This window comes from Dyadobacter sp. CY323 (assembly GCF_021390245.1).
Classification (GTDB): Bacteria; Bacteroidota; Bacteroidia; order Cytophagales; family Spirosomataceae; genus Dyadobacter.
On sequence record NZ_JAJUXH010000012.1, the window covers coordinates 1 to 57054 of the forward strand.

A 57054-nucleotide genomic window follows, 5' to 3' on the forward strand; every position below is an offset into this window, starting at 1 on the left:
TCGTCGCTGAAAATCCGATATTGACGGATCTTCAGTTTTGTACTTTTTTTCGAATTTAATTTTAAATCGCCCATGATAGTTTGCTCTCTGAAGGCAACCTATTTCAGGCAATGACAAAATGTAAAAGGTGAAAAGCTAAAAGCTAAGAGCTAAGAGCTGATAGCTGATAGCTTCTTCAAAATCACCTTTTGATCTGCTTTGGAGTTTGTTAGATCGAGTGATTTCCTGAAATGATCTGCAGCTTTGTTGTTGTCGATGCCCGTGTACAGCTCACCGAGTAGTGCGTGGTATAAATGATGGGTTGTGAGATTTAATTTTTCTGCTTCTTTGATCGCGATTTCCTTTCCGTTTGCTTTCGACAATGCGTAGGTCCGGTTTAATGCAGCCATTGGGGAATATTCGTTGATCAGCAATTGGTTATAGAGTTGCAGAATGCTTTCCCACTTCTCCTTTGTGTCATTTTTGATGGTATGAAAATAGGCGATGCCTGCTTCCAGATGATATTTTGAGAGTACATTCCCGGATGACGACTGGTTTAAAAAAAGCTCGCCCTGGCGAATCAGGTCCTCGTCCCAAAGCTTTTCATCCTGATCTTCATACAGTACCGTTTCACCCTCGGAATCGATCCTCGCCTCAAATCGCGAGGCGTGAAAACACATGAGTGCAAGCAATGCATATACCGGCGGCAGGCTGGTAAGCTTACTTTCCAGGAGCAAATTTGTGAGTCGGACCGCTTCCAGGCAAACATCTTTGCGCAAAGTCACGTCCCGCCCGGAAGCATAATATCCTTCGTTAAAAAGCAGGTAGAGCGTAGTAAGAACGTTTTCAAGACGGTTCTGAATTTCGCTGGCTTCCGGAAATTCTATTTTTACCTGGCTCGACCGCAGCTTTTCCCGGGCACGAAAAAGCCGCTTGTTAATGGTTTCTTTATTCGTTAAAAATGCAGCCGCAATTTCATTCACACCAAAGCCGCAAAGGATATGGAGTGACAAACCGATCTGCGCCTCCGCCGGAATGGACGGATGACAAATCGCAAACATCATTTGTAACTGGCTGTCGGTAATGTTCCGGTCCGAAAGATCAATGTCGATTTCAGCACCGGATGTTTCCGCACCATTTTGCTCATAGGTAATCTGCTGCGCGATTTTCTCATTGAACAGGGTATTGCGTTTGAGGTAATCTTTTGCTTTGTTCTTGGCCACCACATACAGCCAGGCGGTGGGATTTTCGGGAAGCCCATTGATCCCCCACGTTTCCGAAGCCTGCAAAAACGTATCACTCGCAATATCCTGCGCAATTTCAATGTGTTCCAGACCAAACCGTTTTGAAAGAACGGCTGTGATTTTCCGGTATTCTGTTCTGAAAAGATGCGGTATCAGGTCTGGCTGGCTCATTAAATCGCAATTTCTCTGACTTCAACATTTCCGCCATCGAGCAGGATCGGGCAACTACTGGCTATGGCAGCGGCTTCGTCCAGTGATTCGGCTTTTACAATGGTGAAACCCCCGATTGATTCTTTGATCTCGGTGTACGGGCCGTCGGTGATCACCTGGCCCGGTCGCACTACTTTCCCGTCATGCACGAGCCGGTTACCACGACTGGAAAGTTTGTTTTGAGCAGCGATACTGCCGAACCAATCCATCCACAACTTCATGTGGGCCTGCATTTCCTCCGGCGATGCGTCTGGCCCGGTGTGTTCCGGGGACCTGAAAATTAACAAAAAGTCTTTCATTGCCTTGAAGTTTAAAGGTTAAAAACGAATGACGATCCGGCTGTTGAAGACTGGACAAAAGCTAGGGATTTTTTTCCAAAAGACTTTTTTGAGTGTCCATGCGAACTCTCAAACTGCTCGAAAAACGGTTGTAAATCGTTTTGGTATGATTGTTTATATTTTCCTGCACATTCAAATATCATCCTCAAATAACAATTACAATATGGCAACTGATTCGCCCGCACACAAGACATCGAGAAAAAGAAAAGCTGGGAAAATCTTCCTTGGCGTTATCATCCTGATTGTCGTCATCAGACTAATCCTTCCGTATGTCGTATTGCATTTTGCCAATAAAAGTCTGGCAGGAATGAGTGGTTATTATGGTCATATCGAAGATATCGATCTCGCCATTATCCAGGGAGCTTACAAAATCGACAGCATTTACATTAACAAGGCAGATACGGTCACAGGCAAACAAACCCCGTTTTTTTCGTCTTCCGAAATTGACTTATCCGTAGAATGGAAAGCTTTGCTGAAAGGGTCGATCGTGGGCGAGCTTACGCTGCAACGCCCGTTTTTATTATTTACAAAAGATAAGGTTGAGCCAAAAGAGATCGTGAAAGACTCCGCGGATTTTCGAAAGGTACTGGACAAGTTTATGCCGCTGAGCATTAACAGATGTGAGATCAATAATGGTAAAGTGCAGTACAACGATTTTACATCCACGCCAAAAGTGGACATTGCCATGACCAACATGCATGTACTCGCCCAAAACCTGAAAAACAGTTATGATTCCTCGGCTGTTTTGCCAGCCAGTGTCAATGCATCAGCGAATATCTATGAAGGCACTTTGACGATGGATGCGAAACTAAATCCACTTGCCGACAATCCTACGTTCGATATGAGTGCGGAATTGAAAAACACGAATCTGGTCAAGCTGAATGACTTTTTCCAGGCGTATGCCAAGATTGATGTCAACCGTGGCAGGTTTGGTTTATATACCGAAGTGGCTGCGAAGGACAATGCATTTACCGGTTACGTGAAACCGCTGATCCAGGATCTGGATATTTTGGGAAAAGAGGACAGGAAGGATAATCTCTTTCAAAAACTGTGGGAGGCGGTTGCCGGCGGCGTCGGAGAAATTTTCGAAAATCAGAAAAAAGATCAGGTCGCGACCAAAATACCCTTCAAAGGAAAGCTGGACGACCCGCAAACGAACATCTGGCTGGCACTCACCACCATCCTGCAAAATGCATTCATCAGCGCATTACAACCGACAATCGACAACGAAATCAATATCGCATCCGTAAAATCTCCAAAAGAGGATAAAAAGACGTTTTTGCAAAAGGTATTTGGGAAGGACGATAAAAAGGAGAATGATGATAAAAAGGGTAAAGACAAGAAAGATAAAAAAGACAAAAAGTAGGGTGTAAAATAGTAAGCTATATATTTGTTCTATGACAGAACTTAATTCCATTAAACAGACTCTCACTGAACTCAAACCAGAGTTAGTTGAGAAATATCATGTCAGTTCGATTGGTTTATTTGGTTCTGTCGTTCGAGATGACTTTTCGAAATCGAGTGACGTGGACATCATCGTCGATTTTAATCAACCCATAGGAATAGAGTTCGTAGACCTGGCCGATTATATTGAGCAAAAAATACAAAAACACGTCGATTTGGTTTCAAGAAAAGGAATTAAAGAAAAGTACTACCAGAATATTTCCGACGAGATCATTTATGTCTAAACGAAATCCGCAACTGCTGGTCGCAGACATCATGGAAAGCGGGTTGAAGATATTGCAATATACCGAAGGTCTATCGTTCGAAGATTTTCTCAACGATAATAAGACTGTCGATGCAGTGATTCGAAATTTTGAAATAATAGGCGAAGCTGCAAACCGACTCCCGGATGAGTTCAAAGACCTGCACCCGGAAATAGATTGGCATCGCATCCGGGGATTTCGAAACCGGATTGTTCATGATTACTTTGGAATCGATTACTCCATAGTTTGGGAGATCAGAAATTCGTTTTTGCCTGAAATCATCAAAAGGCTGGAATTTTTAGCTTAGCGAAAAATTCAAAAGCTTTTACTCATCCAAAACCTTCCCAATCAACATCTGGCTTTCATGATTTTCGTGGGAGCCGCTTTGGCCGAGTTTTTGGTTTAGTTCTTTCAGAACTTTCTTGGAATCTTCGGTGCCAATCGCCGCAACGCGCTGGATGGTGTAAGGTAAGATTTTAGGGAGTTTTGCCTTTTCGGCCATTTCCAATGCACGTTTCATATCCAATGCAGCCAATGGTTCAGCTGCATACCAGACCATTAATGGCAGATTGTGATCATCTTTATCTTCTGATTTTTGCATTAATGCGTCGACTATCTCCCACCGTTGCGCCGGTTCTAATCTCAACATCGCAGATGCGAGGTAGAGTCTGACAACAGGTGAATTGTCATTCTGAGCCATGTCAGCAAACTTTTTCAAAGCCTCCGGAGAGATCACTTTGTCTTCCGTTAGCAATTGAATCGACCAGCTTCTGATGTATTCACTTTCATTTGCCAGTAAATCCATTAAGTCTTTGTCTTCCAAACCTTTCGTTACATGCAGCGTCCATAATGCGCGCAGCTTACGGGTAACATCCGGATTCTTGGCAAGGATTTCTTTCAACGCTTTATGTACCTTTTTATTTGGCCCACGTTCCTGCAAAAGCGTCCTGGCTTGCCGCACGTACCAGTCGTTTTCATTTAATTGAAAGTTAACCAATTCCATATCGGACGCTTTGGTCAGATCCACTTTTACCCATTTGTCATTCTCATGCGTAATCTTGAAAATCCGGCCCATGGTTTTGTCATGAACGTCGGGATTTGGACTGTGGCACTGATTCTTATCATACCAGTCGATCGCCCAAACGGAGCCGCTCGCATCGTATTTGAAATTCAGCCACTGCGACCAGGAATCGTTCATTGCCATGAAATCGGGCTTGTGCGAAGCGATGTAACCCGAACCACTTTTCTCAAAATGATCGATGTTCAATCTCGCGCCGTTGATGTTGTTCATGAAAATTTCGTTGCGGTATTCTTTCGGCCAGCTGTTGCCGAGGTAAATCATCGCACCCGCGTGAGCATGCCCCCCACCCGCCGCCGCCGACCGGAAATTGCCCGCGTGCGGCCCGCGTTCTCCCAGCCAATGAACATGATCGCCAATGGTTTTAATGTCGTCGTAAGTATATGGGTTAAAGTGCTTTCCGGCCTGACGTTGATACCGCGCACCTTGTATCACATGAAACATATGCGGGATCACGCAAACGGTGATGAACGGATGTCCATAATCATTGAAATCAATTCCCCACGGATTGCTAACCCCTTCTGCAAACACCTCAAACTTGTGCATCGTCGGATGGTAACGCCATACTCCCCCATTGATTTTTGCACGTTCCGCTTCCGGCGTACCTGGCTTGCCGACTACCGAATGTGTGAAAACACCGTGCGTTCCGTACAGCCATCCGTCTGGCCCCCATCTCAAACTATTCAAAACTTCGTGCGTATCGTGTAACCCCCAGCCGTCGAGTAGGATTTGCTCGGGCCCAGCCGGTTTATCCGTTTTTGGATCAATGGGAATAAATAGAAAGTTAGGCGCCGAACCCAGCCAGACACCGCCCATTCCTACTTCAATACCGCTGATGAGATTGAGATTTTCCGCAAAAACCTTTTTGCTATCCAAAGTCCCATCGCCATTTGTGTCCTCCAAAATCAGGATCCTGTCCCTGCCCTGACCTTCCGGAGCGCGAACCGGATACGTATGTCCTTCCACCACCCATAGTCTTCCTTTTGCATCGATCGTAAACGCGATCGGCTTCACTACCTCCGGCTCAGAAGCTGCCAGTGTAACTTTGAAACCTTTGGGCGGCGTCATCGCGGCGGCGGCCTTTTCACCCGAAAGTCCTGCATTCAATACCGGATCGAGAGGCGGGAGAATAATGATATCCTTTTGCTTTAATTCGTTTGGAAACTCAGGCCGACTCGGGTAAAAAAGGAATTCATCAAAATTAATATGTGCCCATTTGTCATTCGCGATGTATGGGATCTGTGAGATACCAGTCTCATTATCAATGATCCTGATGAAAATTTCCTTGTCAAGATATTTCTGTAAATCGACAACCGCAGGCTGCAAAGTCGCGCGGCCTTGTCCGGTAATATGGTAAATCACGCTATCGGTGCCTGCAAGTACCAGCTCTACTCTCGTATCGACCAATGCGCCACCGGATACCATGAATGCGGCAAATGGCTGGGTAACTTTGAATGGCGCCGAGGTTAATTTTCCCGTCAGTTTATAATTCGTATTTCCGCCGCTGCTCAGGAAGTATTTGCCATCAAAACCTATATTCATTTCCTTTTCATGTACCGGCGATGGATCCGAGCTGAAAAGCGGATTCGTAAAAGCATCCCCGGTAGCTGTCCAGTCTTTTAATGTACCTGTTTCGAAATTCAGATTCAGTGGCTGCCCGTCTTTCATGGGCAAGTGTCCAGCCACCGTTTTTTCGTTCACCTCTCCTTCCACTACCTCAAAGCTTCCGACCATGCCTGCAATGCGGTGCCCCGGAACCGAACAGAAATACGTGTCACTTTCCTTTGCAATGAAGTTGATGCTCGTGCTCGCCCCCTTTTCGAGGATCACCTTGCTTTTGATACCCAGCTTTTCCAGTGAAATATCGTGTGTCATCAACTCACCATTCGTGATTTTGATCCGGACTTTATCACCCTTATTTGCCTTCAAAGTCGGGTTCCGTGACCCATCTGGCGCGAAGTAACCCAGCATGGTTGCTTCCAGCGAATAATCCCGGTCATACTTGGCCGTATCCGCTTTTGCAGCACTGCTTTTAGCCGAAGTTACCTTACCTTTTTGAGCAAAAACATAGCTTCCAGACGTTGAAACGACGATTATGATCAATGTGAGAAGCTTGCTGAACCGTGTCATATAGTGGTAATTATGTTAGGAGTTGTTCCTTTGGTGGAAGAAAGAGATGCCTGATTCAATTTTACTTATACCAAAAACAATCCTATTCCTTTGCCAAAATTTGGGCGCTAATCTCTTCGTGCTCTACCACATAGGCCAAAACTGATTTCACAAAATCATTCAAGGTTACATCATATCGAGAAGCGAAGGCCGCGATCTTTTTGTGCAGAACCGAGGGTACTCTCACATTAAATACACCTTTGTAAGTTTTGTCAGGTGATTTCCCAAGTGACTTACAGCTTTCCAGATAGTCATCTATTGCCTCTTGAAAAGCAGTTTTCAACTCTCCCACTGATGTTCCTTCGAAAGTAATCAAATCATTAACTCCGATCACCTTCCCAAAAAACACTTCATCATCCGAACTATAATGGATCGTAGCCATATAGTCTCCGTAGGTTAAAGAATTAATCATTTTTAATTTTACGATTTTGTTTCAAAGTCATTATTATCTGCTCGATTACGTAGGTCTTCACAACTGGCCTGGGATGAGGTTTATGAAGACTAAGGATCAACTGATCTGAGTCGACAAACTTCCTTCTCGACCCTCCTGTCTTTCCAGAAGACATCTCAACAAATCCAAAATGGCTCAAAATTAGGGACAACTCATCCCAGGTCAGGTCCTTCGGTTTGCTCATAAAGCGGGCAACCAGCTTATCAATCTTGCTCAATAGTATGTGTATTTGTGACTAAATATTAGTTACAAATATAGCCTTATATTTATATTTCACAAATAATAAGCTTTGGAAAAAATTCAGTTTTGTAATTGAAAATTTTCTATATTTGGGAACTTACTCAATGCGAATCGATATGGGAATGAGCTTAGTTGATACTTTTAACTTTCTTGATATGACCAGTAATTTCGCGATTGCGACTTCCGCCCGAAAAGGCTTGAATACCAAAGTATTCTACGACTTTGCGGATGCAATTAAAATGCCCGAAAAAAACCTTGCTTCAATCATCAACCTTTCTGCTAGGACGATCAGCAATTACAAAGAATCCAAAAAAGCGCTTGAAGCACCTTACAGTGAGCATTTATTGAAGCTCATCGCCCTTTTTAGCAAAGGCGAAACGGTATTCGGAAATGTAGATGAATTTAATTACTGGCTTCAAAAACCACTGTGGAATTCCGACGAAAAGCCTGCTGACTGGCTGAATACCTATGGCGGCGTGGATTTCCTGGCCGAAGAGTTGGACAAGCTTGCACAAGGTTATCCTGCATAATATGCTCGTTTACAGAATTGTGCATAAAATGTTCAGCAACAGTCTATTTGCTTCCGGGATGAAAGGTCGGTGGAATAGTGAAGGCAACAAAGTGCTTTACTCGGCCGAATCGATTCCTCTGGCATTTCTCGAGAACATGGTACGGCGACAGGGGGTCGGCTTTAATGATGATTTCAAGATCATGTACATTGAGGTTCCAGATCATGTGGCAGTAGACGTGATATCCATTGCAGATCTTCCCAAATCCTGGCGAAAACCGTACGATTATAATGCCTGTCTGCCCAAAGGAGACGCATGGTTTCAGGAACGAAAATCGCTGGTACTTAAAGTCCCATCTGCGGTCATGCCGGAGGCTTCCAATTTTGTGATCAACACATTGCATTTGGATTTTAACCAGGTCAAAATCGCAGGCGTAACGAATCTGATGCCAGATCCGAGGATTGAAGATATTTTGAAGAAGTATCCGCGTTTGTGATTGAGGAGCTTACTTTTTTGGCTATTAGCTGTTAGCTTTTAGCCGTTAGCTTTTTGCTATTTTTTCGGTTTCTTGGGGTTTCGGCTAGCTTTGCCTTTACTATTTTCTTTATTAAATCTAACGGCATTGGTTTGTTTAATGGGAAATGTACCGAGTTTTTTGAGCCTTTATAACCTGCTAATTCCTCTTTTAGCTTCGCTGCCATGGTTTTCGTGACCGGATAAATTGCAACATGTTTTTTCCATCCTGCGAAATAGATTACGTACGATCCATTCAGATTAAAAGTTGGCATATCGTACGAAATCGCTTCTTCGGCATCCGGGATAACTTCCAGTATGGCCTGTCGGACTTCTTCCAGAATCGAGCGAACTTCGGCCGGGCAACTGGCGATGTATTCGTCAACTGTTTTTGGTTTTGCGGTTGTCATGAGCAGCGAGATTTGAGATGACTATTCTTTTAAAATCTAGGAAGTTGATTAATACCTGCAAAAGACTTTTTGTTAAAAATATAATTGTCAGGCAACCGTTGTGGCACCCAATCCATTATTATCATAGTTCATCCAGTAACGGCATTGATCACACTTTCCATCATTCATGAAGCGCAAAATGGTCATAATGTGGCCCGGCGAATGCTTTTTGATTGGTATGGAAAAAGTTTGTACCGACTGGCGAAAAGGTATTTGTCGGATTCGGCCAAGGCGGAGGATGCAGTTGCTGAGGGATTTTACATTATTCTTAACAAATTAAAAGATTCCCATTTCATTGCCATTCCGCCATTTGAAATGTGGATGAGGAGGATCGTGGTGAATGAATGTCTGAAAATGCTGAGGCAAGAGAAAAGGTTTGAAACGCTCGGTGAGATTGACAATGAAACCTGGCCGGTCGATGATGTTACGGTTGAAAATCTGACAGCCGCTCAAATATTTGAAGTGATCGAAGAGCTACCAGCCGGTTATCGCACGGTATTTAATTTGTATGAAATAGAAGGCTATTCGCACCCTGAAATCGCGGAAATGCTGAACATTAGCTCTGGAACTTCTAAATCTCAGCTTAGCAAAGCGAAAAGCTTACTGCAACGAAAAATCATTGAACTCGACCCGGTTTATGCGAAACGAAAAGTTATTTGAAAAAATAAAGCAAACGACGTGGAGCGAAACGCCGGATGTGGAAGAATGGGACCCCGAAAAAGTGTGGGCCTATATTGAAAAAAAGCACGAAAATAAGAAAATCTGGCTTTGGTGGCCGTATGCGGCAGCTTCCATTCTATTAATCGTCGGGATTTGGTTTTCAACTGACAAAGTGGATCATCCTGTTAATGTTGTGAAAGAGGAGATTGCTAAGTCGGATGTCGTGAAACCAGAGATTGGAATTAAACTAAAACTTGAAAAATCGGAATTGATCACTTCTAAAAAAAGCATTTCAAAACCTTTAACGCACAAAAAATATCTCACTAAAAACGATACAAATGCATTTAATGAGGATGTAATTGAATCTTATACTCTGAATGAAGATACAATCCCGCCAACCAAAATAGATACCATTCAAACTCCGGAGTTGAATGCGAATCTACCGCTAGTCGCTATCAAACCAGATGAAAAACCAAGAGAGAAAGTGCTGGTCGCCAAAATCGCTTTTCCCGAACAAAAACCGGTCGAGCTGACGGGCTTGCAGAAAATGTTTGAGCTCGCGAGGAGAGAAAGGGAAGCCCGAAAAATGCGTATCCAATTGATTGACAGTAAAAAAGAAAGTGGCTTCTGGTCGTTTGTCCACCATAGTTTTGTTGAAAATCCTACGTCTGCTGAGCCAGCCCAATTGCCCAAAGAATAATAAAATCACATTTAGTCAAACTTAAATTTATTAGCCATGAATCCGATCTTCCTTTCGTTGGGAATGCTATTGTCACATCCCAACAGTAATGCAGCCGCCGACACGATCATCTTGAATGCAGGTGATAACAGTAAGGTTATTTTTTACGGAAAGTCTGCCGATGACCTGAAAAATCTTGAATTGCTCGATCTGAACAAGATTATCAAGGACCTTAATCAAAAACAAAACGACTCAGATCCCGCTCAACACCAGCACGTGAAGTTGGACGAAAAGGGTTTCGTGAATCCTTCCTCGCAGGAACCGACGCTGAACTGGAAGCAGCGATATTTACAAAACACGTTTTTGAACCTGCATATTGGAAAGGGGACCGATGTAAACCGTTTTGTTTTCTTCCAGCCCGCACCATCACTTTTAAATCATCCCACCGCGCGACTGACAAGTGAGATTGTGCTGCAAAACAAACTAACGACCAATCTCTCCGTGGTTCACGATGAAAAATTGTTGGACCGACCGAAAGTTGCCATTTCACTGCGTTATGGACTTGGGGTCGGGTTTAATATTCAGAGATATCTGCATTGGAATCTGGTGCAGGATGTCCCGGCTTTGGACGTAAATGAAGTAACAACACGGGCTCATGAGTTGCTGCAAAAAGAAGGTATTGTTCCATTTCAATCCGATTTCAATGCGTTTCAAGGCTTTGTGCATTTCGCGCCGCGCATTTCATTGAAGGATTCGAAAGGACGATCCACATTTTACGCGAGCGCCGGTGTCAGGTTGAATTACAATAAAATTATCGAGAATGTAATTCCGTCTCAATACGCATCATCTATGAGCGTCAACAGTACCCGTGGCGGAACGATTGCAAACCATGGGCCGGTTACCAGCGGCGGCGGGTATGGTGTTTACAGCGAAAACAGCAACTTCGGAGTAAGTTACCTGGCTGAAATCGGATATAAATGGATTGGCGTCTTTGTAAATTACGATCCCGGCTACGTCACGCTGAACACAAAACTCAATGCAAATCAAGACAGGCCCACGTCCGGTTTCTCACAATTTAAAACAGACAAAATCGGCTACATTTCTTTTGGCGTCAAGCTTGGGCGGTGATTTAAATGGCAAACCGGACTTCCTTAAAACCGGATCGAAAGTTCGATTCGCCCGCCAAGTCCGAGTTCCACAATTTTTTGAAGTGTCGAAAGCCGCACTTCTTTGATGTTATTCTCGATTTTTGAAATGTAGGACTTTGTGGTGCCGACTTTCACAGCCAATTCTTCTTGCGTTAATCCTTTTTCAAGTCGGGCCTCCTGAAGGAGTGCGCCGACTTTGAAATTTTCGTAACCTGCTTCGAGCATATCGCGTTTCACGGTCCCGACTTTCCCGTAAAACTCCTCTTTGAACTCGTCCAGCGTGGTAATGTCACTTTTTTTCGCTCTCATATTCCTCTTTAATTTTAAGTGCCTTTTTAATTTCCTGTCTCGGCGTTTTCTGTGTTTTCTTTTGGAAACCGTTCGCCAAAACAACAAGCTTTCCTTTATCAAAAAAACAGAAAATGCGAAAGATATCGCTACCCGTCTGAATCCTTATTTCATAGAGCCCGTCCGTATTTTCAATATGTTTTAGAAATGACTCCGGTACCCTATTCAGCTCTGAAATCAAATCCAGCGTCCAGATAACCTTCTCTTTAACTTTTTCATTTTGCTCCCGGAAAAATTCACGAAAGTAATCTTTGTAAAAAATAATAGTGCGCTCCTTCTGTTTTTGATCTGCCATACAAATGTATAAAAAGTTGCCCGAAAGTGAAACTTATCCAAGATTTATTTTTCAACCATTGTCAAAAAATTCTTGGACTCTTTCTTGGTACGGACAACATCAAAAAAAGTAACGCAACTAAAAGTGAAAGTTTTTGAAAGTTTGAAATCTCAATGGAAGATGCTATGTTTACCACGTCCAATATCTACTAAGTGCATTAGCGCCGCCGAACTTTTTACGTCGGCATTTTCAATGCCTATACATCTGCGTATACCGATGAGCGGTGTCGTGGCTACCGTAATTGTTTGAACACAATTGCTCTTAGTAGAGTTGGACAACGGCAAGTGCGGCACCGTTTTTTGCTGCATTAACTTCCAATTCAACTAGTTATGCACACCAGTGAAAATTCATTAACACAAAATCTTACTGCAGAACAATTATTGAAAAGCTTCCTCAGCCCGGACGTAGATTTGGTCGAGCTAGAAAGGGTCCAAAGTGACTTGATAATGAGTTACTTCAATCCATCAGAAGAAGGTTATCCCTCACCGGAACGGGCAGTACAGGTTTTGGAGCAAAGTCAGGTAATGATCAAAATGATACGCCAGATTTCTGACTTCGGGAAAGGTAGTGGCGTGAGAAGATGGTAAAAAGCGTTTTTTGACGATCTCAAATCAGCCGGAATTGCCGAAAATGGTGCCCGAAATGCTTGCCGTGCCAGATGATCCATTCGTTGTGAGTCAATGGCCCGAAGCCGGAATGAATTGTTGTCGCAGCTGGATTTTCTACGTAGTAGAAATCGAACGTTTTTAGCTCGTCGAGCAATTCTTCAATTGCTGCCGGAATGTCGGCGCAACGGTTTGCAGTATTCGGATCGCCAAAACCGCCAATGCCACGCGGCATTTCGAAATCGCCGTAAATGGCGGATTCTTTTCGCATTAGTGCTTCTTCGAGAGGAATATCCAGATCCGCAAACCTCTTTCCGTTTGTGTATGAGACATTCTCCGACAAATGTTCGATCATTTTTTGAGGAGTCATTAGTCCCCAAGTCGGCAGTGTATTCGGCGCCAGGCTTTCAAGCATTGCTTGTAGCCTGACGCGATCTGTAATGTCAACAATAGGCGGCATGTGGGATTTGGAGGTAGGTTATTGAAATCCCCGGGAAAAAGCAAACTCTACTCAATCGTCACAATCTCGCCCAGCGCCTCACTGATGCGGGGCGTCGCACCGGGCACCGTTACGATCAGGTACACTTCATATTTGCCACTCGAAACATCGGTCGGAATCGGGAACTGGGTAAAAACCTGGAAGAAACAATCTGTGTAAAACCTTGCCGGCAAGCTGTTTAGCAAATGTTCCTTTTTCGTTTCCCGGTTGACGAGTTTCAATTTAAAGTCCGCGGTTTCTGTCACATCTGAATTTTCGTTGGCGGTTGTGAACCAGGTATTTGCAAGAATATCCTGCGATCGGGCAAGTGTTTTGGTTTCTTTATAATACTTGCATTCGCCGGTTTGCAGCAAACTCGGCTGCGACAAAGAGACAATATAAGGTTGGGAATCAAATGCAATGAAATTCAGGTTCGAAAGTCTCGGATTCAGTTTGCCTCCATATTCCTTTCCATTCACAAATAACTTTGCACGGTAGTTACCAAATGGCATATCCGCAGGCAGCTTCACATTCAGATTGTTATGATCTTCCCAGGTTAGCTTGATCTTTCTGGCAGGCACAAAATCGTTTTCAATTTCCATGGTATACTCAGCATCCGGCAAAATGTTATAACCCCGCACGCTCAGTGATCGGTTGGCCGGATAAACCTTCCAGCCCGAAAGATCGAGGTTCAGGTCTCCATATTTCACATTTATGAGTTTTGGGAAATCAACCTTTTTTTCTCCCACCTTAATAACGGGTTTGAAATTCCCGGCTGGTGTATTAACCGGAAAATAAACGGCAAGTCGCGATGCCCCGGCGGAGTCCGACCCCAATGCAGTGGATATACTGAAAACCTCTGCACCGGTCGTTTGATCCGTTAAAATAACCTGCACATCTTCGCTCAACTTTCCACTTTCGTTGGCGAACGGATAGCTGCCAACGTTCGTTACAAGCAGCTCGGTAAACGCAGTTTGATCAATAGTAATATCAATGTCTTTTTGTGCGCCGACAATCTTAAAAGGATCAGCTGGAATGACATGGATCCGGAAATCAAAATTTCCATGCACGCTACTCCTCGTCTGTATGCCCACAGGCCTTGCTTCAAATTCCAATCCCTGACTAATATCCGTCACAAGTTGAAATTGATTGTTCAATTTGACAGTTGGCTTTATTACATCTCCAAATGCATACCCCGCAGGAAGCGTCACAAAAACCTGATTGTCAACCATTTTAATATTCTCATCGCTCACGCCGACAATCTTAAATTCCTTCACGACGGAATTGATGTCGCCGGTAAATGGCTCAGGCTCATTTTTATCTTTACAACCCAGGAATGCGATCAGGAGTAGGAAGCAGATTTTTTTCATGACAAGGCAAGTTTATTGAATGGTGAGTATTCTCGGGTATCTTCCACTTATAGTAGCCGTCCCGGCAGCCCAAACGAGATAGGCTTCATACTCGCCATTCGGAATTTCATTGGGGATTGTGTACGGAGAATACACTTGCATACCGTGCGGGAGACCGACTGAAACGCCCGGGTTTTTCAGAATAAACTCTTTATTAGTAGTTCTGTTGACAAGTTTCAAATTATTTTCCCTGAATTCGGTGGACCAGGCTACATTTATGAGTAAAGCTTCACTTCTGGAAATCGCCGTAGCATCCTCATAATACTCGACGGAATGGGGGCCAAATGTCTTTTTCATAGAAGGTTGTGAAACGGATTTGATGATGAGATCGTCATTCGATTTTCGATAAAATAGATCTGCATATCCCCGGAATGGGCTCCTTTCTTTCGCCAGAATTTCCCCATTGACCAGCGTAGTGACCTTGTAAGAATCCAATGGTAAATCTTTGGGAATAGCAGCTGTGAGATTGTAATAGTCTTTTCGCGTAAGGGAAATCTTTCTGCTTCCGATAAAATCATTTTCGAGAATCGCTTCATAGACATTGCCCGGAGCGATATTGTAACCGTGCATAACCAACTCGGATGACGAAGGGGTAATGTGATCGAAACCATTATAAAGTACGAGTTCTCCATAATTTATAGCGATTGTAGCAGGTAGCTTGGCCGTCTTATCTCCCCACTGGATCGTAGCCTCATATTCACCAACTTTGGCAGTTAGTGGAAAATCAATCAGAACATGCATGTTAAGCGAATCATGGCCCTTGTCCCATGACGTTCCGCTTAAAACACTGCCATCTGCCTTATTCTTCACAATTACTATCGGTGTTCTGTAAACGTCGCCCAAATCATTAACGGTTACCCCGGTGCCAGGTAAAGAAACGGCAAACTTCACCTGCATGGGAACATTGGGATTAATGGTAAGATCGTAGCGCTGCTCGGACGAAAGAATCGCAATTGGCTCCTCTGTAAGTACGACAACATCATAATGCCTTGGTTGAAACTTCTCACTTTCCAGTGTAAACGATACGTTTTCCCCCTCAAAATTGAATCCACTCATGATATCGGCCGGCACCTTGAAATGCTCCGTTACCGTGACAGTGGGTTTCAAAAAATCCCCCTGAAAGCCTGCAGGAAGCTTAATTTTAACAACTTGCTTTTGAATATCTATATTTTCATCCGGAATGCCTGGAATGGAAAACGATTTGATACCAAGCGTCTCCCTATCCGAATTAGGACCTAGATCTTTTTCCTGTTTTTTGCACCCAAGTATAAAAAGGATCAGAGCGGAGAGAAGAAGTTTTTTCATGAGACATAGATGCTTTCTAATGACTTAGGTGACATTTATTAATGGAAAATTACTGTTTTTACTTTAATAAATATCACCGAAGTGTATAAAAAGTTACATAAATTCCTGTCCGACAATGATAATTACCTCCCAGGCCCCTGACTGCCTCCGGCAGCGGTTACTATAGTACTTGTTGTGAACGAGGAGCCTTTTGTTCCGTCAGTGTAATTTCCAGCCGAAAACAGTCCATTGTAGTTGACGCCCGCGGCAAATAATCACAACCTTTTACGCTGCCAGCCAATTTTCTGATGCAAAACTTCAATAAATGATTTCAAACGATCAGCTTATAGCCAATCCCTCTGATATTAACAATCTGTATACCAGGATCTTCGCGCAAGTAACGTCGTAGTCGGGTAATGAATACATCCAGACTTCGCCCATTAAAAAACGAATCGTCACCCCAGAGTTCTTTCAGCACCGAGCTGCGTTCGAGCACCTGATTTTTTTGTTCAAAAAGCCTTCGTAGCAACTCGGCCTCGCGATGCGAAAGAAGTACTTCCTGGCCATTGAATGTCAATTTTTGCTTGGCAGGATCAAACGAATACCGGCTGATCTGAACGACGGATGTAGTATCCTGTTTCTGCATTTTCGGACGCAAAAGCGCATTCATTCTCACGATCAATTCGTCGAGACTAAATGGTTTTTTGAGGTAGTCATTTCCTCCCAATTCAAAGCCCCGAACCACATCGGCCGTCTGTGACCGTGCGGTGAGAAAGAGAATGGGCACATTCTGATTTTCCTTCCTGATCTGCTCAACCATCGTGAAACCATCCATATCCGGCATCATTACGTCGGCAACGACAATGTCGGGCTGGTGTTCGCGAAATTGTTCCAAACCTGCATTCCCATTTTCCACATGAACTACTGTGAAGCCCCTGAAAATCAGACTATCCCGGACAATCATGCCCAGCGCGGGTTCATCCTCGACTAATAAAACTTTTGGCATCCGTTAAAATGTTAAGATAAATTCGCTGCCTTTTCCCGGCTCGCTGATCACATTGATTTTCCCGCCATGTTTCTCCACGACTTGCCGAACATAAGCCAACCCTAACCCAAACCCTTTCACTGCGTGCAGATTACCCGTAGGAACCCGGAAAAAGCGTTCGAACACCGCATTTTGATACATTTTCTCAATCCCGATCCCATTATCCGCCACCGCCAGTTGCCAGCCTTCCGCCTCTTCCCTGAATTTGAAACAAACCGTCACCTTCTCATAGGAATAGTTTATTGCATTGTCAATCAAGTTATTAAGTACATTACTGAAATGGATTTTATCCACCGAAACCATCGCGTCTGAGGGAATATTTAAATCAAAATCAACTGGTTTGCCAGCTTTTACCCGATAATTACTGACCAGATTATCAACCATTTCAGCCAGATTTACCGGTTCGCGGTACAGATCCATTTCCCGCTTTTCTTCTACGGCAAGATTCAGCACTTTATCTACGAGTTCAGAAAGCCGGGTCAGGTTGGTTTGAGAGATCGCGAGATAACTTTGCGTTTTGGCAGGATCGTTCAATACACCGAAATGCATCAAAGCCTCCACCGCCGCAGTTATCGTCGCAATCGGCGTTTTCAGCTCGTGGGTTATGTTATTAATGAAATCGTTCTTTATTTCTGACAGCTTTTTTTGTTTCAAAATTATTTTCAACATCAAAACAAAACAGCCCGTGGTCATGATGAGCAACATCACAGACCCACCCAGCAGCCAGCTCATTCTTCGGAGCAGATAAGGCACGGGGGTTTCAAATGAAGCCTGCACAAATAGATGCTTTACCGGATTGACAGGCAACGGAATGGTCCTGAGCAGCCCATCTGCCTTGGCGCGGTACCTGCGGCTGTCGAAAATCATCACATTGTTTTTCTCCTTTTTGGGAAGAATATAAAGCGTATCGAGCGAAAATGGCGCATCGATCAAACGTCTGGCCAATTCTGCCTGATAAGCACTTTTGATCTTCGTTAAATCCACCTGGTCACCTTCCTTCCAGCCTTTGATAAGCATTCCCGAAATGCGACGTGCAAGTGTATCCTCGGCATTTCCATTCATTTTGCCGGCAACCGAATCTTCTCCTGATTTATAAAAGAAACGGGTTTCATCGGGTGTTTGAGAATCAAATCTGCGGATCACCACCCTACGTTCCCTATCCGATTTGCCGCGGGTTTGGCCAAACATCCGGTCCGCTTTCGCAATCTGCTGGCCTTCGACGACCTGGAACAAAGCATCCTGCACATGTTGGGAAAACTGCTGACGGTTTAATACATACGTTGTCCAAAGCCAGTACCCTTGAAACGCATTGATCGCCACAATGCAAATCGTCATCAGCCAGAATATAGTCCGTATCCGTTGGTTCATATCAATGCAAAACTACGTGTTGCCCGATGTGAATTACAACGCTTTAACACTGTTTAACACTAACCCCTGGCCCCACCAACTCTCCAACACGATTTAACCCTAATTGGCAGTAATGGCTTTCCTATTGGAGAGGCTTTAAATCGCAATACATCAATTGTGTTTTTTCCTGATCGTTTTTCGGTTTTAGCAGGCAAAATTGCTGATCCTCATAAAACCGGATTTTAGTTGTGTAGGCATCAACCAACATAAATCGGCACCCGGTTCGGTTATTGTGTACAAAAAGTAATTTGAGATAATCTAAAATGCGTGGGCCAAAGCGAAGACCCTGAAATTTTTCACTTACTGCAAGTCGCCCCACTTTCACCGCGGGATAACTCTTATGCATTTTAGCTCTTGGAATCGATTTTCTTGCCTTATTAAATTGATTATTACTTGGGAAATCGTCAAGCGAAATTTTATCGTTCTGAACGGAAAAATAAGCGATCGTGTCCGTCTCCGTTTCAACCAGATAAGTAACTGCTAAATGCTCCCGAAGATAAAACCTGGCGTCGTTGTGAAGAAATTCATTCAAATCAGGATCACCACAATCAAACGGTTTAAGCTGATAGTCAATGGTCAGACGGTTGATTACGAAGTCATTCCGATCCATTTAGAAATTCGATCGGGCTTTGAACAGTTCGAAGTTCTTTTTCAGTCGCTCTTTTTCATCCGGAGAAATCTGTTGCTTTTGAGAAACCTCTAAGTTCTTCCGAAACCGCACTGCCTCCGCTCCTTTCAAGACAGGCGTTTCTTTTATTGGTCTGGCCATGATCAATTTGTTTATGTAAGTTTCGGTTGTGCAAAAGTACAAACATCTCGTGTAATAAAAGCCAGATACCTTCCGTCCTTGGTAATTGATACCCGCCTTTTAATCAGTTGAATTAAAAACTCAACCGAATCAATTCAAATTTAACCTGTTCATCACCCCTCAGCCGACCTAACACTATTTAACACTAATTACCAGTGCCTTACATACCATTGCCTGACCTTTGATTCGTCAATTTAAACAAGCGAATCTTATGAAAATTCAGGCAATTATTGTGTCCCTGCTCTTGGTAGCGATCGTTGAAAGTTACGGGCAATCGTCCGGACAAATTAACTACGAAGTTGTGCGAAAAGTGGATCCGGCGGGGATTCGGATTATGATTAATGGAGAGCAGGTCAAGCCCGGCGATCCGAATTTTCCGGCCGATATACCGGATACGCGAACATTTGGTCAGAAAGTGCTTTTTACGCCCAATTTTGTCAGGGAAAACCGAGACGAACAGAATGCGGTAGTCAGACGGACCGTCGCAGACGGCAATAGCGCCGCGCCGCAAAACACCAACATGGGACGACCTTTCGAAGAGCAGGTTTTTGTGGACGTAGTAGGCCAAAAAGTGATTTCACTGCTCACGGTCGGCAAGGATAAAGATGCCAAAACCTACAAAAGCGAATCCCCGATTCAACGCATTAGCGGCTGGCAGCCAACCGATCAGACTAAAAAAATTGCAGGTTACACCTGTAAAAAATCGACGGTTGAATTCAAAAAAGAAACCTACTCCGTTTGGGTTACAACCGAGTTGCCGCTGACCTACTCCCCCATTCCCGACCTGACCCCTGAAAAAGGCGTTGCATTACTGATCGAAGGCAGTCGCGAACAATTTAAGGCAACAAAAGTGACCCTGGAAAATATCGACCCAAAATCCGTACAACCTGACGCGCAGGCGGAAACCGTCCCCAAAGAAAAACTGGCCGACATCCGAGAAAAAGCGCTCGCCGATTTCAGGCAAAAAATGATGATGGGAGAAGGAAATTGATACATCACAGAATTGTTAGCCATGAAAATTTTAATATTAACACTACTTTTTGTCTGTATTGCGACAGGGGTGTCAGGTCAAAATTCAAATTTAAAACTAGAAATATCAGGTACCGTGCTGGATTCGGCAAGTCTCAAACCACTCCGTACCGCATCGGTCTCACTTCTGGCCGCGCGCGACTCTGCGTACATGGTGGCAACAGTAACAGACGGCAGCGGCCAGTTTAGGCTTAAAAACGTCCCTCCCGGAAATTACAGACTACTGGTAACGTTTATAGGTTATCGTAATGCGTCAAAACTGGTAATTGCGCAGGAAATCCCGCAGGTGAAAGCAGACACGATCTGGATGAACGAGCAGGGAAATCAGCTCAATGAGGTTGTCATCAAACAGGAAAGTGCGCCGGTAACCATCAAACAGGATACCATTGAATTCAACGCGGGAGCTTTTAAAACAGAACCGAATGCGCAGGTAGAAGAACTGCTAAAAAAGTTGCCCGGAATAGAGGTTGCGCGGGACGGAAGCATCCGGGCCAACGGACAGGCTGTGAACAAAGTACTGGTGGATGGAAAGCCATTTTTTGGCAACGACCCAAAAATAGCGACGCGCAATCTCCCTGCCGGAATCGTGGATAAAGTACAGGTTTTCGATCAGTCATCGGACCAGTCGCAGTTCTCCGGGATCGACGATGGCAACCGGGAGCGAACCATTAACATTACCATCAAAAAAGACAAAGGAAAAGGGTATTTCGGTCAGAATGCCGCTGGAATTGGGAATGCTGCGCGGTACCTCGGGAGGCTGAATGTGAACCGTTTTAATAACGGGAATGGTGGCCAGGGAAAGCAATTGTCAATAGTCGGGCAGGCTAACAATCTGAACCAGCAAAATTTCACATTGGCGGACGGAAGCCTGCCCGGCCAGGGCGCCGGCGCGGGCGGACCGGTACTCATGGGCGAACCGGGTTCCGGGGGACAGGATTTCAATCTCACGCCTTCCAACATTACCGAAGTAAAAGCCGCCGGAATCAATTACCGGAGCGAGGGCGCGAAGCTGCGTTGGGGAAAACGAGCTGAAATGGCGTCCAGTTATTTTGTAAATCAGGCCATTACGACGACTGATCAAAAAAGCAGACGTGAAAACGTCCTTCCCGGCCAATCTTTTTTCACGGATCAGACGAACTATAACCGCAATAAAGTGACCAGCCACCGTTTCAACGGCCGGTTCGATTTTCAGCTCGATTCGCTCACAAGTCTCCGCATTTCGCCCACCATTTCGTGGCAAAAAACCAGCTATAACAGTTTGAACAACAGTCTTTCCAGGCAACAATCCGGAGATTCGCTCAACTCGGGAAATACAAAGTATGATTTGAATGGCAATGCATTCTCGGGTTATAATAATCTTTTACTCATGCGCAAATTCCGAAAAGAAGGCAGGACATTCTCCGCAAATCTGAATTCGGTTTTGAGTAACGGAAAAAGCATCGCCTACAACCGTTCATTCAACACATTTCATGATTCGACCAAAAGTATCGCATGGAATGAGCGGCTCGATCAGCGAAATAACCAGAACAATGATGCACTCCAAAATACATTAACTTTTTCATTTACAGAACCTTTGTCGCTCAACAAAAAACTGGAATTGAAATACGCATTCATTCAGAATCTCAACCGGCAATCCCGCCAGGTTTTTGATAAAAATGCTGAAAATGAACTGTATAACCTGCCAGACTCATCCCTGAGCAACCGATTTACTGGATTATTCTCAGCGCATCGGGCGGGCGCGGGATTGCAGATAAAGAGATTAAGATACGGCTACACCTTTGGGCTTGATTTTCAACAGTCCAAACTGTCCGCGGATAACCTCACTACGGATTTACTGATCACAAAAAATTACACACATTTACTCCCTTATGCACTTTTCAGCTATACTTTCCCAGGGAACCGGAATGTAAGATTACAGTATCGGACGCGGATCACAGCTCCATCAGCCACGCAGTTGCAACCGGTCGCAGATAATAGTAACCCATTGAATATCAGGATCGGAAATCCATCGCTGCGTCCCGAATATTACAATACGATCACCTTCACCTACAATGGTTCTACCCAGGCCGGCCAAAAAAGTTTGTTTATTTCGGGAAGCCTGAATTTGAGCGAGAATCGCATTAACTCGGCGACAATGCTGACCAATAATGGCCAGCGAATTTCACAACCGATAAATACAAAAGGATATCGCGCATTCAACAGTTTCCTGGCATGGAGCCAGCGCATTAATCCATTAAAACTGACTGTAAGTATCAACACGAATGCCAATTTGACCCAAAACATCAGCCCGATCAATGATCACGATAATGTGTCAAAAACGACTACGCTCGCCCAGGGATTAAGAGTGCAGTCCAATTACAATGGTAGAATAGATTTCGGTATAATGGGCAGGATCAGCTACCAGCAGGCCAGGTATTCGCTTCTTTCTCAACAAAATACGAAATACTGGTCCCAATATGCGACGGCCGATATCCATTGGCAGTTACCGTTCCATCTTAGCATTACCACCAACCTCACCTACACTGCTACTTCCGGACGAGCGGCGGGATATAACCAGCAGTTCACGTTATGGAATGCGGTTATTTCGAAACAATTCCTGAAAGGTCGCCAGGGGGAAGTATGTTTGCAGGTTTTTGACATTTTAAACTAAAACAAAAGTTTGGTCAGGAATACGGCGGAATCTTACATAGAAGATGTGGAGAGCCGGGTTTTGAGGCGCTATTTTTTGATAAGTTTAGTCTATAATTTGAGAAAATTCGGGATCTGAGCGTGTGGTTTCCCTCTGATCATTTCGTAAAACCCCGTTCCGTTTTACTATAATCAAAATACCGATATTTCCCCAAAACACTCATTTCAAGTGACAGCGCGTAGATTCCCCAGGGATATCGGATCTCTGTCTTGATCGTTTCCTTTTTCATTTTACCCATTGCATTGCCAGGTTTTTTCAGGATTTCCGAGATGATCCGGCCGTCCATTTGGGGTGGAATCGGCAGATCATAGATATTTAGAATAGTGGGGACAATATCAATGTTGGAAGTTGGCAAATCCGTAGAAACCGAGTTTTTGAAATCCGGCCCTTTTGCAAAAAGCGCAATGTGGATTTCGTACGGACTGGATCCGCCGTGTCCCGCTTTTCCTTTTACATAGTCCGTTCCCGCGAAACCTTTGTCATTTTTATGGTCATTCCAATCCATTGCGACCAGGATATCCCCGGTTCGCTGCGGATGGTTCACATGAATCGCATCAAAAGAAAGCGTTCCTTCCACCCAGCCTTGCGTATCTCCCTCGGTTTTTGCTTTTGTAAAAATCGCCCCGATCCATTCCTCTTTATGCAATGCCGAAACGATCTTCTGAATCTTTTCAGGATCGTGGTTTTTCACATAGATACTGCCTTCTGCAAGCACCACATCGTCTGAATTTTTATCTCGTTTCAAACCTTCCTGGATCAGAAAATCGGTCAGGCTCACACTTCCTACCTGCGTCACAAATCCGTGATCCGTAGAGATGATGATGTTGAACTGTTCCGTCAGCTTCTGCACCTGCAATGCCTGCACGACCCTGCCGAATTGCTCGTCGACAAATCTGAGGGCTTCGACAGCCTCGGGCGAGCCGATACCATTTGCATGTGCCGCCCCGTCAGGATCTGAAAGCCAAATTGCACTCACAAGCGGTCCATTTTCCATCAGTCCGTATTTCAGCAATGCATCCGTCACCCATTTATGCCGACCAGAACCGTCAGAATCTGCCGTGGGTATTTCACCAAGATCATCGATCAACCGAGATTTGAACGTTTCTGGCAGGATTAGCCCGGGATTAACAATCGGGCCGCCGCGTACTTTATGATTTTGCAAAAAGGCTTGTCCTGTCGTTCCTGAGCTAAAAACCATCAACTTTTCTCCCGCAGCTTGCAAAACTTCTCCCAAAGAAACGGCAGTAAGCAGCGAATCTTCAGTGGCAGTGACTTTGATCAAATCTTCGTAAGTAGTACCAATGCTTTTGGCAGAATCGACCGCCGGAAAGTATACCGCATTTCCCAATATCCCGTGCGTTCCCGGATATGAGCCAGTTGCATACGAAGCAGAATTCACACGTGTAACTGTCGGAAAAACGCTGTGGTGGTGTTTCCCAAAACAAGCCGTTTCCTTAAAAGCAAAGAGGTTCGGCATTTGTTCCGGCGTAATGTAATCCGGCCGCAATCCGTCAAAAAAGAAAATTAAAGTCCTGTTTTTGGATTTTTGGGAAGTCGCCTTTGGTTTATTCTGGCCAAATGCGCCGAATGAAACGTGAAAAGCAATGACTACCGTGATAAAAATACTTTTCATATGAGTTTGCTGGGTTACCTGATTTCCGAAATAGTGACCGTATTCGCAGCGCGATTGATCCCATACAGCAACACTTTGTCTTTCACGGTATGGTCAATAGCAATCCCCTGACCCTGGATCGGCGACGGAAGCGTCCCGACGTATTCCAGCGTATATCCGGACTTCGGAATTTTTAATGCATATATTTCTTCCCGATCGTGCCCCGTGCAATACAGAATGTCATTACCACCCCACGATCCGCCTGAATTGCTTTTTGGCGTGAACAGATCGATCAGGTTCTTTGGAAAAACCCAGGCTTCCAGCTGTCTCCACTCCATATCATACTTCACCAGCGATGTCCAGCGCACGTCCCTGCCCTCGCTCGCATCCTTCCCTGCATAATGCGCAAAACCGATCCACCAAAAACCATCTTTCTGATCGATCCAGGTTAAAGAACCATGTTGTGCAATTCCAAAGCTATGGGTGTCAACGTGTTTCATCGCATTCACATCAAATATCTCCACCGAACTCGCCATCGGGATTTCGGGGTAGTTGGAGTTGGCACAATACAATTTCCCTTTAATGACCACGCCGCTGTTCAAATGCTTGATACCTTCCTTCGAACCATCCCAGGTCGCGATCAGCTTACCGTCGTGCTTCCCATATTTACTGATCGTACTATTATTGATCACATAAAAGTGCTTTTCATCGACAGCCACAGCCTGTTTTGCCTCCGTAACCTGAAACTTCCGGAGCTCGGTGACCGTCTGGGCGTGAGATGCAAATCCCGCGAATGCTATGATGGAGAGAAAAAGAATGCGGGGGAGGTTCATGAAGTTCATTGGGAAGAGTTACTGTTTTTCAAAATACATCCAGTCGATATGGAAAAGCGGACCTTTTATCTTTTCATTTTTAAAAACAAAAAACAGGTCATGTATACCCGCGGGCGCAGCGACCGGCAACAGGATTTCTTTCCAGCCGTGCTTCAAATCATCGATTTTCCCTGCTGCCAGATCTACTTTCCCTACTAATGCACCATCCTTGCTGCCCTGCCGCAGCTCAACCGTCCCGCCCGCGCCGTGTTCCTGCACACGCAACCTGATATTCCGGATGCCTTTCAAGTCAATCGCATCGAAACGCGTATATTTCCCATTGGTAATGTTGGCGATATAAGAAACGAAACCGGTGTTCTTCGTCGCAATGACCACGCCCACATTTCCTTCCTGATAATCTTCCAGCTGCACCAACGGGTTTTTTAGAACAATGTAATTGGCTGATTTCAAAGATTCTATCCCATTCGCACCTTTATCCGAATAAGAAGCCTGCAGTACATATGCGCCCTCATTTCCCTTGCCTACGTGCTCACTCAGTTGCAACGTACCGGAAAGCGGCATGGCTTTTTTTGGTTTGCTCAAAGATAAAATGTAATCAGCGAGCTCAGCGGCATCTTTTTGCCGAAGATCGGGATGTGGCGGCATCGGGTAACTTCCCCAGTTTCCACTACCGCCGGAGATGATTTTTTTAGCAAGAAAATCGCTTGCGCCCACCTGGCTACGGTATTTTTTGGAAATTTCCTGCAAAGCCGGACCAATCGACTTAGTAGACATGGTATGACAGGTTTTACAATCCAGCGAAGCATAAAGCTTTGCAGCTCCTGCATATTGAATGTCGGCATCCGTAGAAGTCAGCGCGCTGGCGAGATCTTTGCCGAATGGCAGGTACGTGAAACCGGTTTTGATTATCGCCGGGTCAATTCTCCCGTCTTCTTTGTCCGTTACTTTAATGTTATATGGAAACGAAGTATTGTCCCAGTAAAAACTGCGGTTCGCCGCCGTTTCTATTTTTACTTCCGGGGGCGCATTACCGACCTTAAATTCCGTAGTCGCCGTGGATTTGCCGCCATTCTGGTCAGTAACGGTGAGGACGACCTGATGTATACCCGGCTTTGTAAACGTGGCGGTCAGTTGCGGACCGGTACCGGAAATTCCTTTTCCAGACCAGGCATAAGTCAGCTTGTCGCCCGGATCAAAATCCCTGGAATTTTCAGCAGAAAGCGTCACAGTCAATGGTGCCGCTCCGATAGTCTTTCCTTTAATGTCCAGTTTAGCGATCGGATTCCGGTTTCCTTCCGAGTATTCGACGCGGATGATTCCAGAATCTGTATTTCGGGCAAACCAGTTCGTGCCATATGCCAGCAGGTAAATCGCCCCATCGGGCGCAATGCGCATATCCATCGGTGCCACCATTTTCAGCTGAGGCAAAAAGGGCTCCATACTCACGTAATCGCCATTTGCATCCATCGTTACCGCCATGATCCATTTCCGGACCCATTCATAAATGAACAGTTTTCCATTGTAGTAATCCGGCAATTTGTAAGGTGCATTCGCGTACAAGTCACTGTAATAAACCGGCCCGGCCATAGCGCTGGCAGCACCTTTCCCCACCATCGGCCATTTTTTGGACGGACCTTTTCCGTACCAGATGAATGCAGGCTGCGCGGGCGGCAGTTCTTTCACACCAGTGTTATTAGGCGAATCGTTAATCGGTTTTAGCGGATCTTTCCCCGGGCCTTCTTTTTTTGTTTCAAAATCATAATCCGGAAACACTTCATTATCCCCCAGAAAATAGGGATAACCAAAAAAACCCGGCTTACGGGCCTGATTGATTTCGTCATAACTTAGCTTTCCCTCGCTCGCAGGAATCTCAGTATCCGGGCCTACGTCGCCCCAGTACACATATTTTGTTTTCGGATCCACCGAAATCCGAAATGGATTGCGCACTCCCATGGTATAGATCTCCGGCTTTCCTTTTGAACCGTCTTTCGGAAAAAGATTTCCGTCGGGAATGCTGTAAGATCCGTTCGCCGTCGGTTTAATCCTCAGTATCTTACCTCTAAAATCGTTGCTATTCGCAGTCGAAGCCTGATCATCGGCCAGCTCCCTGCCCGGGCGTTCGTCTGTTGGATTATGGCCTTCGATTTCTTCCGCATTGGTATTATCCCCGATTGACAAGTACAACAATCCATCTGCATCAAATGTAAGATAACCCGCTGAATGACAGCAATACTGGCGTTGAGTTGGAACTTCCAGCAACACTTTTTTGGAGGCCTGATCAAGCTTTTTGTCTTTCAGCTCAAACCGCGCCAGATGACTCACACTTTTATCCCCGGCAACACCATAGTAAAAATACAGCCAGTTAGTGTTCTTGAAATCCGGATCGGCCGCGACACCGAGCAAACCATCCTCGATCCCGCTGAACACATTGAACTGCGCAATCGTCGAAAGTTCTTTGGTTTTATTATCAAAATACCGCACTGCCCCTTTCCGCTCGGCGACTACAATGTCGTAGTTAGGCAGCAATGCGATCTCCATCGGTTCGTCGAGGCCGGAGACCAGTGTCGTGTAAGTAAAACGGCTCGAATCCGGGCCAGCTTTTGCTTCAACCGGTCCCATTTTCAACTTCCCCGGGCTGGCAAATGGTGCAAAAGTTAACGGCTGTTTTCGCGGAACGGAAGCGAGGCAAAACAATCCGATGGTAAACAACCCGGCAAGAAATCTCACTTTTTTCAATTGATAAGAGTTTAAAAGGAACAAGTACCAGATAGCAAACGAGCGCATCTGGCACTTCGCAATTTCAAAAAAAGGCGGCAAAATGTTATCACAAATCAAATGAAATACCTCAATCGAAACTCCATTTTCAATTAAATGAATTAGAAAATTGTTATCTTGGCATGTCACAAAAAGGCTCAAACACACTTATGACGATACAAGAACAAATTCAGCAGGATGTAAACCTGGTTTCAGAAAATAGCATTCTGCAAACTCAGTTATTTGATTTTTTGAAGCTTCTAAAAGCCAATCTACCATTCCGTCGCAATGTGCAACAAGTCCTGTCTCACGCCGGAGTGATTGATGATGCAGCAGCATCCGAAGTTACAAAAATCATTAATGACGAGTTTGGACAGATTGACGGCGAATGGCACTAAAAAAAATCGCTCTTGATACCAATGTTGCAATAGAAATTCTAAACAACAACGCTTCGACAATCCAGGTTTTGTCTGAATTCGACCTCATTTACCTTCCGGTTGTTGTGTGCGGAGAATTGCTCTACGGAGCGAAAAATTCCAGTAGAATTTCCTATAACTTACCTAGATACGAGGCATTTATATCCGATTGTGAAATTCTCAATACCGTCGAGCCGGTAGCAATAGAATATTCAAATGTCAAAAAACAATTGAAAGAAAACGGCTCCCCTATCCCCGAAAATGACATATGGATCGCTGCTATCTGCATTGTCTACGACATCCCCCTATTCACTCAAGACGGACACTTTGAATACATATCCGGATTAAAGCGATTTAGCTAACCCCCTTTCACATCTCACATCTCACATCTCACATCTCACTTAACAGTATACCAATCCCTCAACCTCACATCAATCTTTGAATCACCGGCATTTACCAATTTCTTGAATGCATCGGTGTCGCTGAAACCCTTTTGACCGCGGTAGTGATAGGGGTAAACGATTTTTGGCTTAAACTCCAAAACTGCTGAACTGGCTTCATTAATATCCATGGTGTAAGGCAGGTTCATGCAAACAAATGCCACGTCGATGCTTTTCAATGCGCGCATTTCCGGAATACCGGACGTATCTCCGCTGATGTAAACCGTTTTATCGCCGAATTTCAGGACATACCCGTTACCTCTTCCTTTGGTATGACGTGATTCTGCGGTTTCGGGCATGTTATACATCGGGATAGCTGTGATCGAAACATCCAGTTTGCTGATCGTCTGACCGTTCCCGATCACCGTCGTTTTCGCTTTCAGCTTGTCCGACATCTTGTCCACAACAGCCTGAGGTGCAACGATAACTACCTTTCCAAGATCCAGCGCATCCAATGTAGCCGGATCGAAATGGTCGCCATGAATGTCGGTGATTACGATCAGATCCGGCGCGGCAATTCCAGTAAATGTTTTTGCACCGCCATAAGGATCGGCATAAATCGTCTTTCCGTTCCAGGTTAGTGCCAGCGTCGCATGATTCAGCGGCTGCACCTTCAGATCTCCTTTTGAGGTTTTAATGGCATCCGCCGCCGGAAGTTGCGCGCGGGATTCCAGTGCAATTGTAAATACGAGTAACAGAGCAAATAATGTTCTCATCGTTTGATTTGGTTTGTTTTTCCCAAAGTTAGGTTTCGGCTGGTTGTTTGCAACTCGTAACAGTGTTTATTAAGGGATAAAAAATTTGATTCCCAGCAGCTACTTTTTCAGATTATACAGTCTACCTAATATAACGACTTCAAACTAATCCAAAAAGTGAGACAATGGAATTGAGCCCAATCAAAAACGGAGAACAGTATGACCTCATATTAAAATGGATCGATGCGCAATTCAATAAAACAGGTGCGGTTGAAAAATCTGAAAGCGATAAAATAAAAGCCGCATTAGAGCTCATCAAAATATTCGAAGACGAGCACTACCCAATTTTGTAATCCTTCTCAACTATTCCATATGCCTATTAAAGTCATCAGATGTCGGATCCGCTTCTATATCTCAATTGCACTCATGTTTACACTTTCAGCTATTTCCTTTATGTCAGTTGCTGCTCGCGAGGAAGAAACTCTCGGCGATGACGCCTTTCTCAATTTTATGGCAGATAGCTTTCAGGTATTTCGATTTCCATTGCTAACACTTATTATCGACTATCTACACTTTGAGGACGAAGGATTTTTTGTGCTTGCCCTGATGCTGAATGTTCTCTTTTACGCAAGCCTGATAGAAATAATGATTTCATTAATCTCAGCGCAAAAACGCTTTTGATTAAAATCGAAACCTGATCGTAAGTACAGAGATACTACCACCTGGTAGCCCTAAACTTCCAGCCCGGCACTACCTTTTGCATTTCGATTTCATCGTCCCTTTTTTGCAAGCCGCAAGCCAGATAATTCTCGTGGAGACGTTGTAATGCCTCCCGGTCCAGTTCGACGCCGAGTCCCGGGCCGGTCGGAACCAGTACCGAACCTTCCTCAAATTTCATGCGTCCGCCGATGATGATTTCGTCCGATTGCCAAGGGTAATGGGTGTCCAACGCGTACGGAACCTCGGGCAAAGCAGCTCCCAGATGCACCATCGCCGCAAGCGAGATTCCAAGATGACTATTTGAATGCATGGACAAGCCGCGGCCGAACGTTTCGCAGATCCCCGATAACGTCATCGAAGATTTCAATCCGCCCCAGAAATGATGATCGCTGAGAATAATATCTTCCGAACCGATCGCGATGCTTTTTGGGATTTCTTCGAATGAAGTCGTGCACATATTCGTGGCCAGTGGCGTTTTCAATGACTTTCTGACGATCGCCATATTTTCCTGACCGCGCACGGGATCTTCGAGATATTCGAGAAAATGCTCCATTTCCTTCCCATACTGAATGGCAGTTTCCACTTTCCAGATCGCGTTGGGGTCGACCCGCAGAGGAACTTCCGGGCCAAATGCGTCGTATAATGCCAGCATGGAATCCACTTCAACTCTGGGTTCAAAAACGCCGCCTTTTAGTTTGATCGACTTAAAACCAAACTCTTTGCACATGGCTTTTGCCTGATTCACAATGCTTTGTGGGTCGAGTGCGGCGGCTTGTCTGGCGGCGTCCCAGCCGGTGGCATTCGGATCAGTACCAAATTCCAATTTACCACCTGCACCTTCGTATTTATAAAAAAGGTAGGCCGAAAACGGCACGCGGTCGCGCATTTTTCCGCCGAGGAGGTCCACAACCGGCCGGTTTGTGATCTTACCGATGATATCCAGGCATGCCACTTCTACCGAACTGAAAATATGTACAAGTTTTCTCTGGTCCCAGGGCGCATCGCCGCGGGTTGCCGCCGTTTCTTTTCCAAAGTAATTGACAAGCGTTTGCCGGATGTCATTCAGCTGAAAAACATCTTTTCCGATCAGTAAATCACGGGCTTGTCCAAGTGCCTCATCAATGCTTTTGTTACCCGGAATTTCACTTACTCCGCTGATCCCATCATCGGTAACCAGCTCAACAACAGTCCGTAATGCATAGGGTGCGTGTAAACCGGCAGCATTCAGCAAAGGTGGATCGACGATTGCAATGGGGGTAATGTAAATGTCTTTGATAACCGGACCTGACATAGAGAGAATGGTTTTAGGTAAAATCTATTTTTGATTTACAGAAAGGTATAATGCACTGTGATCCAGCTCACTATTGCCCATTTCAATGGCTTTTTCAAGTTGCGTGGCGACTTGCCGGGTTGCATTCAGTTCTACTTCGAGCTGTTTTCCGGTTTCCAATGCTATGTTCAGGTCTTTCTTGTGCAGCTTGATTTTAAACCCGGGTTTAAAGTTCTTATCGATCATTCGTTTGCCATGCAGGTCGAGGATACGACTTTGGGCAAAACCTCCGAGAAGTACTTCCCGCATTTTTTCAAGATCAACCCCGGCTTTTTCAGCGAGCGTAAATGCCTCAGCTACTGCCTGAATGGTGATGCCGACGATCATTTGGTTGCAGGCCTTTGTGGTTTGTCCCGCTCCCGCCGATCCGATGTGTATGATATTTTTACCCATTGCCTGAAAAACCGGCAAAGCCCGCTCGAAAGCCGACGCATTCCCCCCCACCATAATGGACAAACTCGCTGACTCCGCGCCCACCTGTCCGCCGGAAACGGGCGCATCCAGTGCCTCAACTCCTTTTTCCCCAAGAACCTGATATAAATTACGCGCAACCGACGGCGCAATGGTAGACATATCGATAAACAAAGAGCCTTCCTTAATGCTGTTCAAAACGCCGTCAGTACCTGTCACAACTTCATTTACCTCGGGAGAATCGGGTAGCATGGTAATGACAATGTCACTGGTTGCGGCGAGCGTTTTCACATCTTCGAACACACTGGCACCCGCATTTTGTAAATCCTGAACCCCACCACTGGACTTCAAAACCTGCACCTCATAACCTGCTTTCAACAAGTTCAGCGCCATGGGCTTACCCATGATCCCGAGCCCGATAAATCCGATTTTATCCATCATCTATTTTCTTTATTTTACTCAAAAACCTTTTAAATCAGCGGGAAGAATTTTGCCGCTATCATAATGACGAATAATCCGACGGTTCCCATGATGACCAGCATGGGAGAAAATGTTTTTAATGCTTCGCGCTCGGTCAGGTTACTGATTTTTACAATGATCCAAAAACCGGCGTCATTCATCCACGGTACCACTTTGGAGCCGCACCCAATCGCTAATCCGAGATATAACGGATGAAATTCCAGATGCTCGCTTGTTGCCAATCCGGACAAAATTCCGGAGGCGGTGATCAATGCGACGGTGGCTGAGCCCTGCGCCGTGCGGACGATGGCGCTGATCACAAAGGCCATCGGGATCAATGCCATTTGATAGTCTTTCGTCATTTCACCGATCCGGCCGCTAATGCCGGTTTGCTGTAAAATACCGCCGAATGCCCCGCCCGAAGAAGTGATCAGGATAATGACCCCGCCACTCAGTAACGCCGCTTGAACAAACGAAGTAAGCCCGTCTTTTCCAACCCGTTTTTGTTTCCAGAGAACAACCAGCGCGATCAATCCGCCGATGATCAATGCGATGTTTTTGTCTCCCAGCAGGCTGATCACTTTCAGGATCATTGTGGAAAAATCGGATGTTAATGTAAGTTTCTCAGCTTTGATCAGGGATTTTAAAATATTATCCGCGCAAATGAAAACGAGTGGAAATACAACCGGCATGAGTGCGACTCCGAGTGACGGTAGCTGCGAATCTTCCCGCGCAGACAGCGCTTGAATGTCCTCCAAACGTGCATCCAGCGAATCCCGAAGTGCAATCGGCCATTTTTTGTTGGCCCATTTAGCAAAAAAATACCCGACAGAAATGGTTACCAGGCCCAGCAATGTCCCGCCGGCCATCATCATACCAATCGGGATATTCATTTCACCGATCAGGAACAACGGTCCGGGTGCGGGTGGTACGAACGAATTGGCCATTGCTGCGCCGCCGGTAATGACGAGAATCAGCATCAGGTAATTCTTTTGAATGCGCATACTCACGGCTTTGGCGAGCGGGATCATAAGAAAAATGACGATATCGAAAAAGACCGGAATGCCCAGGAAAAAGCTGCTGATCAGAAAAGCGAGTGGCGCATTGTCGATACCGATGAAGTTGAGCATCGACCGGACGATCCTTTCTGCCGCCCCGCTTTCGAGCATGCATTTACCGATAATCGCCGCCATCGCGATCAGAATGCCGATCTTTCCGCAGGTAGCCCCAAATTCCGTGGCAATCCGTTCGCCGATACTTTTTGCTGCTAGTGCTTTTGCAGCCATTTCGGTAGCTCCTTTTGAAATGGCGAATTGCTCAATGGAAGCCGCCGGTGTTAATAATGCCACCACAAACGCGGCGATCAAAAGTGCGAGAAACGGATGGAGCTGCAACACAATGATGCCGCCGACCACGATGACAACCCCGACCAGCAGGATGAAAAGCGGATCTCCGGCAAATGATGATAACGTCATAAAGTTGCGCCGTTATTTTCCCGGAATGCATTCAATCTACTCACCATCGTCCGCGCACCCTCAGCTACAAACGTTGCATCGGAACCACAGGCCAGGAACCGGATCCCGTAATCATAATAGGTTTGGTAATCGTTCGCATTGAAAAACAAAATACCGGTTGCTTTGCCTGCTTTATTCGCCGCCAGAACGGTTTTGTTTACGGCATCTTTAAAAACCGGGTGGTCGAACTGGCCAAAAATCCCGAGTTCCATGGAAAGATCAGCGGGGCCGATAAACAGGACATCAATCCCGTCCATCGCTGCGATTTCATCCAGATGGTCCAGCACCTCCACGGTTTCGATCTGCGCAATACCCAGAATACTATCGCGGGATTGGGCGTAATAATGATCAAAATTTACCCCGAAACCGGTTGCGCGGACCATTTTGGCGACACCCCGACCACCATAAGGCGGGTAATGCAACCCATATACGACCTTTTTTGCACCCTCGGGATTGGAGATTTTCGGACACATAATCCCTTCGGCACCCATATCCAGCACCCGATGAATGCGCTGGCTTTCCGAACTTTCGACCCTCACAATTGCTGCGGTGCGCGTATGCTCCAATGCCTGCAACTGATACAAAACATCCTTCTCCGAACCCGCGCCATGTTCCAGGTCTATGAGCACCCAGTCGAAACCGGCCAGACCGGTGATTTCGGCGGTGAGAGAACTACCCGTATTCAGCCAGCAACCATGCAGCGTTTCACCGTTTTTCAGTCTTTGCTTTAAATTTTTCATTGCCTAAATCTTCGTGAAACACGCAACTGCCAAAGTAAAAACGGTTCATCCGTTTATTACTTAACCAACATTATATTGAAAAATAAAAATAAAGAGAAGGTAACGACTGATATACTTACCAAAGCTGCATTACTGTTTTTGAAGTAATTGGTTGATATTTTTGCATTTCACTGTTTGACCATTGACCGTCGAGATTCGAGTTTTAAAACATCTCACATCTGACCATTGACTATGAGTTTTCGAATAAAAACATTAAATGCCTGGTATGCGGTTGCTGCGGCTGTGATACTTATTGCTCTCGGACTTGTGTGGTATCCGTTGCGTAAGACCGAGCCTGGCCTTCGAGAGTTCGCTATGAACTACGCAATGGACCATTTCACAACGCTTCGTGACGAATTTGGCGATGGTAGCGATAGCATTCAGCTGGCTATCACGAAGTATCATTACGGCCAGTATGCGACTACCACTAACATTTGCAAAAGCATTCTCGAACGCGACCCAGCCCATGCAGAAGCAAAAAAGATTGCTGGTGTTGTTTCCCTGAAACTCCTGGATTACGATCAGGCCGTTGATTATTTCAAAAAGCTGGGATCACAGAAAGGGTTATATGCCAATCCTGGGAAATTTTACGAGGCCGTTGCATTGCTGCAAAGGAACGGGCCAGGTGACGCAGAAAATGCTGAAAAGCTGTTGAAAGATGTCGTTGACCACGATTTGGTAGGAAAAAAAGATGCGGAGGTTTGGTTGAGGTAACATCTTCAGAATCAATCTCTCCATTTGCCGGCAATAAAACCGATTTATTACTTTTGATCAACTTCTTTGGAAGATAATGGAAAAATTGCAGTCCGGATACACGTATATTGCGTTAGAATGTGTCGGGCGTCAGGACCATATACCACAGACCTGTTCGATACGTTACCATACGAATGACTTCCTGACTGGATTAAGACTTAGAACTTTCTCTCCATTGGTCTTTCGAGTAAAAGTTTTAACCCCGATATAAGATTCATGCAAATACAACAGAAAATAAAATTCACTCCCTCCATAAAAAGTCAGTTCTTCCCTGTACTCAAACAACGCGTCGAAGCGCATTTCGAAACAACCGGAATTTCAAGATATGCAGATAGCCAGATGGTTGTAAAAACCATTGTGCTGCTTTCCATTTATATTTTACCGTTTGCTGCATTAGTGCTTTTCAGCCCGCCGATGTGGGTGAGCCTGATGCTTTGGTTTGTAATGGGCATTGGAGTTTCCGGGATCGGGATGTGCATTATGCACGATGCCAATCACGGCGCTTATTCCAAAAATCCGGAGGTCAACAAATGGCTCGGATACTCCATTTACCTTGCCGGGGCGGGTGTTACCAATTGGAAACTGCAGCATAATGTGCTTCACCACACCTATACCAACATTGCCGAGATGGACGAAGATATCCGGGACCGCGGCGTTGTAAAACTTTCTCCAAACCTGAAAACGTCATTTCTCCACCGTTTTCAATGGGCTTATGCCTTCTTTTTCTATGGTATTCTCACCATGTACTGGGTTACCGTCAAAGATTTTCTTCAATACAAAACCTTCATTTCATCGGGTGTAAACCGGCAGTCGCGCCAGGAAAACCGTAAAATGCTGGCCGGGCTGATTATATTGAAGCTGTTGTATTTCTCAATACTGTTCGGTTTGCCTATCGGGCTGGCGGGTTTTACATTTTTGCAGGTTTTGCTCGGTTTCGTGGTCATGCATTTTACCTCTGGACTGATACTCACAGTTGTTTTTCAACTTGCACACTCCGTAGAAGGTACCGCGTATCCTTCCTGCAATGAACATGGGAACGTTGAAAAAGAATGGGCGATCCATCAGATGGAAACAACCGTTAATTTCTCACGAAAAAACAAAGTACTGACCTGGTTTCTGGGTGGCCTTAATTACCAGATCGAGCATCATTTGTTCCCCAAGATCTGCCACGTGCATTATCCGGAGATTTCTGAGATCGTAAAAGAAACGGCACAGGAATTCGGCCTGACCTATCTTGAAAACAAATCCTTTTCATCGGCATTAAAATCCCACATTTCGAGTCTCCGGCGTTTTGGATTACCCGGAATGAACGATGCGATCGGGTAACCGGCTACTTTAATCGTCGCATTACCTCTGCATAGCGCCGCCCCAGCTCCCGGGCGGAAACGCCGTCGAAATGCGTTTGATCCCCTTTTTCTTTCAGTCCCGATGCACTCACGAAAGCAGTATGCCGGACATGTTCCGGCAGGTTCATGATCGCTGCATTCACTATTTTCACGGTTGGACGCTTTTGTTCGTAAAATTCAGCCATGGTGCCTGCCACAAATGGCAGTGACTTCTTGTTCAACTCTTTGCGGAACCTCGCAACCAGTTTCTCCAGTTTTTCAGCATATAAAGGTGCCTTAACGGAATCGCTGTCGGATTCACCCTGCTGCCATAAAATTCCCTTCAGATCACCACTTACCATAGCAATTTTTGTTCGCTTCAATGCATCGTCCCATGGATGGCTTTTGGTAGGCTCGTAGTACTTCCCCGGCTCCCAGGCGCTGATTGGCGAGCCGCCCACTGCACTCGGGATGAGTCCGATCACGATATTCGTATCGGTTTCGACCATCGCTTTGGCGAATGCAAAACCAGGTCCCACACCAGCTACCGATGGTTTGTCAAAATGCAAAGGTTCCTTCGCCAGTTTCCAGGTATTGTCTTTCGTCAGCATCCAGATCCGTGGATGGGTAATGGTATCTTGTGCCTCCACCTGTCCCCTACCCGCCATATTGGATTGACCAGCAAGAAGATACAAATGGAATTTCTTCTTCGAAACTGGTGGCTGCGCGTTGATCGAATGGGAAATGGAGATCAGTAAAATAATCAGAAAAAAGTAATGCGAAGATTTTTTCATTGTAAGTCCAAACTTGGTTTTATCGAATTAAAGTCACTTTTAATGCAACGGCTGAATTAAATCCTGTGTCATGCAGATAATGCCTTTTCTGTCCATTTCTACCGGTTTTTTACAAGATTTATGAGACAACTATTATTCGCATTCTTCTTTCTCAGCTTTTTAAATGCGCGGGCGCAGCAGGATTTGAGCTCGTGCGGCACAAAAGACAATATTTTGCCTGAAAACATCCGGGCAAAGATGGCGAACCTGAACATTTCGGCCGGCGATAATAACGCACGCAGCCAGGCAGGTAACCTCTTTATTTGTCGCATTGCCGTCGAAATCGACTCGGATACGTACCTTAAGTTTGAGAAAGACGAAGCGGCGATCCGTCGCAATGTACTTGAAAACATCGCGGCCTGCTCAAAAGTGTATGAAACTGAGATCGATACTCGCCTTGTGGTGACCAGCATCCGGATCTGGAAGGACACCGAGCCAGACCCATATCAAGGTTATTCCGACATCGCCGCATTGCTGACCAGACTGACCACCACTCCGGCACCGGCAGAAGCATACGATAAACGCATGTATTTGTACACAAAACCTGTCACCGGAGCCGGCGGACTGGCGCACATGTCGGGTGTTTACAGCGTGTCGCCATTCAATGGGATTGAAACCATAATGCATGAGCTTGGGCATAATTTCGGATCTCCGCATACACATAACTGCAACTGGCCGGGCGGACCGATCGACTATTGTGTAGGTCCGGAAAGTGGCTGCTACGACAAATCGCTGGAAGTGCTGGGCAATGGGACTATCATGAGCTACTGTCTGGAAAAAGTCACATTTCATCCCCTGTGCCGGGCTTTGATGAAAACGAATGCAGCTACGATGTTCCAAACGATACAGCAGGCACCTCCGCAGCTCGTTCTAAGTCCGGCTTATGCCACGCCCAAAGCCGATTTTTTCGTATTTCCACCTGCAACTTCGGCAACGGATTATGAAGTGAGTTATTCTCCCAATTCGGATTTTTCTGGTGAAGTCATCAAAACTCTCCGGCTCAATGGATTTTCAACCCAGGATTTGACCGTCGGCACCAATTATTACCTCCGGATCAGAGCTTCCAATGCATTTGGCTCGTCGGCATGGTCAGAAGCATCACGGATGGAGATTATTCAGAAAAACGTTGAAACACCCCGGATACTGGCACCTTTGGGAGCATCCATGCTGATCAATATGGGAAGCCCGGCGCAGCTAACTTTCACGTCGGCCACGAATGTTACCGGATATCAGGTGCAGGCCGCGCATACCAGGGATGTAAGTTTTGACACGCCGGTTTTCGACCAAACTGTGTCGGGTACGACCATTGATTTCACACCGCCATATCGTGCTGCATTTCGCTGGCGGGTACGTGCATTGAGGGGAAGTGAAAAAGGGAATTGGTCCGACATTTCGTATGTCGTTGTGAATGCGTCACTATATAACGGCCTTTATTACCCGGCTGACGCCGGGGTCATGCCCAGGTCATTCCCGTACTTTTACAGTCCCATTGAAAAAAATTCGCAGGTACGTCTCACAATCGATGACAACAGTGACTTTTCCAGCCCGATTGTCGTGAAAGAGCAGGAACTTATCGGATTTTTCCGCGACCTTCCTGCCAATGCCAGCCTGTACCTTAAAATGGAAGAATGGAACTCAGAACGTCAGTATTACCCGGATATCCCACTTGCGAGTTACATTCAGCCTTTTTCTACCACTAACCAGAATATTCCTGCCAAAATCACCTTTCTGACCGAACTTGACGGCGCGGTATTTGGACAAAATATGCGAAACCAATCGCTGAGCGCTAATTATTTCTGGTTTGAACGGCCAGGTCTGGGGTATGTCCGGATGAACCCGGTCACCTTTGCCTATCAGATTTTCAGCCGTGGCACGACCGACGGACTGATCGGCTCCGGAGTGACGATGAATTCGATGCGGGCCGACAAAGACCAGAAAATCCATTTCCTGTGCGCGGGACCGTTTGGATCTACGCGGCGGGTCGATCCTCTGAATGAAGATCTGACCGGGACTTCATCCGTGCTCACGGTTTGGGACCCGATCCAGGATTTCAACCCGGACGGGAAGCTGCTGTGGAACGGTAACATCATCTACCGCGACCAGGGAACGTCGTTGTCGATCCACGGGTCCGTCCCGGTATATCAGAGTATTAGTCAGATTAAAGTGTTGGGAACTAAGGTTTGGACATTGATAGGCGATGCAAATGAAAACGTCAACAAGCTGATTGTGACCGACCTGAACGACGGATCTGTAAACCAAACATTTAGCTTTGCCACGAATTCGAATATCAAAAAAATCATTCAACAGATTGAAGTCGGGACCGACGGCAAAATCTGGCTACGGCAGTCCGATCCCGATACCGGGATCAATTCACTGGCCTCATTCGACGGCAGTAACTGGCAATTGTACGATTACACCAATTCTGCATTAAGCAACAACATTTCTTCTCTTGCATTGTCGCCTTCCGGGAAACCGTACGTATTGGAAACAGGTGGAGAATCGAGGGTTTATAAGCTTTCAAACACGTCGTGGGTAGACATGGGCATCAGCCTACCTTACCCATCTTTCAATGGCGACATGGTCGTAGACAAGTTTGAAAACATTTGGTTGTCAAACGTTTATGGGATTCAGCGTATAGCTTCCGAGGCATCCCTGCCGGTCACACTTTTGAATTTCAACGCGGTTCCGGAATCCAGATCCGTTACATTAAACTGGGAGGTCGCTGATGAAACTGACCTGGAAAAATACGTGGTAGAACACAGTACCAATGGCAAGAAATTCGTCCCGATCGGCGAAATCGCTGCTGAAAACAAGGATTTTTACAGCCTGGTCCATCTGCAACCGATCGACGGGAAAAACTACTATCGTTTAAAATCCGTCGAAACGGACGGTAGCTATGCGTACAGCCGCATTGTGTTTGCCAGCCTTTCCAATGACAACGAATTTGTCTTTTATCCTAACCCAACAAACGGAGAATTGACCCTAAAAATAAAACCCGGGCTGATCGGGATACCTGCTAAAATGGAAGTACTCGATGAGGCGGGAAAGATCATACTCAAATCCGAAAGTAAGAGCCTGAGAGCGAACGAATTTATGAACCTGTCTTCATTGCGGGACGGTCGCTATCTGATCCGGATCGAAAACGACCAGGAAAAAATCGTGCGGCCTATCCAGTTGATAAGGTAGTCCACTACTGAGATTCCGACAAAATAACTACCTGATCCTGAGGCTTAAATTTTAACTTGTAATGTCAGATAAAAACTCCGGCCGTCGGATAGAAGTATGCCCGGGCCGGAGTAACCGGTTGCGCGTGGTGTGAAATACGTTTCGTTTGCCAGGTTGTTGATGCTGCCTTCCAGCCGGACCATTTTGAATGCATACAAAAGGCTCAGGTTCGGTTGCCTTCATCGTAAAAGTCAGGAGAACGCTGCGGTCAAGTGCATTAAAGCTTTCTGCTATTTTTCTTTTTGAAAGAAGGAGGTTGAATGTAGAGGTCGAAAGTCATGGCGAAGCCAGAAGTACGCACCGGAATGGCTCCGGTAACCAGCCTGGAACTCAGGTTTTTCCGGTAACCGGCCGAAAGTTCCAGTCCCATCAGGTTTCCGATTTTACGGTTGTACGTCACACCCATATCCACGTCTACCCGGCGACAAACATCCGGGTTATCAGTCCCGAACGGGTTCAGATAGTAAGTTCTGGTAACGGACTCTGCTTTCAGGTATACAATATCGTTGGGTGTCAGATTTCTTCTCCATGCCACACGCTTGGGAAGCATGATTTCGATCCCGGCGTTTTCAGCATAATTATAATTGTAAATAAAAACCGGCAGAATAGTCGTTTTAAAACTTTGGTTGACCATTAACCCTGCCCCGATTTCCTTGCTTGCCGATTTCTTTTTCAGAAATGTTGCCGAAGCTGTGAAATTCAATGGGATTTCTTTGAAAGACAATTCCGCCAGGTTCCCACTTTTGTTGAAATGCGAAGTAGCGATCAGCCAGGAAGCGCTGTCCAGTTTGATGACCGAATTTAAATCCATTGCAAACGACCGGAGGTTCCAGCCGGCCATGTTACCAATCGGGTTTTCGCCTCGGGTCTTCAATTCAAATTGCTCGGTGCGGTAGCTTGGCCCGAGGAGTAAGGTGACCCGTTTACTATGAACGACCGGGAGCCAGGCGCGCAGAAAAAATTCTTCGTGAGTAAAAGTTTTCGGACCGGAATTAGGGAACTTATACACTTTCCCGGGCGCATGTGTGCCACGAAACGTCAACCATTTGGACGGCGCCATTCCCGACAATCCGGGTTTGAGCGACTGACAGGGTGACTGTCCGTGCACCAGACAAAGAAGAAAGACAATGGCCTTCCGGTAGTCAATGAGCATATATGTTCTTTTCAGCTAAACCACCATTTTGTCAAAAACATTCCGCTGCTCCGCCATGGACTTTACTTTGTCTGCCGGATTGGTGTGGCATTCCAGCAACACCCAGCCTTTATATTTCATTTTGATCAGATTTGCGATCAGTTCTTTATATGGATAATCTGTTCGGTCCAACTCCCGAACGTGTATCGTGTCGCCGAAATACTGCTTTACCAGATCAAAATTCGATTGAAATCCGGCACCGTTCAGATCCTGCGGATTACAATTCCAGCAGATCTTTGCATTCTTGTGGTCGGCATATTCCATGATCTTTTTGATGTTCTGTAATTCCTGCGTCTGCTCGCCATGGACTTCAAGACGCAATTGCTGACCAAAGTCAGCAGCATATCCGGCCAGTTCGTGAAGCGATTTTCCGATCTGTTCGAGCGTTTTTTCAACCGGTACATCTTTGTGCAATGCATTGGGTTTCACCTTCACCCCCGAGCCTCCGACGTCGGCACTCAGTTTTATGAATTCTTTGGTCCGTTCGATGGAAGCTTTGAGTTTTTCCTGATCCGGATAATCATACTGCTGGTTTGTCCCGAGACCGACGATTTTAACCGGACTATCGGCAAATTTCTTCTTCACTTCCTGCCTTTCAGCCGCATTCAGCCCGGGCATTACCTTATGTGCATGTTCTACCCGGAGCTCCACGCCGTGAATGTGGGTATCCGTGCAATTCTTGATTATGGTAGGTACATCCCAGTCTTTTCCCCACAAATACGTGACGAATCCCAGCTGCATTTTGGGTTTGGCCAGGAACAGACCATCCGCAAAAAGGTCACCGGAAACCGCCGACAACCCCGTCAAAGCGGCAACTTCTTTCAGAAACAGTTTTCTACTAATCGACATAGCAATGAATATAATGGACAAAAAGCAAACAAAATTATAACTTATAGGATGAAAATTGGATTAACTTTCACTAATCTTGTAAGAAGAACGCATCTGCATCAACCGGTGCATTATTATTTGTTCGCGTGATGAAATTCCAACCCCGGTCTACTGAATTTTCGGATGATAAACGAACCTGGCAGAGATTTCTTGCCGGCGATGTTTCAGCTTTTGAAACACTGATGTCAGGCTATTTCAGAACCCTTTTCCATTATGGCTGTAAGTTTTCCGGTGATCAGGAGTTTGTCAAAGATTCCATTCAGGACCTGTTCCTCTATCTCTGGGAGCGGCGCGCCAACCTGAATGCGGATGCCGACGTCAAACCATATTTAATGGCTTCTCTGAGAAGATTGATGCACCGGAATGTCAATTCCAAATCGTGGGTCGGCGAAGGAGGTCTTACTGTCCCGGAAGATCATTTTGAGATTGAATTTTCGGTTGAGCAGGAATACATTAATCATGAATCGACCCTGGTCCGTACCAGGCAGCTGGACAAATTGATCGGAGAATTACCAAAAAGGCAGAAAGAAGTGATTTATCTTAAGTTCTTTCAGGGCCTCGACCGGGACAGCATTTCAGAAATCATGGATGTAACGCCGCAGACCGTTTCGAATCTTCTTCAAATTGCGATCAAACAGCTGAAAACGCATTGGAAAGCGGAATTTCTGACATTCTTTATGCTGCATTTGCTTTTGTAAATCCGGCGCAGAAACCATCCGTTCCTTTTTTAAAAAATTTCAAAATTCTTTGGTATCCGGTACCACTTTATGTCTATCGAATATTAGACGCAAAATATGATGCATGGATCGTTATAATGACTTCACCGTCGAGGACTTCGTCTGGGACGATTTTTTTCGGCAATGGGCGCTGGCCCCGACGCCGGAAACGAGCACCGTCTGGGACGAATGGGTCGGCAGCAATCCTGAAATGCTTGAAAAAGTACAGCAGGCCAAAGCCATCGTATTATCCCTGCGGCTGCACGAACCCGAGATCGCTGATCCCGAAATCACACGCATCGTAAAACAAACCATTGCCAAAACGGACGAGCCGGTATATGGATTTCTTCCAAAAACCGAGAACACATATCGTCTTCTTACCTACCTGGTCGCGGCGTCGGCTACGCTTCTCATGCTCGCAGGCTGGGCCATTTATACATTAAACCCTAAAAAGGGCGACCCGCAAAGCACAAACATCGGAAGTCCGACGGATTCCAATATCGCATTTATCGAGAAGGTGAACCATTCGGCGGAACCCATGCGTGTGGATATGGAGGATGGCAGCAAGATCACCATTGCGCCAGCCGGCCGGTTACGCTATCCCAAAAAACCAAATGCCGACAAACGCGAGGTATACCTGGAAGGTGAAGCTTTTTTTGACATCGCCAAAGATCCGGGGCATCCGTTTTTTGTGTATTCCAATGGACTGATCACCAAGGTGTTGGGCACCAGCTTTTCGATTGAAGCATATTACGATTCCAACGAGGTAACGGTAGAAGTAAAGACGGGGCGGGTCGCAGTATTCGCCGAATCGGATCCGGCGGTCAAAGAAAAAATTTCGGGCACGGGCTTGCAGGGCGTAGTACTCAGACCAAATCAGAAGATCATTTATTCGCGGGATGAGGTGCGAATGGTAAAAACACTGGTGGAACAACCCGAAATGGTCGTTGCCAAAGCCCTGACGCCACAATTTGAATTTGAAGATACACCTGCCAGCGACGTTTTTGATAAGGTAGGGAAAGCGTATGGCATTGATATTCTCTACGATGAGAACTTGTTGAAAGACTGCCCGTTAACCGCCACGCTGGACAATCAGACGCTTCATGAAAAGTTATCCATTATTTGCAAAGCTGTCGAAGCCAGCTACGAAATTCTCGACGGCCAGATCGTGATATACAGCAAAGGGTGCAAAAATTAAAGCATAGTAGGTGCCAGTACCACCTGTTCCCGGTTAACAGGATTATACATCACGGACACCATGCCGCCGGTTTGGAGAATGTTGAAACGGCTGGCATCGATGCTCGTGAGGATCTCGGCTACAAAGCTGCGTCCCAGTTCCGGTTCAACCTGTAAAAGCAATTTCACGTTTGCTTTACCATTCCGCTCGTCGGCCACTTTTTCGATGCTGAGCACTTTGGCCTGCGCTTTTGAACCGTATTTCAGTAAGCGTTTTGCAACCATTCTTTGTGAGAACATCAGCGCCTTGATCGCTTTATAAGCGATCATGAGGATCAATAAGACGATCCCTCCCTGCACCAGATACGATATTTTGATTATAATTAATTCCATACTTCCTTCGACACAGACAAAGGAAAATTTTACCGAAATACTTAGCGAACGGTAACACTTTAACGGCTAGTACAAATTAGGGAAAGGTAAGTCAGGGAATTTTCAGCATTTCAATTACATCTTCTTTCTTACGCCTCGAAATTTCAACCTGAGAGCCGTCGCTGAGCATCAGACAATCGCGGTCCGGAGCGAGTTTTACAATGTGCAACGGATTGACCAAATGCGACTTATGCGTGCGTATAAATCCAAATTCATCCAGCATTTCTTCGTAATATTTCAATGTTTTGCTGGTTACAATCGGTCTTTTTTCTTTGAGATGAATAAAGGTATAGTTGCCATCGCCCTGCATCCGGACTATTTGATCGATCGTCAGAAAAAACACGCCTTCTTTCGACGGGATAGCCAGCCGGAAATCCTTCGGATTGCCTTTTGACATGTTATCGACCAGGTTGTTGAAAAGTACCCGGTTCTGGTCATCCGGCAACATCTTTTTCTTAAACCGCTCGACAGCTGCTTTCAGCTCGTCCGGATCGACGGGTTTAAGCAGATAATCCAGCGCGCTGAACCGGATAGCCTGCACGGCATAGTGGTTATAAGCCGTCGTGAATACCACTTCGAAAGTCGGTTCTTTAATGGAGCGGAGAAAATCAAAGCCGTTTTTACGCGGCATTTCCACATCAAGAAAAACGATCGATGGTCGGTAGGTTTTGAGGATTTCGAGGGCCGCGTCTACCGATTCGGCCTGCCGCACCTCGGTAATGTCCTCAATGAAATTCTCGATGTAATAGTCCAGAATGTTCCGGGCTTTGGGTTCGTCGTCAACGATGAGTGCTTTGATCATAGGGTAGGACTTTATGGAGTTCTTAAGTAGGTGGACAATTCAACTTCAACCAATGTGCCGGTAGCAAGCCCGGAGGTGTCATATTTGTCGGTAATCTGCACGCTGGCGTGGTTTCCGTGCATGCTCAGGAGGTCGATCCGTTCTTTGGATATGTTAAGCCCCATAGACTTATGCGTTTTCGGTTTCCCATTTTGCATTTTGATCTCAAAAGATTCCTTTCTGCCAATCCCGTTGTCGTCGATCCTGCACAAAAAAGTTTCTTCATTCATCATCAAAAACTCGATACGCAATGCGCGGGGACCATCTTTTGCCATTAATCCGTGCCATAATGCATTCTCGACGTAAGGCTGCAGCAGCATCGAGGGCAGTAAGATCTGCTGCTCATCCAGGCGCGGATCAACGATTATTTCATAGGTGAAACTTTGTTCAAAACGCATCAATTCCAGTTCCAAGTAGAGTTCAAGTACCTGTATTTCCTCGTCGAGACTTACCAGCTTTTTACCGGAATTTCCAAGTACCAGCCTGAAAAGTTTGGAGAATTTGTTGAGATACTTGCTCGCCTCGGTATACTTTTTCGTGACAATGCATTCCTGGATGCTGTTAAGACAATTGAATACAAAATGCGGGTTCATTTGTGCCCGGAGCGCCATTAGCTGACTCTCCGCAAGCATTTTCTGGATTTCCAGCACCATTAGCTCCTGCTGCCTGGCCTGGGATTTCGCCATCGCTTCTGCAATTTTATTCGCACTGATCGCCGCCACCGTCAGAAGCGTTTTTGCATGTTTTTCATTGAAGAAAAATTTCTTTGGATGCTCCGAATCTATCACACCGATCACTTTTCCTTCGTGCAGGATCGGGACGGCGATTTCGGAATACCGCGCCAGATCATCCACAATGTACCGCTCGTCTTTGCTCGTGTCTCCGATAATCAGCGGCTTCCCCGATCGGGCAACGGCGCCCACCACACCCTCTCCTACCGGGATCACGAGCGGGTTGATAATTTCAAAGCCTTTTGGATTTTTGGGGCCATATGCTGCCTGCTGGACCAAGGCGCCCTTTTGTTCGTCGAGCAGGTACACGACACAATCTTCAAACTGCATTTGTGAGATGCAATTACGGGCAATATCCCAGCAGATTTCGGTAACCGAGTTCTCGCCGTAAACCGAATTGGCGAAATAGTCGATCGTTTTGTCGAAACGCTTTTTTTCCTTGCGCTTTTGGTAAGCCTCATAAACAAAAAACAAACCGGCCAGGCACATTAAAAAGCAAAAACCGATGAACCACCAGCTCTGCCACCAGTACGGTTTGATGTATACGTGCAAAATGCGGGGCGTATTCATCCAGGCGCCATACTGGTCCGTGCTCCGCACCTTAAATGTATAATGTCCCGGAATCAGGTTGGTGTACGAAACAGTGATCGCCCTGCCTGCATTTACCCAGTTTTCGTCAATGCCTTCGAGCTGATAACTGTATTGCAGTGAGGGAATATCCCGGTGGTTTTGAGAGGCATACTGGAAGGTGATGAAATCCTCGTCGGGTTCCAGTTCCAGCATTCCGTTCTGTTCAAAACTCAGTCGTTCTTTTCCCAAAGCCTGCACGGAAGTAATGTAAGGCGGCTTTTTTACAGGTATGCCTGCAAAACGCAACGGATCGATCGCGACAACGTGGTCCAGCATAACCGCGTAAACCTTGCCATTCGAAACGGTAACGTAATTGAAATAATCCTGCAGGGTTTTGTCAAGATCAATATCCACCTTTGTGACGGCCCGGGTATTGGGATTGAAAAACATCAACCCCTCGCGGCTCGCACCCCAGACGGCCCCTTTGTCGTCGATATCGATACTGGCAATGTAGTCGTAAAACAGCCCGTTACTCGTATTTACACTATCAATAACCTGTCCTTTTGTGTTGATTTTAATAATTCCCCCGCCGGCAGCAGAAGCCCATATCATACCCTGATCATCTTCCACCATCTCGGTTAAAATAGCATCTCCGACCGCAGGAGACGTGGAAAGGGTAAACTGTTTCTTTTCGTAATTGAAACGGAGCAAGCCTACTTTATTCATTGTGAACAGAATATCGTGACTGCCTTTTTTGAGCTGCAGAAAACTCCAGCAGTTTTGAAATTCGAACAGGCCGGATGCTTCGTCCTTCCCGTCGAACCGTTGTGTTTTGTTGGTCACCGGATCGTGGCAGTAAATGGCGTCGTTATGGACCTGAAACCATACTTTTCCCATGTGATCGGCAAAAATAATGCCGACATAGCGATCCGGCATTCCCGCTTTGACCTGCCCGAACCGTTTGAGTTTGTCCGTTGCCGGGTCGAGGTAGTACACACCGTCCACACCTGCGAACCACCAGGTTCCATTCACTTTTACCGACATGATAAACCGGTTATTAATCAGCTCTTTATCCGCGACCGCATACCGTTTATAGCTCCCATCGGACATATTGTAAAACACGATCCCATCTTCTTTACTGGCTACGATCGTGTTTCCGTCGAGACTGATGTGGTTGGCATGTGCGAAACCGGTTTCAAGGAAAAACTCGAAATTCGGCAGCTGATAAATGGCAGTCAAGGGATAATTCGCCTGACTTTTACTCACTCCATTAATGGTACCCAGCCACACATTTCCTTCTTTATCCTCGATCGCATCCCGAAAATGCCCGTACCCGATCGTATATGCCTGGTTTTGACTGTATTTGATTTTCTTGATGGGCTTCCCCGGCTCTTTAATGAATGCAGCAAAAAGCCAGGTGGAAATCCATAACCTGTCCTGATGATCAATGAATAAATGATTACAGCCCTGGCTGATCTTCTTTCCCTCAAAATAGGAATAAGACACCGCCTTGTCACTTTTTTTATCCCAAAAATTAAGAGAAGGATCTGCATCGCATCCGTACCAGACATTATTCTTACTATCCAGGGCCAGCGTATTGACCTGGACTACCTCGAGTACCGGTGACTTCAATACGTTGTTGTTTTTGTGGTAAACGCGTTTGTTCTGGTAATCGATAAAGTAAGGAATGTTGCCTGCGACCCAGATACCGTGACGCGAACTGTCCGGCACAAGCGCGGAGAGATAGTAGTCGCTGCCGCCAAACATCGTAGCCCCCGGGATTTTTTCCTCGATCGGAGAGAGTTTTCCCTGCTCAAAAATGAAGATCCTCGAAGCTGTACCAATCCATAACCTGCCGGTAGGATCGGCTTTGATGGTCACAACGACAAGTTCATTGAGCGCATTGAAACGTTCGTCATGCGAAAACCGGGCGGTTTTTTTATCAAAAATAACAACTCCTTGCCGCAGCCCGAGCAGTAATTTTTCCTGGCCCTCGAAAGGCTGAACCGCATTAATGAGGAGGCTTTTCCGGGTAAGATTGTTTTTGTACTGTTTTACAACCGCACCGTCAAACCGGTTCAGCCCGTTGGAGGTACCGATCCATAAAAAACCGTCTGAATCCTTGTAAAGCGCCCGGACCTGCTTTGCGCTAAGACCGTCCTGCCATTTGATGTTTTGAAAAATCGTCTGAGCCGACACAACACCTGAGAGCAGCAGAAGAACAAACAGCAATACCGCGCGGTATGCGCCGCATTTCCATTTCTCCGATACAGGTACGCTTCCTTTTGAACGTTGATCGTGACTCATTTTTAAAAGCACGTTGAGAAGCTCAATTAGTGCAAAATACAGGCAATTAATCAAAAAAGAATTATCCAAAGGCAGGTAAAAAGATTTACCGGTAATGCAAGAATTGAAAAACCAAACGCTGAAATCCATTAAGTCTTTCAAATTTGGGTTCAGCATCAAAAACAAACAAATAGTAAGTCTCCTGCGCCGCCGGCTTTAATGGAATGATCACTAACCTGAATCTTACCGGCCCATGAAGAGCGTACTGGCACTTTGTATTTTATTGACGATCAGTATGGTTGCTCAATCACAGCAGCAGGCGGCTAACCGTCCCACCACGGTCGCCGGTTTCCCGGTCAATTACTCGGAAGATTCTGTCGGCACTTATACTTTGCCGGATTTGCTTAAATGCACAGACGGACAACCGGTTACGAGCGCAAAGATCTGGACTCAAAAAAGAAGGCCCGAGTTGGTCGGGTTGTTTGAAGAAATACAGTTTGGCAAAATGCCGCCGGCACCGAAAGAGCTGAAATTCAATGTGTTTGACAAAGGGACATCTGCATTTAATGGAAAAGCAATTCGAAAACAGGTAACGGTATATCTTGCCAAAGATACCTCCGACCATAAAATGAACCTGGTCATTTACATTCCCGCTGCGGCTAAAAAGCCGGTTCCATTGCTGATGAATATTTCCTTCGCAGCTTATAATCAGACAATTGAAGATACAGGTTTGCTGGTAAACAACATCTGGAACCGGGAAGGAATCCGGGTGAAAGCCGACAAACCCAGTGCGTTTGGCAAAACGAATGTCGAGCAGTTTCTGGATGCGGGATTTGGCTTCGCGACGGTTTATTACGGCGACATCGAGCCCGACTTCAAAGACGGGATCAGGCACGGGATCCGGAAGGAATATTTAAAACCCGGGCAAACTGAAACCGCCGCAAACGAATGGGGTGCGATTGCTGCCTGGGGCTGGGGACTGAGCCGGGCAATGGATTATTTCGAAAAAGACAAACAGATTGATAGTAAGCGGGTTGCATTGCAGGGAGCGTCGCGTTTGGGCAAAACGGTACTTTGGGCCGGCGCGCACGATACGCGGTACGCGATGGTTATCGCAAGTATCTCGGGCGAAGGCGGCGCTGCATTGAGCCGACGCAATTACGGTGAAACGATCCAGCATATCAGCGATCCTTCCCGATACTTGTACCAATTCGCGCCGAACTATCATTCCTATGCAGACAAAATAAACACCATGCCGATCGACGGCCACATGCTCGTTGCTCTCATTGCACCCAGACCATTACTGCTGCAGACCGGCAGTACCGATTACTGGTCCGACCCGAAAGGAGAATTCCTGTCTGCCGTGGCCGCCGCTCCGGTTTATAAACTTTTCAACGAAACAGGCCCCGAAACGACTGTGATGCCTGCCGCCGGCGACACCTCGCTTTTGATGAATAACCTCGGATATTACATGCACGAAGGCGGCCATTCTGTATTACCCGGCGACTGGACGCACATCATAAGTTACATGAAGAAGTATCTTTGAAATACACCTGTTTTTGTGATAAATATGGCCCACGCGAATGATTATGACCGCATTGCCGGAAATTACGACGCGATCAGCCAACTGTTTTTTCGAAAAGCGATTGTCCGTTCCCAACAAGTGCTTTTCCCTTTTTTATCCAGTCCGGCGACGATACTGATCGTCGGTGGCGGGACCGGCTGGATCCTGGAAGAAATCGCCGAAATCCATTCAAGCGGTTTGCAGATCACCTATCTGGATTTGTCTGGCAAGATGATCGCGCTGGCGAAAAACAGGGACTGGAAACAGAACATAGTCACTTTTATACAGTCGGACATCCAGGAGTACAAGTCTGAGCAGCACTTTGACTTCATCATCACACCTTTCCTCTTCGACAATTTCAAACCGGACCGTGCGCATGCCATTTTCGCCCAACTCGATCGGTGGCTGGCCCCCAACGGTCTATGGCTGTTCGCAGATTTTCATGTGCAGGATAATAGCAATGGAATCTGGCAGAAAGTAATGTTAAAATGCATGTACCTGTTTTTCAATGCCATAGCAAGGGTTGAGACAAAGGAACTTACCGATATGGATGTTCTTTTTAAACAGGAAAAGTATGAGACTGTCTTCGAAAGCAGTCATTTCTCCCGGTTCATTCAGGCGCGGGTGTATCGTCGCAACTGACATCAAACTACCTTAATCCCGCCGGTCCTGAACCTTTTTACCGGATTGGCCAGGTAATAATGCCAAAGCAGCATTGTCGCTACCGTGCGGTACGGTTTCCAGTGCTCCGCCAACTTCAAAATTGCCTCCTGCGATGTCCCTCGCTTTACATTTTTCAAACGTTTCATGGCATTAACAGCTGCCAGATCTCCAATCGGGAACACGTCCGCACGCTGCAAAGCAAACATCAGGTAGATGTCCGATGTCCAGTTCCCTATACCCTTCACCGAGGTCAGATGATGACGGATTTCTTCGTCCGGAAGCAACTCCATTGCAGCGAGATCCAGTTTTCCGTTCAAAACCGCTTCTGCCAGGTTTTTGACATAAATTGTTTTTTGACGGCTAAAATAACAGGCATGCAATTCCTCGTCGCTCAGCTGCAATACATTTTCCGGCGTCACTTCCGCGATCCGCTCTTTCAATTTGTTTAAGGCAGCTAATGCAGATGCCAGAGAAACCTGTTGTTCAAGAATGATGTGAACCAGGCTTTCAAAACTGTTGGGCCTGTTCCAACAAAGTGGATATCCGTGCAGCTGGATCACCACATCCAATTCAGGATCGGAAACTGCAAGATCGTCGCATATCCTTTGAAAGTCGGCTGGCTCGAATGTATGGATCATCGTTTTTCTTGGTGTGTTCAAAAATTAAGGAACGGTCACTTTTACCAGGTTATCAGCATAATCGAGCGACCAGCTCGTCGCCATTTCCACGTGGTCCGGCTTATGAAGATAAAAGCTGATCTGCAAATTCCGGTTTGATTTTAGGTCAACGGTAACAAAACCTTGTCTCGACTCCGAAAACAGCGAACCTTTCTTACCCTTTTTCGCGTACGTACGTTTCGCGCCAGCGCCGCTCACAATCTGCAAATGCTCATTTTTGATGAATTGAAGCCCATGCTCGTGACCAGCGACAAACACGACGTGGCTGGTACCTTCGAAAACTTTTTCTATGGCGCCGATCAGATCCTGATACATCCGGTGCCTGATGTCCTGGTTTAACACGATCGGCCGCAGAATCACATAGGTAAGGCCCAGCAATGGAGTTGGAAGGTATAACCATTCTTTCCAGTTCGTCAGCGGGAAAATGTAATCTTTCACACGAAATCTGCTCCCGTGCGGACCGTAGCTTTGAAACGGATGGTGCGAAGTCAGCAAAATGTACTTACCCTGATTTTTAAACTTCAATTCCTGCATGCGCGCCACTACTTCGTCTTTGGTTTTACATGCACAATCTTTGTAATCTTCCGGATTTACCGTTTTTAGAAGCCACCACTGGCTATCGTAGGCAATGATGGTCATACTGTCTCCCAATGCAATTTCGATTGGATCCGGGCAGCCATTTGCGGGGACCATTTTCAGGTCGGGATCATTTTGTTCGTTCAGAAATTCACCAGCCCGCCTGATTTTCTTCAACCCGTTTCCATTGCTATTATTCCAGTCATGATTTCCCGGAGTGAAATACACAGGCGCCCCGGTAGCCCTCAGAGGCTCAAACTGGGATTTCAATATCTGCTCAGTCGACCGGGCATTTTCTTCACCGGGCAACCCGATGCCTCTGGGATAAATATTATCCCCCAGGAACATCACATTCGTTTTGTTCTGAATAACCAGGTTTCCTGCCATTTTTAAAGCCTGCCTTTGCTCGTCGTTCATCTCCCCCGCATCCCCAATGAAAATAACACGCTGAACAATATCTTCCTGGGCGAAGCAAACGGATGCAAAAACTAAAAAGAATAACGGGAGCAAAAACTTTTTCATGAAGACTCGTTGAATGGGTGATTTGTAAAGATATTTGGTTTGAGAAATTAAGGGTTATGTTTTATTCAAAAGTATACGAATCATGTTTCTGCATTATGTTCCCTGCAACTCAATTACCTTCTCAATACCAATCTGTTCCAAAAAATAGGCGTCATGCGACACCACCAGCAGCGTCCCTTTGTAGGCGTTAATCGCCTCCGTCAGGATTTCGATGTTCTGAATATCCAGATTGTTGGTCGGTTCATCGAGTACGATCATGTCAGGAGCCTGGTGATGAATGGTCAGCATACAAAGCATTAGCCGCATTTTTTCGCCTCCGCTCAGCGCCTGGCAAGGTTTGTCCCAGGAAAATTTTGAAAACAAAAACCGGTTCAGTCGGATCTTGATCTCGTGCTCCTGCAACCTTCTGGAATTGAACAATTTGGCCTGCTCGTAAACAGTAAGATCGTTATTGATCAGTGAATAATCCTGATCGATGTAAATGGCCCGGAAATCTGCCGATTTAAGTGAACCGGTTTGGGGCTGCAGGTCGCCGAGCACCATCCTGATCAGAGTAGACTTTCCTGATCCGTTAGCCCCTTTTAATGCAATCCTTTCCCCGCTTATAATCTGAAAATCAAGAGGCTTTGCCCAAAGTGGCCGGTCTTCATATCCGAATTGTATATGCTCAGCGGTGATCAGGATCTTCCCGCGATGCAATGAGGAATGGTCGAAATCCATTTTCATTTTATCCGTATCTGGCAATTCGCTTCGCAAATTGCTCAATTCCTGAGCGATAGAGCCCACTTTCTCGGCGTGTACACCTTTCATTCGGGATGTACTTTTCTCGGCATTGTTCCTGAATGTGTTCATTGAAATGGTGGGAAGACCGGCTTTTTCCTGCTTTTGTTTTCCCCGCGCATCCAGTTTTTGCTGCCGCTCAATCGATTCCCGTTCCACTTCTTTTGCTTTCCGCAAAGCCTTTTCTTTGCTTTTCAGATCCTGGTTTAATGCGTCGCTCTCGGTCTTCTTTTGCTCCGAATAAAACTCAAAATTTCCCCCATAAACCGTTATTCCGCGTTTGCTCAGCTCACAGACCGTATTTGAAAGGTTCAGTAAAGTGCGGTCGTGGCTCACCACCAATACGGTGTTGGTCGTGGATTGGAGGTATTCGTATAAAATCTTTCTGGCGGGCATATCGAGGTGATTGCTCGGTTCATCGAGCAGCACGATCTCCGGCTGGTGGATCAGTATACCGGCCAGAAAAACCTTCGTTTTTTGACCGCCGCTCAGCGTTTCCATTTTTTGGAACAGATCCAGATCAGCCAATCGCCAGTGCGCGAATGCTTCCCGGCATTTTTCCTCAATGCCCCAGTCATCGTCCAGCACAGCCATATTCGCCTCCGTAACCTGACCATTCAGAATTTCAGTTAGAGCCGCGAGCTTATCCTCGATCCGCAATGCGCGGGCGACACTGTATCCATTAAACTGTCCGAAAAGCTGGGGGATATAATAAGGCTCCGACCCGGACCGCACAAACCCGGCCGAAGGTCGTAAATCACCGGAAATGATTTTCAGAAGCGTCGATTTGCCGCTGCCGTTGTTACCTATCAATGCAATTTTATCTTGCTTGTTGATCGTGAGATTCAGATCGGCAAACAGCACATCCCCGTTTGGATGTACGTATGTAACATCTTGAATAAGAACCATAATTTCTTTCCATTAAGAATGAATAATAGAGCAGCTTTTACAACTGCTTTGTTTATTTTTCCGGAAGAAACCTGATTCTTACACGTGGGATGAATTTTGATTTTGAGCTGCAAAGATAAAAAAATCAACTATGATCTGTCAAGACTTTCCACCTGCCCCGCCCCTGCGCGACTTTGTCAAATGCTATCATCTCCGGCATTTCGTTGTTTCGCAGGCCGAAAAACTGCCATTCAAACCCTACGCTCCCAGACCCGAGCAAACGCTTGCATTTTATCCGAGAGGATTTGAAAGTGTCGAATATGTAAGTTCCGGAATAATCCTTCAACGTCCTCGTTCTGTGATCATTGGGCAACCAACAGAACGAACCAACCGCCATTTGGCAGGCAGCGAATTCATCGTATTGCTGGTCAACTTTCAGCCAGGCGCATTGTATCGTCTAACCGGGATCCCATCCCATGAGCTGAACGATTCATTTGTTGATGCCGAAGCTGTATTTTCTTCTGCCATCAGTCAGGTGAATGCCCGTTTGAACAGTACCGGCGATTACCTCGAAATGATCGCGATCGTTGAAGCCTTTTTAATTGATTTGGTCAAAAACAACAGGCACGAAAGCCACCCTCTGGACCAGGTAACGGATCTGCTGGTCAGGCAACCCGAGAATGCCAGGGTACTCCGCCTTGCCGAAGCCAGCTTTTTAAGCACACGCCAGTTCGAGCGCCGTTTTCGGCAGCGTACCGGAGTCAGCCCGAAGCTTTTCGCCCGCATTTCTCGTCTGAACAAATCGGTGCGGATGAAATACAACCGCCCCGATCTGGATTGGTTGACTATCGCACTTCAATGCGGATATAATGATTATCAGCATTTGGCAAAAGACTACAAAGACCTGGCAGGCGTGCTTCCCACGACCTATTTTTTGGAAGAAACCAAAGCTCCGGAAACGCAATTCGGAATGCGCGATTCTTCGCTGTAATGCAGAATGTCGTGTTTATACCAGTGATCACATCGGCCGTTATTTCAATTTTGTTCAGACCAAAATTGAAATAAAATGAAACGGACACTTACAGCTATTCTGATTCTGATCGCGCTTTGGCCGGTTGTCGCGCAAACTTGTGAAACGGGTATACTTGATGCACGCGTCGCCGAAAGCCTCAAAACATTTCTCTCCGACCTTCCCGCCGCCCCGACGGTTTCTGTAGAAGCGATTAAAGAACGGAAAATCACGCCGCCTGCGTTTCCGGCTACAGACGTAAAAAAGCTCAGAGTTTCTTCTGACAGTGTTTCAATTCAGATCTATAACCCCGGCCACCAAACCGGATTGCCCATTATCATCAGTTTTCACCCGGGCGGATTCATAACGCCGATGCTCTCGTTTATGGAATACGAATGCTGGCGCCAGGCTAAGGTTTACAATGCACTTGTAATTGCGGTCGATTATAGAATCGCGCCGGAACACCCGTTCCCAGCGGCGGTGAATGACGCTTTTAATGCCTTCAAATGGGCCAGCGAACATGGCCACGAATACGGCGGCGATACCAGCCGGATCATCGTGCTGGGGCTCAGTGCCGGCGGTAACCTTGCAGCCGTAGTCTGCCAGAAGGCCAAAGACGCGGGATTAGTCGGCAA

The 57054-nt window shown here is 46.0% G+C and carries 56 protein-coding genes (1 of these 56 only partly in view); 24 read left to right on the top strand and 32 right to left on the bottom strand.

What is annotated here, in order from left to right; translation table 11 throughout:
- Positions 1–149 precede the first annotated feature (149 nt).
- The gene (locus LZG72_RS17835; protein WP_233875577.1) at positions 150–1394 is read right to left on the bottom strand and encodes an RNA polymerase sigma factor; all 1245 of its coding nucleotides are present in this window, start codon (positions 1392–1394) and stop codon (positions 150–152) included.
- Positions 1394–1732, bottom strand: a complete 339-nt coding sequence (locus LZG72_RS17840) for a YciI family protein (RefSeq protein WP_233875580.1) — start codon at positions 1730–1732, stop codon at positions 1394–1396. The genes LZG72_RS17835 and LZG72_RS17840 overlap by 1 nt, the downstream gene beginning before the upstream one ends.
- 145 nt (positions 1733–1877) lie before the next feature.
- On the opposite strand from LZG72_RS17840, the gene LZG72_RS17845 reads away from it, so the two are divergent.
- The 3 genes from LZG72_RS17845 to LZG72_RS17855 are packed head-to-tail and all read left to right on the top strand — an operon-like array spanning position 1878 to position 3784.
- Entirely contained in the window at positions 1878–3137 is a 1260-nt protein-coding gene (locus tag LZG72_RS17845; protein WP_233875583.1) for a DUF748 domain-containing protein, read from the top strand.
- Between the two features lie 31 nt (positions 3138–3168).
- Complete coding sequence (locus LZG72_RS17850) at positions 3169–3459, top strand: nucleotidyltransferase family protein (RefSeq protein ID WP_233875586.1); 291 nt, start codon at positions 3169–3171, stop codon at positions 3457–3459.
- On the top strand, positions 3452–3784 hold the full coding sequence (locus LZG72_RS17855) for a DUF86 domain-containing protein (protein WP_233875589.1): 333 nt from the start codon (positions 3452–3454) through the stop codon (positions 3782–3784). The genes LZG72_RS17850 and LZG72_RS17855 overlap by 8 nt, the downstream gene beginning before the upstream one ends.
- 18 nt (positions 3785–3802) lie before the next feature.
- Here LZG72_RS17855 and LZG72_RS17860 read toward each other — a convergent pair whose 3' ends face one another.
- Complete coding sequence (locus tag LZG72_RS17860; RefSeq protein WP_233875591.1) at positions 3803–6685, bottom strand: PVC-type heme-binding CxxCH protein; 2883 nt, start codon at positions 6683–6685, stop codon at positions 3803–3805.
- An 82-nt stretch (positions 6686–6767) separates the two neighbouring features.
- Positions 6768–7136: a type II toxin-antitoxin system HicB family antitoxin gene (locus LZG72_RS17865; protein ID WP_233875593.1), complete on the bottom strand. Its 369-nt coding sequence runs from the start codon at positions 7134–7136 to the stop codon at positions 6768–6770.
- Positions 7137–7570: 434 nt separating this feature from the next.
- Here LZG72_RS17865 and LZG72_RS17875 point away from each other — a divergent pair, with 434 nt between their 5' ends.
- Both LZG72_RS17875 and LZG72_RS17880 read left to right on the top strand, forming a co-directional pair.
- Positions 7571–7945 carry an antitoxin Xre-like helix-turn-helix domain-containing protein gene (locus LZG72_RS17875; RefSeq protein ID WP_233875594.1) on the top strand — a complete coding sequence of 125 codons (375 nt, stop codon included), beginning with the start codon at positions 7571–7573 and terminating at the stop codon, positions 7943–7945.
- A gap of 1 nt (position 7946) precedes the next feature.
- Complete coding sequence (locus tag LZG72_RS17880) at positions 7947–8420, top strand: RES family NAD+ phosphorylase (protein WP_233875596.1); 474 nt, start codon at positions 7947–7949, stop codon at positions 8418–8420.
- Positions 8421–8451: 31 nt separating this feature from the next.
- On the opposite strand, the gene LZG72_RS17885 is transcribed toward LZG72_RS17880, so the two are convergent.
- Positions 8452–8847, bottom strand: coding sequence for an iron chaperone (locus LZG72_RS17885; RefSeq protein WP_233875598.1), 396 nt, complete (start codon positions 8845–8847; stop codon positions 8452–8454).
- Positions 8848–8991: 144 nt separating this feature from the next.
- Between LZG72_RS17885 and LZG72_RS17890 the strand changes: the two genes are divergently transcribed.
- The 3 genes from LZG72_RS17890 to LZG72_RS17900 are packed head-to-tail and all read left to right on the top strand — an operon-like array spanning position 8992 to position 11353.
- Positions 8992–9546, top strand: a complete 555-nt coding sequence (locus LZG72_RS17890; RefSeq protein WP_233875600.1) for an RNA polymerase sigma factor — start codon at positions 8992–8994, stop codon at positions 9544–9546.
- Positions 9524–10246, top strand: a complete 723-nt coding sequence (locus LZG72_RS17895) for a hypothetical protein (protein ID WP_233875602.1) — start codon at positions 9524–9526, stop codon at positions 10244–10246. Before LZG72_RS17890 ends, LZG72_RS17895 begins: the two co-directional genes overlap by 23 nt.
- Before the next feature lie 36 nt (positions 10247–10282).
- Positions 10283–11353, top strand: coding sequence for a hypothetical protein (locus tag LZG72_RS17900; RefSeq protein WP_233875605.1), 1071 nt, complete (start codon positions 10283–10285; stop codon positions 11351–11353).
- A gap of 23 nt (positions 11354–11376) precedes the next feature.
- On the opposite strand, the gene LZG72_RS17905 is transcribed toward LZG72_RS17900, so the two are convergent.
- Positions 11377–11682, bottom strand: a complete 306-nt coding sequence (locus LZG72_RS17905) for a helix-turn-helix domain-containing protein (RefSeq protein WP_233875607.1) — start codon at positions 11680–11682, stop codon at positions 11377–11379.
- Complete coding sequence (locus tag LZG72_RS17910; protein WP_233875608.1) at positions 11663–12016, bottom strand: type II toxin-antitoxin system RelE/ParE family toxin; 354 nt, start codon at positions 12014–12016, stop codon at positions 11663–11665. The genes LZG72_RS17905 and LZG72_RS17910 overlap by 20 nt, the downstream gene beginning before the upstream one ends.
- A gap of 485 nt (positions 12017–12501) precedes the next feature.
- Between LZG72_RS17910 and LZG72_RS17915 the strand changes: the two genes are divergently transcribed.
- Entirely contained in the window at positions 12502–12642 is a 141-nt protein-coding gene (locus tag LZG72_RS17915; protein WP_233875610.1) for a hypothetical protein, read from the top strand.
- 19 nt (positions 12643–12661) lie between these two features.
- Here the strand turns inward: LZG72_RS17915 and LZG72_RS17920 are convergent, their stop codons facing one another.
- The 7 genes from LZG72_RS17920 to LZG72_RS17950 form a co-directional block, all read right to left on the bottom strand.
- Positions 12662–13120 carry a hypothetical protein gene (locus tag LZG72_RS17920; protein WP_233875612.1) on the bottom strand — a complete coding sequence of 153 codons (459 nt, stop codon included), beginning with the start codon at positions 13118–13120 and terminating at the stop codon, positions 12662–12664.
- A gap of 47 nt (positions 13121–13167) precedes the next feature.
- Complete coding sequence (locus LZG72_RS17925; RefSeq protein ID WP_233875614.1) at positions 13168–14508, bottom strand: hypothetical protein; 1341 nt, start codon at positions 14506–14508, stop codon at positions 13168–13170.
- Positions 14509–14520: 12 nt separating this feature from the next.
- Positions 14521–15852 (bottom strand): hypothetical protein, encoded by a 1332-nt coding sequence (locus tag LZG72_RS17930; RefSeq protein WP_233875616.1) that lies wholly within the window; start codon positions 15850–15852, stop codon positions 14521–14523.
- Positions 15853–16162: 310 nt separating this feature from the next.
- Positions 16163–16837: a response regulator transcription factor gene (locus tag LZG72_RS17935; protein ID WP_233875618.1), complete on the bottom strand. Its 675-nt coding sequence runs from the start codon at positions 16835–16837 to the stop codon at positions 16163–16165.
- Positions 16838–16840: 3 nt separating this feature from the next.
- Positions 16841–18244 carry a cell wall metabolism sensor histidine kinase WalK gene (locus tag LZG72_RS17940; protein ID WP_233875620.1) on the bottom strand — a complete coding sequence of 468 codons (1404 nt, stop codon included), beginning with the start codon at positions 18242–18244 and terminating at the stop codon, positions 16841–16843.
- A gap of 121 nt (positions 18245–18365) precedes the next feature.
- On the bottom strand, positions 18366–18893 hold the full coding sequence (locus tag LZG72_RS17945) for a hypothetical protein (protein WP_233875622.1): 528 nt from the start codon (positions 18891–18893) through the stop codon (positions 18366–18368).
- Positions 18894–19052 (bottom strand): hypothetical protein, encoded by a 159-nt coding sequence (locus LZG72_RS17950; protein WP_233875624.1) that lies wholly within the window; start codon positions 19050–19052, stop codon positions 18894–18896.
- 250 nt (positions 19053–19302) lie between these two features.
- Between LZG72_RS17950 and LZG72_RS17955 the strand changes: the two genes are divergently transcribed.
- Positions 19303–20082 (top strand): hypothetical protein, encoded by a 780-nt coding sequence (locus tag LZG72_RS17955; RefSeq protein ID WP_233875626.1) that lies wholly within the window; start codon positions 19303–19305, stop codon positions 20080–20082.
- Between the two features lie 21 nt (positions 20083–20103).
- Positions 20104–22770 carry a TonB-dependent receptor gene (locus LZG72_RS17960; RefSeq protein WP_233875628.1) on the top strand — a complete coding sequence of 889 codons (2667 nt, stop codon included), beginning with the start codon at positions 20104–20106 and terminating at the stop codon, positions 22768–22770.
- A gap of 136 nt (positions 22771–22906) precedes the next feature.
- Here LZG72_RS17960 and LZG72_RS17965 read toward each other — a convergent pair whose 3' ends face one another.
- Genes LZG72_RS17965 through LZG72_RS17975 form a run of 3 tightly spaced genes read right to left on the bottom strand, consistent with a single transcriptional unit; the run spans position 22907 to position 27981 of the window.
- Positions 22907–24442, bottom strand: coding sequence for an alkaline phosphatase family protein (locus tag LZG72_RS17965; RefSeq protein WP_233875630.1), 1536 nt, complete (start codon positions 24440–24442; stop codon positions 22907–22909).
- Between the two features lie 14 nt (positions 24443–24456).
- The gene (locus LZG72_RS17970) at positions 24457–25254 is read right to left on the bottom strand and encodes a hypothetical protein (protein ID WP_233875632.1); all 798 of its coding nucleotides are present in this window, start codon (positions 25252–25254) and stop codon (positions 24457–24459) included.
- Between the two features lie 18 nt (positions 25255–25272).
- Entirely contained in the window at positions 25273–27981 is a 2709-nt protein-coding gene (locus LZG72_RS17975) for a PQQ-dependent sugar dehydrogenase (protein WP_233875932.1), read from the bottom strand.
- 170 nt (positions 27982–28151) lie between these two features.
- On the opposite strand from LZG72_RS17975, the gene LZG72_RS17980 reads away from it, so the two are divergent.
- Positions 28152–28406, top strand: a complete 255-nt coding sequence (locus tag LZG72_RS17980) for a hypothetical protein (RefSeq protein WP_233875636.1) — start codon at positions 28152–28154, stop codon at positions 28404–28406.
- Positions 28397–28786: a type II toxin-antitoxin system VapC family toxin gene (locus LZG72_RS17985; protein WP_233875638.1), complete on the top strand. Its 390-nt coding sequence runs from the start codon at positions 28397–28399 to the stop codon at positions 28784–28786. The genes LZG72_RS17980 and LZG72_RS17985 overlap by 10 nt, the downstream gene beginning before the upstream one ends.
- A 35-nt stretch (positions 28787–28821) precedes the next feature.
- On the opposite strand, the gene LZG72_RS17990 is transcribed toward LZG72_RS17985, so the two are convergent.
- Positions 28822–29580 (bottom strand): MBL fold metallo-hydrolase, encoded by a 759-nt coding sequence (locus tag LZG72_RS17990; RefSeq protein WP_233875640.1) that lies wholly within the window; start codon positions 29578–29580, stop codon positions 28822–28824.
- Positions 29581–29744: 164 nt separating this feature from the next.
- Between LZG72_RS17990 and LZG72_RS17995 the strand changes: the two genes are divergently transcribed.
- Positions 29745–29912: a hypothetical protein gene (locus LZG72_RS17995; protein WP_233875642.1), complete on the top strand. Its 168-nt coding sequence runs from the start codon at positions 29745–29747 to the stop codon at positions 29910–29912.
- Between the two features lie 73 nt (positions 29913–29985).
- Positions 29986–30240: a hypothetical protein gene (locus LZG72_RS18000; RefSeq protein ID WP_233875644.1), complete on the top strand. Its 255-nt coding sequence runs from the start codon at positions 29986–29988 to the stop codon at positions 30238–30240.
- 34 nt (positions 30241–30274) lie between these two features.
- Here the strand turns inward: LZG72_RS18000 and LZG72_RS18005 are convergent, their stop codons facing one another.
- Genes LZG72_RS18005 through LZG72_RS18020 form a run of 4 tightly spaced genes read right to left on the bottom strand, consistent with a single transcriptional unit; the run spans position 30275 to position 34733 of the window.
- Positions 30275–31570: an enolase C-terminal domain-like protein gene (locus LZG72_RS18005; RefSeq protein ID WP_233875646.1), complete on the bottom strand. Its 1296-nt coding sequence runs from the start codon at positions 31568–31570 to the stop codon at positions 30275–30277.
- 24 nt (positions 31571–31594) lie between these two features.
- Entirely contained in the window at positions 31595–32458 is an 864-nt protein-coding gene (locus LZG72_RS18010) for a 2-hydroxy-3-oxopropionate reductase (protein ID WP_233875934.1), read from the bottom strand.
- A 32-nt stretch (positions 32459–32490) separates the two neighbouring features.
- On the bottom strand, positions 32491–33954 hold the full coding sequence (locus tag LZG72_RS18015) for a GntP family permease (RefSeq protein WP_233875648.1): 1464 nt from the start codon (positions 33952–33954) through the stop codon (positions 32491–32493).
- Positions 33951–34733, bottom strand: coding sequence for an HpcH/HpaI aldolase/citrate lyase family protein (locus tag LZG72_RS18020; RefSeq protein WP_233875651.1), 783 nt, complete (start codon positions 34731–34733; stop codon positions 33951–33953). The genes LZG72_RS18015 and LZG72_RS18020 overlap by 4 nt, the downstream gene beginning before the upstream one ends.
- 231 nt (positions 34734–34964) lie before the next feature.
- On the opposite strand from LZG72_RS18020, the gene LZG72_RS18025 reads away from it, so the two are divergent.
- Both LZG72_RS18025 and LZG72_RS18030 read left to right on the top strand, forming a co-directional pair.
- Entirely contained in the window at positions 34965–35486 is a 522-nt protein-coding gene (locus LZG72_RS18025) for a M48 family metallopeptidase (protein WP_233875654.1), read from the top strand.
- Between the two features lie 255 nt (positions 35487–35741).
- The gene (locus LZG72_RS18030) at positions 35742–36851 is read left to right on the top strand and encodes an acyl-CoA desaturase (RefSeq protein ID WP_233875657.1); all 1110 of its coding nucleotides are present in this window, start codon (positions 35742–35744) and stop codon (positions 36849–36851) included.
- Positions 36852–36855: 4 nt separating this feature from the next.
- On the opposite strand, the gene LZG72_RS18035 is transcribed toward LZG72_RS18030, so the two are convergent.
- Positions 36856–37644, bottom strand: a complete 789-nt coding sequence (locus LZG72_RS18035) for a sialate O-acetylesterase (RefSeq protein WP_233875658.1) — start codon at positions 37642–37644, stop codon at positions 36856–36858.
- A 120-nt stretch (positions 37645–37764) separates the two neighbouring features.
- Here LZG72_RS18035 and LZG72_RS18040 point away from each other — a divergent pair, with 120 nt between their 5' ends.
- Positions 37765–40869 carry a M12 family metallo-peptidase gene (locus tag LZG72_RS18040; protein WP_233875660.1) on the top strand — a complete coding sequence of 1035 codons (3105 nt, stop codon included), beginning with the start codon at positions 37765–37767 and terminating at the stop codon, positions 40867–40869.
- A gap of 44 nt (positions 40870–40913) precedes the next feature.
- On the opposite strand, the gene LZG72_RS18045 is transcribed toward LZG72_RS18040, so the two are convergent.
- Genes LZG72_RS18045 through LZG72_RS18055 form a run of 3 tightly spaced genes read right to left on the bottom strand, consistent with a single transcriptional unit; the run spans position 40914 to position 42949 of the window.
- Positions 40914–41066: a hypothetical protein gene (locus LZG72_RS18045; RefSeq protein WP_233875938.1), complete on the bottom strand. Its 153-nt coding sequence runs from the start codon at positions 41064–41066 to the stop codon at positions 40914–40916.
- Positions 41067–41125: 59 nt separating this feature from the next.
- Complete coding sequence (locus LZG72_RS18050) at positions 41126–42061, bottom strand: DUF6268 family outer membrane beta-barrel protein (protein ID WP_233875662.1); 936 nt, start codon at positions 42059–42061, stop codon at positions 41126–41128.
- Positions 42062–42076: 15 nt separating this feature from the next.
- Positions 42077–42949: a sugar phosphate isomerase/epimerase gene (locus LZG72_RS18055; protein WP_233875664.1), complete on the bottom strand. Its 873-nt coding sequence runs from the start codon at positions 42947–42949 to the stop codon at positions 42077–42079.
- A gap of 128 nt (positions 42950–43077) precedes the next feature.
- Here LZG72_RS18055 and LZG72_RS18060 point away from each other — a divergent pair, with 128 nt between their 5' ends.
- Together LZG72_RS18060 and LZG72_RS18065 are read left to right on the top strand one after the other, a co-directional pair.
- On the top strand, positions 43078–43686 hold the full coding sequence (locus LZG72_RS18060) for an RNA polymerase sigma factor (protein WP_233875666.1): 609 nt from the start codon (positions 43078–43080) through the stop codon (positions 43684–43686).
- 103 nt (positions 43687–43789) lie between these two features.
- Positions 43790–44902, top strand: coding sequence for a FecR family protein (locus LZG72_RS18065; protein ID WP_233875668.1), 1113 nt, complete (start codon positions 43790–43792; stop codon positions 44900–44902).
- Here LZG72_RS18065 and LZG72_RS18070 read toward each other — a convergent pair.
- From LZG72_RS18070 to LZG72_RS18080, 3 genes are all read right to left on the bottom strand, one after another.
- Positions 44899–45273: a hypothetical protein gene (locus LZG72_RS18070; protein WP_233875670.1), complete on the bottom strand. Its 375-nt coding sequence runs from the start codon at positions 45271–45273 to the stop codon at positions 44899–44901. The genes LZG72_RS18065 and LZG72_RS18070 overlap by 4 nt on opposite strands.
- 91 nt (positions 45274–45364) lie before the next feature.
- The gene (locus LZG72_RS18075) at positions 45365–46114 is read right to left on the bottom strand and encodes a LytTR family DNA-binding domain-containing protein (RefSeq protein ID WP_233875672.1); all 750 of its coding nucleotides are present in this window, start codon (positions 46112–46114) and stop codon (positions 45365–45367) included.
- A gap of 11 nt (positions 46115–46125) precedes the next feature.
- Positions 46126–49761 carry a histidine kinase gene (locus tag LZG72_RS18080; protein WP_233875674.1) on the bottom strand — a complete coding sequence of 1212 codons (3636 nt, stop codon included), beginning with the start codon at positions 49759–49761 and terminating at the stop codon, positions 46126–46128.
- Positions 49762–49993: 232 nt separating this feature from the next.
- On the opposite strand from LZG72_RS18080, the gene LZG72_RS18085 reads away from it, so the two are divergent.
- Positions 49994–51286, top strand: a complete 1293-nt coding sequence (locus LZG72_RS18085) for a S9 family peptidase (protein WP_233875675.1) — start codon at positions 49994–49996, stop codon at positions 51284–51286.
- Between the two features lie 24 nt (positions 51287–51310).
- Positions 51311–51946 (top strand): class I SAM-dependent methyltransferase, encoded by a 636-nt coding sequence (locus LZG72_RS18090; RefSeq protein WP_233875677.1) that lies wholly within the window; start codon positions 51311–51313, stop codon positions 51944–51946.
- Between the two features lie 2 nt (positions 51947–51948).
- Here LZG72_RS18090 and LZG72_RS18095 read toward each other — a convergent pair whose 3' ends face one another.
- The 3 genes from LZG72_RS18095 to abc-f form a co-directional block, all read right to left on the bottom strand.
- Positions 51949–52605 carry a DNA-3-methyladenine glycosylase gene (locus LZG72_RS18095; RefSeq protein ID WP_233875679.1) on the bottom strand — a complete coding sequence of 219 codons (657 nt, stop codon included), beginning with the start codon at positions 52603–52605 and terminating at the stop codon, positions 51949–51951.
- A 24-nt stretch (positions 52606–52629) separates the two neighbouring features.
- Positions 52630–53742, bottom strand: coding sequence for a metallophosphoesterase (locus tag LZG72_RS18100; protein ID WP_233875680.1), 1113 nt, complete (start codon positions 53740–53742; stop codon positions 52630–52632).
- Between the two features lie 93 nt (positions 53743–53835).
- Positions 53836–55431, bottom strand: coding sequence for a ribosomal protection-like ABC-F family protein (abc-f, locus tag LZG72_RS18105; RefSeq protein ID WP_233875682.1), 1596 nt, complete (start codon positions 55429–55431; stop codon positions 53836–53838).
- 130 nt (positions 55432–55561) lie between these two features.
- On the opposite strand from abc-f, the gene LZG72_RS18110 reads away from it, so the two are divergent.
- Together LZG72_RS18110 and LZG72_RS18115 are read left to right on the top strand one after the other, a co-directional pair.
- Positions 55562–56401 (top strand): helix-turn-helix domain-containing protein, encoded by an 840-nt coding sequence (locus tag LZG72_RS18110; protein WP_233875684.1) that lies wholly within the window; start codon positions 55562–55564, stop codon positions 56399–56401.
- 75 nt (positions 56402–56476) lie between these two features.
- A protein-coding gene (locus tag LZG72_RS18115; protein ID WP_233875686.1) for an alpha/beta hydrolase crosses the window boundary here: on the top strand, positions 56477–57054 show its 5' portion. 403 nt of this gene lie beyond the right edge of the window; the window shows 578 of its 981 coding nt (coding positions 1–578); the start codon lies at positions 56477–56479; its stop codon lies off the right edge, out of view.

What these genes read in the sequence shown, in the direction of transcription:
- LZG72_RS17835 (WP_233875577.1), bottom strand. Translation starts at nt 1,394, where the DNA reads ATGAGCCAGCCAGACCTGATACCGCATCTTTTCAGAACAGAATACCGG.
- LZG72_RS17840 (WP_233875580.1), bottom strand. Translation starts at nt 1,732, where the DNA reads ATGAAAGACTTTTTGTTAATTTTCAGGTCCCCGGAACACACCGGGCCA.
- LZG72_RS17845 (WP_233875583.1), top strand. Translation starts at nt 1,878, where the DNA reads ATGATTGTTTATATTTTCCTGCACATTCAAATATCATCCTCAAATAAC.
- LZG72_RS17850 (WP_233875586.1), top strand. Translation starts at nt 3,169, where the DNA reads ATGACAGAACTTAATTCCATTAAACAGACTCTCACTGAACTCAAACCA.
- LZG72_RS17855 (WP_233875589.1), top strand. Translation starts at nt 3,452, where the DNA reads ATGTCTAAACGAAATCCGCAACTGCTGGTCGCAGACATCATGGAAAGC.
- LZG72_RS17860 (WP_233875591.1), bottom strand. Translation starts at nt 6,685, where the DNA reads ATGACACGGTTCAGCAAGCTTCTCACATTGATCATAATCGTCGTTTCA.
- LZG72_RS17865 (WP_233875593.1), bottom strand. Translation starts at nt 7,136, where the DNA reads ATGATTAATTCTTTAACCTACGGAGACTATATGGCTACGATCCATTAT.
- LZG72_RS17875 (WP_233875594.1), top strand. Translation starts at nt 7,571, where the DNA reads ATGACCAGTAATTTCGCGATTGCGACTTCCGCCCGAAAAGGCTTGAAT.
- LZG72_RS17880 (WP_233875596.1), top strand. Translation starts at nt 7,947, where the DNA reads ATGCTCGTTTACAGAATTGTGCATAAAATGTTCAGCAACAGTCTATTT.
- LZG72_RS17885 (WP_233875598.1), bottom strand. Translation starts at nt 8,847, where the DNA reads ATGACAACCGCAAAACCAAAAACAGTTGACGAATACATCGCCAGTTGC.
- LZG72_RS17895 (WP_233875602.1), top strand. Translation starts at nt 9,524, where the DNA reads ATGCGAAACGAAAAGTTATTTGAAAAAATAAAGCAAACGACGTGGAGC.
- LZG72_RS17900 (WP_233875605.1), top strand. Translation starts at nt 10,283, where the DNA reads ATGAATCCGATCTTCCTTTCGTTGGGAATGCTATTGTCACATCCCAAC.
- LZG72_RS17905 (WP_233875607.1), bottom strand. Translation starts at nt 11,682, where the DNA reads ATGAGAGCGAAAAAAAGTGACATTACCACGCTGGACGAGTTCAAAGAG.
- LZG72_RS17910 (WP_233875608.1), bottom strand. Translation starts at nt 12,016, where the DNA reads ATGGCAGATCAAAAACAGAAGGAGCGCACTATTATTTTTTACAAAGAT.
- LZG72_RS17915 (WP_233875610.1), top strand. Translation starts at nt 12,502, where the DNA reads ATGAGTTACTTCAATCCATCAGAAGAAGGTTATCCCTCACCGGAACGG.
- LZG72_RS17920 (WP_233875612.1), bottom strand. Translation starts at nt 13,120, where the DNA reads ATGCCGCCTATTGTTGACATTACAGATCGCGTCAGGCTACAAGCAATG.
- LZG72_RS17925 (WP_233875614.1), bottom strand. Translation starts at nt 14,508, where the DNA reads ATGAAAAAAATCTGCTTCCTACTCCTGATCGCATTCCTGGGTTGTAAA.
- LZG72_RS17930 (WP_233875616.1), bottom strand. Translation starts at nt 15,852, where the DNA reads ATGAAAAAACTTCTTCTCTCCGCTCTGATCCTTTTTATACTTGGGTGC.
- LZG72_RS17935 (WP_233875618.1), bottom strand. Translation starts at nt 16,837, where the DNA reads ATGCCAAAAGTTTTATTAGTCGAGGATGAACCCGCGCTGGGCATGATT.
- LZG72_RS17940 (WP_233875620.1), bottom strand. Translation starts at nt 18,244, where the DNA reads ATGAACCAACGGATACGGACTATATTCTGGCTGATGACGATTTGCATT.
- LZG72_RS17945 (WP_233875622.1), bottom strand. Translation starts at nt 18,893, where the DNA reads ATGGATCGGAATGACTTCGTAATCAACCGTCTGACCATTGACTATCAG.
- LZG72_RS17950 (WP_233875624.1), bottom strand. Translation starts at nt 19,052, where the DNA reads ATGGCCAGACCAATAAAAGAAACGCCTGTCTTGAAAGGAGCGGAGGCA.
- LZG72_RS17955 (WP_233875626.1), top strand. Translation starts at nt 19,303, where the DNA reads ATGAAAATTCAGGCAATTATTGTGTCCCTGCTCTTGGTAGCGATCGTT.
- LZG72_RS17960 (WP_233875628.1), top strand. Translation starts at nt 20,104, where the DNA reads ATGAAAATTTTAATATTAACACTACTTTTTGTCTGTATTGCGACAGGG.
- LZG72_RS17965 (WP_233875630.1), bottom strand. Translation starts at nt 24,442, where the DNA reads ATGAAAAGTATTTTTATCACGGTAGTCATTGCTTTTCACGTTTCATTC.
- LZG72_RS17970 (WP_233875632.1), bottom strand. Translation starts at nt 25,254, where the DNA reads ATGAACCTCCCCCGCATTCTTTTTCTCTCCATCATAGCATTCGCGGGA.
- LZG72_RS17980 (WP_233875636.1), top strand. Translation starts at nt 28,152, where the DNA reads ATGTCACAAAAAGGCTCAAACACACTTATGACGATACAAGAACAAATT.
- LZG72_RS17985 (WP_233875638.1), top strand. Translation starts at nt 28,397, where the DNA reads ATGGCACTAAAAAAAATCGCTCTTGATACCAATGTTGCAATAGAAATT.
- LZG72_RS17990 (WP_233875640.1), bottom strand. Translation starts at nt 29,580, where the DNA reads ATGAGAACATTATTTGCTCTGTTACTCGTATTTACAATTGCACTGGAA.
- LZG72_RS17995 (WP_233875642.1), top strand. Translation starts at nt 29,745, where the DNA reads ATGGAATTGAGCCCAATCAAAAACGGAGAACAGTATGACCTCATATTA.
- LZG72_RS18000 (WP_233875644.1), top strand. Translation starts at nt 29,986, where the DNA reads ATGTTTACACTTTCAGCTATTTCCTTTATGTCAGTTGCTGCTCGCGAG.
- LZG72_RS18005 (WP_233875646.1), bottom strand. Translation starts at nt 31,570, where the DNA reads ATGTCAGGTCCGGTTATCAAAGACATTTACATTACCCCCATTGCAATC.
- LZG72_RS18010 (WP_233875934.1), bottom strand. Translation starts at nt 32,458, where the DNA reads ATGGATAAAATCGGATTTATCGGGCTCGGGATCATGGGTAAGCCCATG.
- LZG72_RS18015 (WP_233875648.1), bottom strand. Translation starts at nt 33,954, where the DNA reads ATGACGTTATCATCATTTGCCGGAGATCCGCTTTTCATCCTGCTGGTC.
- LZG72_RS18020 (WP_233875651.1), bottom strand. Translation starts at nt 34,733, where the DNA reads ATGAAAAATTTAAAGCAAAGACTGAAAAACGGTGAAACGCTGCATGGT.
- LZG72_RS18025 (WP_233875654.1), top strand. Translation starts at nt 34,965, where the DNA reads ATGAGTTTTCGAATAAAAACATTAAATGCCTGGTATGCGGTTGCTGCG.
- LZG72_RS18030 (WP_233875657.1), top strand. Translation starts at nt 35,742, where the DNA reads ATGCAAATACAACAGAAAATAAAATTCACTCCCTCCATAAAAAGTCAG.
- LZG72_RS18035 (WP_233875658.1), bottom strand. Translation starts at nt 37,644, where the DNA reads ATGAAAAAATCTTCGCATTACTTTTTTCTGATTATTTTACTGATCTCC.
- LZG72_RS18040 (WP_233875660.1), top strand. Translation starts at nt 37,765, where the DNA reads ATGAGACAACTATTATTCGCATTCTTCTTTCTCAGCTTTTTAAATGCG.
- LZG72_RS18050 (WP_233875662.1), bottom strand. Translation starts at nt 42,061, where the DNA reads ATGCTCATTGACTACCGGAAGGCCATTGTCTTTCTTCTTTGTCTGGTG.
- LZG72_RS18055 (WP_233875664.1), bottom strand. Translation starts at nt 42,949, where the DNA reads ATGTCGATTAGTAGAAAACTGTTTCTGAAAGAAGTTGCCGCTTTGACG.
- LZG72_RS18060 (WP_233875666.1), top strand. Translation starts at nt 43,078, where the DNA reads ATGAAATTCCAACCCCGGTCTACTGAATTTTCGGATGATAAACGAACC.
- LZG72_RS18065 (WP_233875668.1), top strand. Translation starts at nt 43,790, where the DNA reads ATGGATCGTTATAATGACTTCACCGTCGAGGACTTCGTCTGGGACGAT.
- LZG72_RS18070 (WP_233875670.1), bottom strand. Translation starts at nt 45,273, where the DNA reads ATGGAATTAATTATAATCAAAATATCGTATCTGGTGCAGGGAGGGATC.
- LZG72_RS18075 (WP_233875672.1), bottom strand. Translation starts at nt 46,114, where the DNA reads ATGATCAAAGCACTCATCGTTGACGACGAACCCAAAGCCCGGAACATT.
- LZG72_RS18080 (WP_233875674.1), bottom strand. Translation starts at nt 49,761, where the DNA reads ATGAGTCACGATCAACGTTCAAAAGGAAGCGTACCTGTATCGGAGAAA.
- LZG72_RS18085 (WP_233875675.1), top strand. Translation starts at nt 49,994, where the DNA reads ATGAAGAGCGTACTGGCACTTTGTATTTTATTGACGATCAGTATGGTT.
- LZG72_RS18090 (WP_233875677.1), top strand. Translation starts at nt 51,311, where the DNA reads ATGGCCCACGCGAATGATTATGACCGCATTGCCGGAAATTACGACGCG.
- LZG72_RS18095 (WP_233875679.1), bottom strand. Translation starts at nt 52,605, where the DNA reads ATGATCCATACATTCGAGCCAGCCGACTTTCAAAGGATATGCGACGAT.
- LZG72_RS18100 (WP_233875680.1), bottom strand. Translation starts at nt 53,742, where the DNA reads ATGAAAAAGTTTTTGCTCCCGTTATTCTTTTTAGTTTTTGCATCCGTT.
- abc-f (WP_233875682.1), bottom strand. Translation starts at nt 55,431, where the DNA reads ATGGTTCTTATTCAAGATGTTACATACGTACATCCAAACGGGGATGTG.
- LZG72_RS18110 (WP_233875684.1), top strand. Translation starts at nt 55,562, where the DNA reads ATGATCTGTCAAGACTTTCCACCTGCCCCGCCCCTGCGCGACTTTGTC.